The organism is Larkinella sp. (assembly GCF_965227735.1).
Lineage (GTDB): Bacteria > Bacteroidota > Bacteroidia > Cytophagales > Spirosomataceae > Larkinella.
In genome coordinates, this window is record NZ_OZ245776.1 from 5,815,830 (window position 1) to 5,873,500 (window position 57,671).

Here is a 57,671-nt window from a genome sequence, read left to right on the forward strand (position 1 = left end):
GCTGGTGGAAGAAATCAACGAACTGTTGAAAAATACGGTCAGCAACTACATCCGCGACAATAAATTGCAGGTGGTTGGCGATCCGCTGCCCGACCGCGAGCAGGCCGATGCCATCGACTGGGATAGTCAGAATGAGTTTGAATTCAATTATAACCTGGGTCTGGCTTCGGACTTTGAAGTCGATTTCGACGCCTTACCACCGGTACCGTCTTACGAAATTCAAGCGGGTGAAACCGAATTGAATTCCACCATCGAAGAACTGAAAACCCGGTTTAGCGGTCAGGCTCATGTTGATGAGTCGGCCGAGGGCGACATGATTTATGGTGAACTGAAGCAACAGGCGAAAGAAGACGGCGAACCGTTTGCCACCAAAACCGCTTTCCCAACCAAGCAAATCGCGGCCGAAGAACTGCCGAAATTTGTCGGTCTGAAAAAAGGCGACACGGTTACCTTTGATATTCAGAAAACATTTGTTGACGAAAAAGCCCGCGGGCTGGCGACTGGCCTGAAAGGCGAAGAAGCCGCCAATCTGGAAGGTGAATTTACCTTTACCGTCGATGACATTACCCGCAGCGAACCGGCGGAAATCGGCCAGGAGTTTTTCGACAAAGTGTTGGGGAAAGATGCCGTTGAAACGGAAGAGCAGTTCCGTGACAAAGTGCTGGAAGTGATCAAAGGCAACTACGGACGGGAGTCGGCGACGCTGGAACGACTTGATATTGAGCAGGCTTTGCTGGATAATATTACCATCGAACTGCCGGACGCTTTCCTGAAGCAGTGGCTGCTGACTACCAACGAAGGCAGTGTGACGGAAACCGAAGTGGAAGAGCAATACGATGCCTTCGCCCGTTCGGTGAAGTTGCAACTGATCAAAAATAAAATTGCCAGCCAGAACGAGATCAACGTGACCTACGAAGACGTGATGAACGTGACGCGGGGCATGGTGCGCGAGCAGTTTGGCTTCTACGGCGATGATGAGTCGATGAGCCAGAGCATCGACAAGATTGCCCAGCAGTATTTGATGGATGAAAAAGGCGAAAATTACATGAAAATGTACAACCGCCTGTCCGACGATAAAGTGATCGAGTTGATCAAAAGCAAGTTGACGCTGGAGCCGCGGACGGTTTCTGTGGATGAGTTTAAGGAATTGGTGAGTACGCGTCAGCCGGTGTAATATTCACCCTGTCAGCGCCGGGCCGACGTTTCGGTCGCAGACCCTGACAGCGGTGGAATTGTCCAAAGAATCGGGTTTTAATGCCCACCGCTGTCAGGGTCTGCGACCGCTGACGGGGTGGGCATTAAAACCCGATTCGGTTTCGGTCGGTGGGTGGAACAAAATGGCGGACGACTTCGACCAGAGCCATGTCTTCGGCTTTCCGTTTCCAGTAGGCCACTTCCATCCGCAGCTTTTCGATTTCCAGGTCTTTTCGCTCCTGCGCGGTCTTCAGGGTTTCGACCTGGTGAACCACTTCGGCCGGATACAATTCCTGATGAGGGGGAATTTCGCCCGACAGCAATTGGGCCGCCGTGGTGCCGAGTGCCGTCGCAATTTGCTGCAAGCGCGAGATCGTTACATCCGTTTTTCCCCGCTCAATGTCCCCGTAAGCGGTGGTGGAGAGGCCCAGCATGTCGGCCATATTTTCCTGCGAATACCCCTTCTGTTGGCGCAGTAAACGGATTTGGGAACTTATAGTCATGGCGTCTCAAGAAATTCTGATAATATAATAAGTCAAACCGACTATCAAAACCGGGTTTGATTGCCCATTTTTGTATCGTAACACGGACGAAGGGGAAGTTGGTTTCAAAACCGGTTTTCAGTCTTTAACCTGCCTTTGTTCCGGAAAAAAAAACGAAGGCTGACAACCGGATACCAGAGAGTGCGTTAAGTTTGTATTTTCGTTGCGCTAAACAGAAGAATAATCAGTATGAATCAAGGAAATGAATTCCGCAAATTTGCCGTTCACCACATGGGTCTGAACGGGTTGACGGTGGATGGCTACGTGAACCATACCGTTGAAAATATGACCCGCTCCGTGATTGAAGAACGTCCGATGAACTTCCGCGAAGTCGACGTTTTCTCCCGGCTGATGGCCGACCGGATCATCTTTATGGGGATGGGCGTGGATGATAACATCGCCAACATCATTGTGGCCCAGTTGCTTTTCCTGGAATCTGCCGACCCAAAAAAGGACATCCTGATGTACATCAACAGCCCCGGTGGCTCGGTGTATGCCGGTTTGGGAATTTATGACACCATGCAGTATGTCCGGCCCGACGTTGCCACGGTTTGTACGAGCCTGGCCGCTTCGATGGGTGCGGTCTTGCTTTGTGGAGGAGCCGCCGGCAAACGCTCGGCACTGCCCCACGCCCGGGTGATGATTCACCAGCCGTCGGGGGGCGCCCAGGGCCAGTCGGTCGATATCGAAATCACCGCCCGGGAAATTGTGAAACTGCGGGATGAACTCTATGAAATCATCGCGGATCACTCCGGAAAAACGAAGGAGCAAATCGAAAAAGATTCCGACCGCGACAAGTGGTTCCGGGCCGAAGAAGCCAAGGAATACGGCCTGATCGATGAGGTATTGCGTCGGGAAAAATAAGATTCGGAAAATCGAATACCCAAAACGGAAACTGTCTGCGACGGTTTCCGTTTTTTTTATCGGGAAAGTCACTACATTTAGCTTCTTCCTCTAAACTACTGCTATGAAAAAGAATATCCTGATCGGACTTGTCGTGTTATTCGTTGGTATTCAATTCATTCGGCCCGAAAAAAATGAAGGGCCCGCTGATACACCCCAGGACGTTACGCATTTTGTGACGGTACCGGATGCGGTGATGACCACCCTGAAACGGGCGTGCTACGATTGCCATTCCAACCACACGACTTACCCCTGGTATGCGAACGTCAGTCCGGTGAGCCTGTGGCTGGCCAATCACGTCGATGAGGGAAAGAGCGAATTGAATTTCTCCAATTTTGCCCAGTACGACAAAAAGCGCATGGATCACAAGCTGGAAGAAATGGCGGAAGAAGTGGAGGAAGGGCACATGCCTTTGCCGGCCTATACGCTGATTCATCAGGATGCCAAATTGAGCGAAGCCCAGCAGCAACTGCTTGTCGAATGGGTCAAAACGGAGCGGGCGCGGCTGGGGGTCATTCCCGAAAAATAAAAAGCCGCTACGAAAGTGGCCGGATTGTGGCGCAAAAGCCGGGTTTGGTTTGGTTTCCAATCCCGTATCGTTTTCTGAATGCACCCTCATCAATTACCCAACCGAATTTTCTAGTATATTTGTTTTGGCACGGCCTGGTTCCCCAATGGGTCCTGCTTTTTTATCAGTTGAGCCGGAACCCGGTGGCTGAGACCCAACGTTAAGCGAAAACGCGATCTAAATCGTTTAGAAAAATTTTTATGCCACAAGTGAGCTGTTCGTTCTGCGGACGACGGAAAAACGAGGTGTCCCTCCTGCTGTCGGGCATCGATGCCCATATTTGTAACTTCTGCATCGAGCAGGGCCATCAGGTGGTGCTGGAAGAAACCAAACCCAAACGGTCGAATCCGGAAGACCGCCCCAACTTCAATCTCGTCAAACCGATGGAGATGAAGAGTTACCTGGATCAATACATTATTGGGCAGGACGAGGCCAAAAAAGTGATGACCGTTGCCGTTTACAACCACTACAAACGGTTGATGCAGCCGCCAACGGATGACGAAATTCAGATTGAGAAATCGAATATAGTGATGGTCGGGGATACGGGAACCGGTAAAACCTATCTGGCGCGGACCATCGCCAAAATTTTGCAGGTACCTTTCTGTATTGCCGACGCCACGGTCATTACCGAAGCCGGGTATGTGGGCGAAGATGTAGAAACCATTCTGACGCGTTTGTTGCAAGCCGCCGACTACAATGTCGAGAACGCCGAGCGCGGCATCGTTTACATCGACGAAATCGATAAAATTGCCCGGAAATCGGACAATCCGTCCATCACCCGCGACGTAAGCGGGGAAGGCGTACAACAGGCGATGTTGAAGCTGCTCGAAGGGTCCATCGTCAATGTGCCGCCCCAGGGCGGGCGCAAACACCCCGACCAGCGCATGATTGCGCTCAACACGGAAAACATCCTGTTCATCTGCGGAGGAGCTTTTGACGGCATCGACCGGCACATTGGCAAACGCGTCAATGCCCGGCCCATCGGTTTTTCGGGTGGCCGCCGGTTGAACCAATCGCTGGAGCGCGCGCACCTGATGCGGCACGTATCGGCGCAGGATTTGAAATCGTTCGGTCTGATTCCGGAATTAATCGGCCGTTTGCCCGTTCTGACCTACCTGGAACCCCTCAGTCCGGAAGCCCTGCGCCGGATTCTGACAGAACCCAAAAACGCCATTACGAAGCAGTATGCCAAGCTGTTCCAGATGGAAGATATTCAATTATACTGGGACGATCTGGCCCTCGATTACGTAGTCGATCAGGCGATGGTTTATAATCTGGGAGCCAGAGGGTTACGCTCGATCTGCGAGTCGATCATTACGGATGCCATGTATGAGCTTCCCTCAACGAAGGAAGTGAAGGAATTGACCATTACGGTCGACTACGCCCGGGAGAAATTCGGGAAGTCGTCACTGCACGTTCTGCGGTCGGCCGCCTAGCCCGACGGACTGGAACCGGAATAGGCCCGGTTCCAGTCCGTCAGATTTTTTTTGGGAAACAGAACAAATACGGTTTTGGGAAGTTTTGGATACGAAGCAACCATCATGCTTCATTAAAACCTCAATTATACCCGTATGAAAACTTCTTCCCGAAACGTGATTTACGCGTTGATCGCCACGGTTTTATTCAGCGCCTGCAGCCGTCCCTATGCCACCTACCAGAAAATGCCCGTCGAGCATTATGGCAGCCGGAAAACCCAAACCCCGGTAGCGGTGCCCACTGAAACGGTTCTGGCGACAACCCCTCCGGAGGCAGTAAGTTCTCCTTCGCTTTCTCAACCCATTGCTGTCAGTCCACAGATAGCTGTCGTCAACAACCCGTCAGCGGAAATGGCAAAAGCCAAAGCGGCAGTTGACCAGGTCGTAGCCAGCAGTGCCAACAAAGTAACGGGCAATAAGCTACAGAAAAGCATGGCCCGCATCCAGAAGATGCTGGGAGCAGAAACCACGCAAACGGCTATGGAGGCCCGCAAAGCCGGTGTGGCCAAAAAGCCCAATCTGGCTGAACGGCTGATGTTGAAAAACGTCGATAAAAAAATCAGGAAAACGCTTGCTCCCCACAACCCCAACGCACCCAAAGCCGTCAACGTCATCGTGACCGTGGGTGCCATTGTGGCTCTGGTCGGTTTGATTTTATACTTAGCCACGACTTCCAACGCCATTGGGATTACGCTGCTCATTGTTGGGCTTGTCCTGCTGCTGGTCGGTTTGATCGTCTGACGGAACGTATAAACGCGCCCGGTTTCAAGAACCGGGCGCGTTGACTTTCCGCCATTCTGGCGTGAAATGACCGTTTTTAGGTGCGGTAAATAAAATTATCCGTTTGCCTATCGACTTTTTTGTAAAAAGTAGAGTCAAGTTTTGCAGGGATGCTAATGATTCTGCTTTTTTGCCCCTAGTTACAACGAATACACATTACTCATCTAATCTCCATTTTACATTTCATGAGAACATTTTCCAAACTGGCAGTGTATGCACTGCTTTCTTCAGCTTTGTTGAGTGCCTGTAGCCGTCCCTATGCTACCTATCAGAAAATGCCGGTCGAACGCTTTGGCAGCCGTCAGGAAGTGCCTGCGGTTCAGGCCGCACCAACTCCGGCGGAAGACGTAGCGGTAGCAGCGGTAGAAACCCCGGCCCTGACGCCCGCTGAGCAGGCAACGCCCCTGACTACGGCGGCAGCGCTGAAAAACGTTGAGCAGAAACTCCAGGAAACCGTTGCTCGCAATGATAATAAACTGGCCGGTAACAAAAAGCTGGAGAAGCGGATGGCCCGCGTTCAAACCATGCTGGCAGAAGCAAGTGCCAAAGCCGCTACCACCACCACGAAGGCATCGGCTTCAGCATTGACCTCGACGCACAAAATGAATCTGGCGGAGCGGATGATGATGAAGAAAATCGACAAGAAGATCAAAAATTCGCTGGCACCGGACGACACAAAAGCCATGAGCCGGACGCTCCGGGCGGGTGTTATTCTCGGTGTGGTCGGTTTGATTTTAGTCATTCTGGGCATTCCGGTCTTGTCGTTGATTGGTCTTTTGGCACTGATTGCCGGTCTGGTGCTGATTCTGGTGGACGTGCTCGCGCAGTCGTAGCAAATCGCAACCGCTTCGGTCATAAAGACAAATTAGTTTGGCGTAGTAATCGACTTCCGGGTTGGCTACTGCGCCAAACTGTTTTCAGACTTCCCGGTTATAACCTGTACACACCTTAAAAGCAATGGAATGATGAGTGAGAAACCGGTTATTGTGTTGATTCACGGCCACGGCGTCGATGCGGCCATCTGGAACGCAGTGTATGACGGGCTGAATACCCACTACCGCATTATAAAACCCGATTTTTCGGAACAAACCCGGCACGAATCGATGGCTGCCTACGCCGAGGACCTGTTCAGTCTTCTGCAATCGTCGGAAATCGAATCGTGCGTATTGGTGGGCCATTCGATGGGGGGCTACATTGCGTTGGCTTTTGCCGAACAGCATCCCGGGCTGGTCAGCGGTCTGGTGTTACTCAATTCAACGGCTTTTGCCGACGATGAAGCCAAAAAAGAGGCCCGGCAGAAGGCCGTTGAAACCATGCAGGCTAACGGTTCAGCACCTTTTATCGCACAAACCGTTCCTAAGATGTTCGGGGAAACCTTCCGTAAAAACCATACGGATGTGGTGCAGCAGTCCGTCCAACAGTATTCGGTCCTTCCCGCTGATGCCCTCATTGCGGGCGTCAGGGCCATGGCTTCGCGCCCCGACCGGACGGCGGTTTTGAAAGCGGCCGCTTTCCCGGTATTGATCATGGCGGGGCAGCAGGATCAGATCGTACCGATTGAAAAAAGCCGGGAATTGTTCACCGCGATTCCCAACGCGAAAACCGTAGTCCTGGAAAATGCGGGCCATCTGGGCATGGTCGAAAGCCCGGACGACGTCATAGCGGCCATCCGTGATTTTATGGCTGGTTTATAGCAACACGATTGTACGAAGCTCCTTTTCGCCCGGCCGGGTGGCGGTTTTGGCGACGGGAAAAATTCCCACCGGCCGACTTTGAACCTCTGTCGGCCATTGATGGTTATCAAAAGCAGGCAGTCAGGCCTGCTTTTTACATTTTTAGCAACGATTTATCGTCAGAATGCGTAAAATTGCAGGCTGAAAATCAAGTACCTGAAATTAGTAATTCGCTTAATCCAGTTTCAAAATGCTTTTCAACGTCTATCCGCTCTACGACATCGAACCCATTCGGGCGCAGGGCAGCTATTTATGGGACACCAAGGGGGATCGTTATCTCGACTTATACGGTGGTCACGCGGTTATTTCAGTCGGACATACCCATCCCAAATACGTCAGGGCGTTGACGGAGCAGTTGAACCGGATTTCATTCTATTCCAATTCGGTACGGATTCGGCAGCAGGAAGAGTTGTCGGAAAAATTGGGCACCCTGTCGGGCTACCCGGATTACGCGCTGTTTCTGTGCAATTCCGGGGCCGAAGCCAACGAAAACGCCCTGAAACTCGCGTCGTTCCATACGGGTCGTAAAAACGTGGTGGCTTTCAAAAAGTCGTTCCACGGCCGAACCGCCGGAGCCGTAGCCGCTACGGACAATCCGTCCATCGTAGCCCCCATTAACTACAACGAACACGTTACGTTCCTGCCGTTTAACGACATCGAAGCCGCTCAGACCGGTATTACCGACGAAACCTGTGCGGTCATCATCGAAGGCATTCAGGGCGTTGGCGGGATTCAGGTCGCTTCCGATGCGTTTCTGCAAGCCCTGCGTCAGAAGTGTGACGAAACCGGCACGGTTTTGATTCTGGACGCGGTGCAGTGTGGCTACGGTCGTTCGGGTAAGTTTTTCTCCCACCAGTTCAGCGGCATTACGCCGGATCTGATCACGATGGCGAAAGGTATGGGTAACGGTTTTCCGATTGGCGGGGTGCTGATTTCGCCAAAATTCCATGCGACTTACGGTTTGCTCGGCACCACCTTCGGCGGCAACCACTTGGCTTGTACGGCCGGTATTGCGGTCTTGGACATCATGCAGGAAGAGAATTTGATCGAAAATGCCGCCCAAATCGGCGAATACATCATGGATGGCGTTCGGCAGATTGGCGGTTACAAAGACCTGCGGGGCCGGGGTTTGATGATCGGGATCGAATATGATTTTCCGGTCGAATCCCTTCGAAATTCGTTGCTGTTCGAACACCGCATCTTTACGGGCGTTGCGGGAAAAAACACCATTCGCCTGCTGCCTTCGCTGGCGCTGGGCCGTGAAGAAGTCGATGTATTTCTGGAAGCATTGAGCAAAGAAGTGCGCGTAGTTTCTTAACCGCTTAAACCTGACTCTGCTACTAGAAATGACCAATTTTTTAGCGTACGACGACGTAACCGATTTGAATGCCCTTATTCAGGAGGGATTGAATGCCAAACAGAATCCTTTTGCCGATCAGTCGCTGGGCCGCAACAAAACGATTGGCCTGATCTTCTTCAATTCCAGTCTGCGGACCCGCATGAGCACCCAAAAAGCTGCTCAGAACCTCGGCATGAACGTCATCATGATGAACGTGGGGCAGGATAGCTGGGGACTGGAGATGGAAGAAGGAACCGTCATGAACGGCGACAAGGCCGAACACGTGAAGGAAGCGGCCGCCGTGGTCGGGAAATATTGCGACATCGTAGCCGTTCGGGCCTTTGCCGGCCTGAAAGACCGCGAGCAGGATTACCGGGAAGTGGTGATGAACCAGTTCAAAAAATACGCCGGAGTTCCGATTGTCAATCTCGAATCGGCCACGCGACATCCGCTGCAATCGCTGGCCGACTGCATCACCATCGAAGAGTTCAAAGTCCGGAAACGTCCTAAAATCGTGCTGACGTGGCTCCCGCATTTCAAACCGCTTCCGCAGGCCGTGGCCAACTCATTTTGCGAGTGGATCAACCACATGGACGCCGAGTTTGTGGTGACGCACCCCGAAGGCTACGACCTGGCACCGGAGTTTGTCGGCAATGCCCGCGTATCCTACAACCAGGATGAAGCCTTTGAGGGGGCCGATTTTATCTACGGCAAAAACTGGTCGTCCTACCAGCAATATGGGCAGGTGTTGACCCAGGATGCGTCGTGGATGGTGACGATGGATAAAATGAAACTGACCGACAACGGCAAATTCATGCACTGCCTGCCGGTTCGGCGCAACATGAAAGTAACGGATGAGGTGCTGGACAGTCCGCAGTCGCTCGTGATCGAACAGGCCGCCAACCGGGAATGGTCGGCGCAGGCGGTATTGAAAGGTGTCTTGCAAGGATTATGAACAGTCTGACAATCATTAAAATAGGCGGAAACGTCATCGACAATCCCGACGCACTGACCCAGTTTCTGGCTTCGTTTCGCGGAATTCACGGGCATAAAATTCTCATTCACGGGGGCGGTAAAATTGCTACGCAGGTTGCCGAGAAGCTGGGTATTTCGACCACGATGGTCGAAGGCCGACGGATTACGGACCAGCCGATGCTCGATGTGGTAACGATGGTGTATGGCGGGCTGGTTAACAAGCAGATTGTGGCGAAGCTACAGTCCCTTGGCATCGATGCCATCGGGTTGACCGGCGCGGATGCCAATACCGTCCTTTCGAAAAAACGGGCGGTGGGCGCGATCGACTACGGTTTTGTCGGCGATATTGAAGAGGTCAATTCCGGCCAGATTCAGTATTTTGTCCGGCAGAATCTAACCCCGGTTTTTGCACCCCTGACCTACGACCGCACCGGAAGTTTGCTGAATACCAATGCCGACACCATGGCATCGGCGATTGCCGTCGACATGGCGATTCGCAACGAGGTGACGCTCGTCTACTGTTTCGAGAAAAAGGGGGTTTTATCCGATCCGGACAACGACGACAGCGTAATTGCCGAACTGACGCCCGAAAGTTACGCCGATTACAAAAGCCAGGGAGTCATCAACAAAGGCATGATTCCCAAACTGGACAACGCCTTCAAAGCGGTGGAAAAGGGCGTCAAACGCGTCATTATCTGCCACGCCAACCAGGTGGCCGAAGCCGTGAGCGGGAGTGGTGTCGGCACGGTTTTGCGCTCGGGCGTTCCCGCCTAGCCAACCACCCGCCGGATGCCGACGTACCGTTGCTGGTAGTAACTGGCGTGGAGCCAGTCGTAACGCACCCCACCATTCCAGGCCGAATGGATGAACTTGATGCGGTCACCCACAATCTCGACAATCATGCCGACATGTCCGATATGACGGTCGCGTGAACTGTGGCCTTTGAAGAAAATAAGGTCGCCGGGGCGGGCTACTTCCTGATCGATTTTGACACCGACGTTGCCCTGAGCGGCACTGGAATGCGGTAAGGTAATCCCGAATTTACTGAAACAAAACCGGGTGAAGCCGGAACAATCGAAGCCGCGGGGGGAAGAACCGCCGGAGCGATACCGCGATGAAATGTATTTTTTGGCGTAACCAAGAATGTCGTGAACCAGAGGAATTCGCTCGTAAAAAGAGGTTGAGTCTGCGACGACTGGTGATTTTGTCGAATGCTTTTTAACGATTCGTTTTAGCGGGCTATGGGCTTGAGCAATGCCAAACGAGACAACGCAAAGCGCCGTCAGGAGCACTTTTCTAATCATAAATTAGTAGGTCAAGTCAAGTTTCGATCTCTAAAAATAGAACCGTTTGCTAAAAAGTCCAAACAATTTACTGCTTTTTCCACAGTGGTAACAAATAAATAATGGTGGGCTTTCTGGCTCTAATAGACGTAGGCATACGGCTAAACCACTGAGGGTAAGCGGGTTTTAGGGCCCGTTAGGGTGGCGGAAATGGAGGAGAACTTGATGCCGCTTACTAAAAAGTCAGTTGGGCTGCATTTCGAGCAAAACAACCTGGGTCCACTGGTTTTTGCCGGTATTGTCGTCGGACATCAACACCAGAATTTTTCGGCCATCGACGTCCTCGCCCCAGGCCATGCTCTCCAGGTTGTCGGGTCGAAAACCGTTCCGCCCGTTGAAATCGAAAGCCGGTTTTTCTTTCCGCTTGACGAGTTGCCGATGCGTTTCGTCCACCTGCGCTTCATAGAGTTTCACCGTGACAGCCTTCGTAGTTTTTTCGTAACAGCGTTCCAGCACCAGTAGCCGGGTTTCGTCACCCGGAACGGAAATAATTTCCGACACCCCGCCGAGGGCTTCGTTGGAGTCGCTCGGGCAGACATTCCGGTCGATCTCGTAACTGAACTCGGCGTCGAAGACCACTGAGCCGTTGCTTTTTTTATACCGGTAAAAATGAATCAGCGGATTATCAGTCCGGGCTTCTTCCCGCGAACCGGCTTCGGGCGCAACCCACAGATACTGAGGAGTTACGGCCAATCCCTCGATGCCTTTGTTTTTTTTGGGAATGGGCATGGCGTGGGGCAAGGCCAGTCGCTGGAGGGAATCGCCCGGCTGTGGAAGCGAATGCCGTTTAAAACCGACGTAGGATTCCCGGTCATTTTCGACGGCAAAAAAATAGGTATCCAGGGCCGGATCATACCGCACGGCTTCGAGGAAAAGACCCGTTTGAAAGCTCGAATCAGGCTCGCAAACCCAGTCGGAAAGCTGATGAATGGTTTTGAAAAGGTGATAGGCTCCCCGGTCTTCGGCCAACTGCCATTCCTGTCGCCCCGAAATGTATTCTATTCCGGAAATATTGTGGAGGTTGCGACTGCGGGGCAGTGTCAGGTAGTCTTTAAAAGCAAAAGTTAGCGTTTGGCTTTGGGCCGAAAGCGTGCAGACAAGACCGAAGACAATGCCCAGGAGGTTTTTCATAAAGCAAAGTACGGTGCGCGGTGTCAAAAGACAAAATACAAAAACCGCCCGTCCTCACATGATTATGGGAGGGCGGGGTGCGACGACTTCGGCCTGGGACGTCGGAACCGGGCAACGAACGGTGATTGTTGTGCCTTCACCGGGCTGCGAGCGGATATCGATTTCGCCACCCAGTCGGGCCATGCGCTGGTGCATGTTGGTCAAACCGCTGCCGGTGCGTAGCGAGGCCGGGTTAAAACCCACGCCATTGTCGCGGATCACCAGCCCGAGGGTTTCCTGGGCCACCGTCAGATTGATCGTAACCGTGTGGGCGTGGGCGTGCCGGACGATGTTGTGCAGAATTTCCTTGTAGATCAGGAAAAAATCGCGCCGGTGCTGGGTGGCGAGCAAACCCGCCGGGAGGTTCTTCTGAAACGTTATTTCCAGGTCTACGGGCGTATGTTCAAACAGATTGTAGGCGGTTTCTTTCAGACGCAGGCTCAACTGCTCCATCGAATCCTGGGCAGAGTTCAGGCTCCAGATGATTTCCCGCATGGCCGACATGACGTTCTGAGCGGTCTCGCCAATGATGGTCAGGGCCGTCCGTACTTTTTCGGGCTGGTGGTCGAGTTGTCGGATGGCCACGCCACTCAGGATGCTGATGCCGCTGAGGTCGGAGCCAATTTCGTCGTGCAGGTCGCGGGCGATGTCGTCGCGAATCCGTTGAAGTTGCTGCTGTTTGCGTTCATTTTCCTGCAATTGTTCAATAAGTTGAGCCTGGAATTGAATTTTTTCCCGCTCGGTTTGCCGGTTTAGCAATGAAATGCCAACGGTAATGCAAATGGTTTCCAGCACAACGCCAATCTCCATCGGAATCATCGGAAAAGTAAACGGCGCATCGGGCTGGCGGCTGTCCCAGCCAAACTGGTGCATGACCAGGCCCAGGAGCGCCCCCGAAACGTAGAACAGGGTGCCGGTAATGAAAAATGATACCACCTGATTTCGCAACCGGAGAATGCGGGGAACGGTCGCCAGGGCACAAAAACAGACAAAATACCGGCTTGCGATATAGAATGCCCGCTGGAATGGGCCATCCGTTGTACCCGTCAGAAATTTGATGGAATCGAAGACAATCAGCAACAGGGCCAGGGCGGCAATTGCGTTGATCAGCCGAACGCTCACCCGATCGTTTGTCCGCAGATCCATTAGTGCAATGGCAAAACGGCCATAAATGATGAAAGAAAAGCATTGAACGACGCTTTCGGCCAGCAATGCCCGGTTGGTCAGGTCATCCGGGGCATGGGTGTCGATGTAAAAATGACATAAGTCGTTGAGATGGAAGTAGCTCAACAGGCTGATGATGTAGGCACTATAGAGAAAATGAAGCCGCTTCCGGTGCCAGACATACGAAATCAGGGTGTAGACCAGCATCATGCACAACATGCCATCCAGAAAAATACGCAGGGTTGGGTAGTCGGGGGAACGGTTCATGCGGGGTAGGGTCAGTCGATTCTACAAACTACACAGGACAGGGTATTATTTTGCTACCGTTTACAAAAATGCGTATTTCTACGTAATCACCAGGGGTTTGTCCCGTCACATGATCATGGGATTGACGGGCGTTTCGGGTGAGCCTACCTTTGGGCTGGTTCTAACAAACGACGGCTTCCGCCTGTATCCCGGCCATGAAACAAGTTCTTTACCTCACACTTTTTGTCGTAGTCATTTTTACTCTGTTTCAGTGTAAGAAAAGCACCGACCCCGTCACCCCCGGCAGCACCACGCCCCCCGTCAGCGGGACATCGGTGACGGGCACCAGCACCGCGCCCCTGGTCAACACGGCCACCGCACCCACCACGTCTGCTGTGGCATCGACCTCAGCCACGGCATCGGGGGTGATCAGTGGCAACGGCGGGTCGGCCATTAGCCAGCACGGTTTTGTCTACAGCAAAACCAGCCAGACGCCCACCACCGCCGACAGCAAAACCGAACTGGGAGCCACCAGCGGGCCGTTTCCGCTGACGATCACCGGCAAGCTAACCGGCCTGGAAGCCAACACGACCTACTACCTGCGTGCCTATGCCACCAACGACAAAGGAACCGGTTACGGAACCGTGGCCCAGGTGAAGACGGCGGCTGCTACCACATCCGTGCCCGGAGAACTGAGCGGGACCTGGGTTGAACGGGCCAAATTTCCCGCCGATCCGCGCAATGATTTCTGGTTGGTAGCCGTGAACGACAAGGTTTACCTGTTAGGGGGCTACAGTGCTACACAACGGTTTTACGACGCCTGGGAATACGATCCGGCGGGCAACCGCTGGACCGAAAAAGCCAAAACCGCTTTTACGCAATCGGCCATTTTCTTCCCGCCCATTCGACCGCTGGTTGCTAACGGAAAGATCTTTTTCCCGGCTGGGGTTGGCCCAACGCCGTATGATGTGAAAGCCAACGTCCATGAGTTTGACCCGGCAGCGAACAAATGGTCGGTCAAAGGGGCTTTGCCAGCGGGTTTCGACCCCGGTGGAACGGCGGCTTTTGTGATTGGCGACAAGGCGTATTTTGCCGGACACAGCAGTTCGACCGGTTTTGTCAAGAAGGTGTGGGAATACACGATTTCGTCCGACAAGTGGTCGCAGAAAGCCGATCTGACTGGTCCTTTATCGGGCGGTTCGATTGGTGCCAGTATAAATGGTAAAGGGCTGGTCATTGGGGCTTCTGAAACCGGTCAGCCGATTTCGACGCTCTCGTATGATCCGGCGACGGACAAATGGACAACCGCATCTACCCGGGATTACCTCGGTGCGGGTGGCAGTTCAAAGTCGCTCGGATTCAGTAGCGATCGAATCGTGGAGTACAACACCTGGACGGGACAGCAATACCGGGATGGCGTGATGCCCATTGTCCTCACGCTGGACCCCCTGAAGGTGACGCCCCAGCTTACCAATCTGTTGCCATACCCTAAAGCCTGCGATGCTTATCCGAGAAGCAGTCTGAATATCGTGCACGTTGGTGAACGGATTTTTGCGGTGATTAGCAACACCAAAGACGTATCCAATCTAACGGCCTGCGATAAGGAGGAAATGGGGAAACTCTATGAGTTTGTGAAAAAATAAGCGACTGATTCTGACCATTCCATCTAACTGATTCCTCCATGAGAACGCGTCTTTTTTCGCTTGTGATTTTCACAAGCCTGGCGATAGCCTTGCTCCATTGCAAAAAATCGGAACCCGATCCAGCTACGCCCGGCGGCACCACCCCCCCCGGCAGCAACACCTCGGTGACGGGGGCGGCCACCATCCCGGTTGTCAAAACCGCCCCGACCATCACCGGCATTGCCAGTACCTCGGCGCAGGTGTCGGCGGTTCTGGGGAGTAACGGCGGGGAAGCCATCACGCAGCACGGTTATACCTATGCCGAAACCGGAAAGGAATCCAAACAAGTGAGCCTGGGGGCTACGAGCGGCCCGTTTCCGCTCACGGTTACTGCCAAACTGACCAACCTGCTGCCCAATACGGCGTATACGGTTTACTTTTTTGCAGTGAACAAAGTCGGGCAGATCAGTATGAAGGTGGAATTCAAAACGGAAGCCGTTCAGGCATCTGCCGCTAAAACGGTGTTTACGCCATTGGGTGAGCTACCGTTTACCAGCACCTTTGCCATCAAATTTCTTACAGTTGGAAATCGCCTGTTTGCCGCCGATAATGCCATTGGAAATGGCTATAAAGTATATGAATATGAGTTGACGGCAAATCGATGGGTTGAAAGGGCTGCCTTTCCGTTTATCGAGGGAAGTTCATACCTGCCTTACAGCCGAATTGGTGTCATTGATGGCAAAATTTATACGGTTACCGAGCTTACCTCTACCGGGGGATTTGGACAATACATCTGTGTTTATGACCCGGCCACCAATGTTTGGACAAAGACCTTCAGTTCACGCATTCAGCCCTTGGGAACCGTATCGACGTTGGCTGGGCCCGGAACATTTGCTGTCGACGGAAAACTATACACATTTGGGGGAGATCAGGTGAATGCCATCACGGAGCTGGATGTTAAACTGAATAAGATAACCAGGCAAGTTGAATTCCCGCTGAAGAATGTGTCGGGCGATTTCAAATACTACACAAAGGGCGGGTTTGTTGCCAATGACAAAATCTACGTTGCGGTTGGACTGGTTGCATCAACCAGTACGTATGGTTTGTATGAATTCGACCCGAAAACGGCCAAATGGACCGAAAAAGCGAAGAATCAAGGCACCCTAAGTGACTATGAGCAGTTTGCCGTCCTGAATAACAAAGCCTATGCGCTGCTTACACCACACCGGACGTCCACCAACCGATCCGATGGGCAAATGCCGGTTTATGATCTTGACCGAAACGAATGGTCGACGACGCCTATCAAGCTTTTTATCAGTGACATTGGTGGCGACAATCTGAGCACCTATTCCGACATCAATGTGGGCGTTGCTGGTGGGCGCGCCTTTGTGGGGGGCGGTAAGTTAAGCCGGAATGGTACCAGTACCGCCGTTAAAAAGTTTTTCGAATTCAAACCTTAAGTGGGCACCAGGCTGGCGTAAGATGTTACGGATTTTACGCCAGCCTGGTGCACATTTTTAAACCAATAAAAACATGAAAATTTGTTTGCATTTTCTACACATCGCTCTGTTGATCAGTCTGGTTGTCGGCTGCAAAAAAGACAATGAACCCACCAGCGGTCTTTCGGCCAAGATTCAAAACATCGTTCCACAGGCAACACTGGACGATTTAAAAACCAAGGGGTTGGTTATCAACCAGGGGTCACAGCCGCCCAACATTGAGGGTGTTTTTGAAGTAAGTCCGTACCGATTGTTGAGTCAGTATAGTGACAAGGATAATTTCCAAAAGGGGCGGGTGATCGGCAATTACAAATACCGGTTTTATCAGCAGCAGGGCGATGTGGTTCAGGTCGATTACAAAAACGCTTCAGGATCGGAAACGGGTACGGGCAAAGGGGCTTTGCTAGCCGGATCGGGTAATAAGTTCACGCTTTTTCTGGAGACAGCGGGTACGGATTCCGGTATTTCGTTCAAGGCACTGGACGTGGTATCGGGCGAAATCGGTCCGGACGGTATTCTGAATTTTCAAATCGGCTTAACGATGACCCAGAAAACCGGCGACGACAAGAACACCAGGCTGATTCCGATCAATCAGGCGCGCATCTGGGAAGACGGCGACCAACTGGCGAAGAAGGTGACGACGTATTGAGCGGTTGGCCGCCAGGCTCGAATTGAAAAACGATACTCATTTTTAATCCGCCATACCATGCCACAAACTATTCCTCCCCTGCTGGAAGAACTGCTAAAAAAGCACCAGCCACGGGTCATTATCAAATTCGATGCGAGCGTTAAATTGCCGTATCAAGACGGTGCCGAGAAAGCATTACTGTCACAAAAAATAGGCCACTGGGATGTTCTTCAGAAAAAGATCCCCGGCGTTAGCCTCAAAAAGATTTTTGATCCCGAAACCGAAAAGTGCTACCGTGATCTGATTGACGTGGCTCGGATTCAAAAACCGTCGGAGCCGGTTCCAGGCTTTTTTAACTACTTCTATGTTGATGTACCTCATGAATCCGATTTAGAAGAGTTGATCAAAACCCTCTTAACCTGGGAAATCGTTGAAACAGCCTACCGGGAAGGAATCTGGGTTCCGGCTGACCCGAACCCGTTTGACCGAAACCCTTCTTCCGGGCAGCAGGAGTACCTTGATGCGGCACCAAAGGGCATTGACGCCCGGTTTGCGCAACGATTGTTGCAGGGCGACGGAACGGGAATCAGGGTCGCGCATATTGACACCGGCTGGTTGTTAACTCATCAGGATCTATACCGAACAACAAACGGAATTACCCAGATACCGTCAGTGGGCGCTCCTGCTGTTTATCAGGCTTTGGCTCATGGGACAGGTGCATTGGGAATTATGGCAGCTACTGATAATGAGGTTGGTGGAGTTGGTATTTCGCCCAATGCACTGTATGGAGTAGCGGGAACAGAAACTTCGTATGGTTCTATGTATTACGGAGCACTAGCCGCTGCTAGTAATTGGTGTATGAACAGGCCAGGGAGTATCATAGTGATTACAAAAGCTTTGTTCAGGTATTCGGACTGGGGTCGGTATCACCACTATGTTCCTGTCGAATCGGAACCTATGGTTTTTGAAACTATTAGTCATTTAATAAGCCGGAATATCTGTGTAATCTCTGCGGCTGGTCAATATGCTGACTATGGTATTGATGAGGTATCTGGTGCAGGCTTAAACCTTGACATTTATGAAGACGAACGAGGTAATCGAATCTACAATCGAAGCATCCGCGACTCTGGAGCAATCTTAGTAGCCGCTTCTACTTCTGGAGACTCGCACCGTCGATTAGCGCGATCGAACTACGGGAATCGAATTGATTGCTACGCCTGGGGGGAAAAGATTTACACACCGGGCGATCCAATAAATCAATCGAATCCAGGAGGATACAACACCAGTTTTGGGGGAACGTCCGGTGCTACGGCTATTGTCGCGGGTGCTGCGGCTGTTGTTCAGGGTTTGGCGAAAGCCTTTCGTCCGGAAGGGGTGTTCACACCGGCAGAACTGCGGGGGATCTTGTCAAATCCCAGCCTCAACACACGTTCTGTGGACCCGCCGGTCGACCGGATCGGGGTCATGCCGGATCTTAAAAAGATTGCTGAAACCTATCATCTGGTCAACTTTCCAGTTGAATACAGTCCAAGCTTCAGAGAAGCATTGGCTGACATGGAACGGATGAAGCGTATGCTCGCATTTGCCTGGCAAATTATTGGTCAGATCGGTTTCGATGGCCCGGGCTGGTTGATTCCGGGTAGATTTCCGGGCGGTTTGCCAATCAAGGTTGATCCCTGGGTAGGGCCATTTACCGAGATTCAGAAAGGAATGTCACTGATTCAACTGGCCGAAACATTTACCGGCGATGAGGCAAGTTCTCTGCGGGCGATTGGGGTTGAAACCATTCGGAAAGCTGCGCAAGTGATCGAAAAGGGTTAAACGGTCTACGAGCGCCCCGAAACGTTCGGGGCGCTCAACTTCCCTTCCCGGTTTTTGCTTCCCGCTCCAGCCGTTGGTAGACCGTCTCAAAATCGTTGCCGGCTTTAAGCTGGTCGACCAGTTTCGTCAATCCATTGCGGCCCACCACCGCCAGCCAGCGTGACACTTCCCGACCGGCGGTCATATACGCCAGCATGACCCGGTTGGAATTTCCCGAAAAAAAATCGGTCAGCGATTCAAGTTCGGTCAGCTTCAAAACCACCTGCTGCCCGTGCGATTGCTCCTCCCAGTGATCCTCGAATTCGTCGTGGCGACGCAGGCTGTCGGTGGCCGTCGTAAACCGCTGATCGATCAACAGCGCCAGCCCCTCGTTGAACCACTGCGGAATCTGGCGTTGGGTTTTTAGCCAGCCTAAGCGAGTAAACAACTCGTCGTGGCACATCTCGTGGGCCAGCACATCGGGGTTGCGGCCATACGGATTGATGATGATCCACGATTCGCCCCAGGGCGTTCCGAGGCTGCAACCCGCGCCTTCGCCATCGTGGCAATACTGCTGGTATTGCTCGGGCGATTGGCAGAAAATAACCGTGGCCCGGCCTTTCGCCGGACTGTTCCACAACTGTTCCAGCCGCTTCTTCGCTTCATTGATTTCAAAAAGTAGATAAATCCGCTGGCGTTCCGGGGTGCTGGCGTCGATCCATACTGTGGTAGTAAGCTTCTGAAAGTCAGAACTATATTCCAGAAGTTGACAGCGGAAAATCTGCGGAAAGGTTGCGAAATAAGCCAGTGGCAAAATCAGCAGAAACACCAGGAAGCGGACAAACCAACGCATTAAAATCTGTTTTAGGGTATACCGTAAACCGGTGCCTATTCAACGGTTTCATGGGCCATGATCAGCTCGGCTACTTTCCGCCCGGTTTGCATCGCGGCATTGAGCGAGGGGTAGGCGGTTTGATCCCCGCACTGGTACAAATTTTCCGCGCGTTTCAGCGGAACGTGCTGCGTTCCCGGATAATAGGTTGGGAGGGCTTCCGGAAGATGGTAGGTTTTCAGCCACCGCCATTGGTCGACCTCCTGACCAAACCAGCCGACCAACTCTTTCTGAATCCGTTCGGCCAGGGCTTTTTCGTTCACCACGTCCAGTCCGTGCGTACTGACTGAAATCAACGCCTGGCCGTCGGGGGCGTAGGCGGGAGCCACGTCGTTCAGAATGGCGATGTTATGAATGGCCGACTGGCGGTTTTCATTCAATAACAGCAGTTTTTCAGCACCGGACAGTTTTGCTTTGGGCGACTGCGGGGCCGTAAAATAGGTATTGGTGGTGGCGTTAAATAGGCGCACCGGGTTTTCAAGGCCCAGCAGGCGGTTGGCGGCTGATGCATCGACGGCCAACACAATGGTGTCAGCCTGAAGGCTTTCACCGGTTTCCAGCGTGAGCGTAGAATCCCGGATTTGCCGCACCGGCGCATTCAGCCGGATCTGAGCCGGATTTAATCGCCCGGCCAGTTGCTGCGGAATGGCTTCCATGCCGGCGGCTGGCAGGGCCGCATCACCCGAATAAAAATTTTTGAAACAGAACTGGAAGAAATTGCTCGACGTGGCCAGCGCATCTTCCAGAAAAATACCACCGAAAAAGGGCCGGAAAAACCGGTTGATGATCTGTTCCGAAAATCCGAAATCCTCCAGAAACGTTTCGGTGTCGGTGGCTTCCTGCTGAAAAAAAGCCCCGGTCGAGATCCCCGATACGTACCGCATCAGTTCGACAATCCGCAGTTTATCACTGAAGGTTCCTGCATCGGAAGCCAGCGTCTGGAACAGACCCGACGGTTCGCGCAGTGGATTGATGAACGGAATCCAGCCGCCCGCGGGCCGATGAATCAGCGCACCGGAACGAAACGTCTGTAGCTTCAGCGCACCGTAATCCAGCAGGCGTTGCGCTTCGGGATAGGCGGTCAGCAGGATTTGAAAACCCCGGTCGAGCCGAAAACCGTCGACAACATCCGTCCGGATGCGGCCACCGACGCCGTCGGAGGCTTCCAGTACGGTGGCCTCGATACCGGCCCGGCGGAGGTAAACGGCGCAGGTCAGGCCGGCCATGCCTGCACCCACAATGACTACGGAGGATTTGGACTGCATCAGAATTCAGTTCGTTTTTTTACAAAAATACAGCTTACCGGATAGGATGATTACTTTTGTACTGTTAGTTTCTCATCTCCATGCATTTACTCGTACTGGACAACATCGACTCTTTCACCTACATGCTCGTCGACTACCTGAAACAGGCGGGGGCGACGTGTCGGGTGGTGCGCAATACGGCGTCGCTGGACGAAATCACGGCGGAACCGTACGACGGCGTGGTGTTGTCGCCCGGCCCCGGAACACCCCGGCAGGCGGGTTGTCTGTTAAACGTGATCGAACACTACCACGAGCAACTCCCGATGCTGGGGGTTTGTTTAGGTCATCAGGCACTGGGCGACTATTATGGCGCCCGGCTGGTCAGGGCGGCCAAACCGATGCACGGAAAACTGTCGGTGATCCGGAAATCGTCCGGGGATGCTTTGCTAGCTAATTTGCCGGACGAGTTCAGGGTAACCCGGTATCATTCGCTGGTGCTGGTGGATCTGCCCGCCGAACTGACCGAACTGGCGGCTACGATTGAAGGCGAAAACATGGCATTTCGGCACCATAATCTGCCCCTTTGGGGCATTCAGTTTCATCCCGAAGCGGCATTGACGCAGTACGGATTAGCAATTTTAAAAAATTGGATTACCTTTGTGAAAACAACTAAATAGTGACCTTTTCGTTGTATTTTTCCAATTTTTCTACGACAAAACCAAGACCGCTATGAACTATCGTGTTCGGAAAGAAGGTAACTTCCGTTACATTGATGAAGGACAAGGCGACGTATTGCTTTTACTTCATGGATTATTCGGCGCTTTAAGCAACTGGGACGGTGTAATCAACACCTTCGCTGACCGGTATCGGGTGGTAATTCCGGTGATGCCCATTTATGAAATGCCCATCCGGGAAGCCGGACTGGAAGGACTTGTGAAGTTCATTGAAGACTTTCTGGCCTTTAAAGATTTGGACAATCTGACGTTGCTGGGCAACTCCCTGGGCGGTCACGTCGGGCTGTTGTACACGCTGAAACACCCGGAAATGGTGAAACGGCTCGTGTTGACGGGCAGCTCCGGGTTGTTCGAAAACTCGATGGGCGGTTCTTACCCGAAACGGGGCAGCTACGATTACATCGCCGAACGGGTTGCTTACACGTTCTACGACCCGAAAGTGGCCACGAAGGAGCTGATCGACGAAGTCTTCGAAATTACCAACAGCATTCCGAAATGCCTGCGGATTGTGGCCATTGCCAAGTCGGCCCAACGCAACAATGTGGCGAAGGAAATCCAGCATATTACCATTCCCACGCTGTTGATCTGGGGGCTGAACGACACCATCACCCCACCGGAAGTGGCCCACGAATTCAATCGCCTGATTCCCAACTCAGAATTGCACTTTGTTGATAAATGTTGTCATGCGCCCATGATGGAACATCCGGATCGTTTCAATACGCTGCTGACCGATTGGCTCATCCGACAACCCCTGAATGCCACCAGCCGGCAGAGCGATCTCACCATTGCCTGATGGAATTAAGAAATTTCCGAAAAGATTTTGAAACTCTAACGGAAATTTCTTAGTTTTCAACTATACTGTTCCAGTTACACGATACCGGAAATATCTTCCAGGAATTTTCCGGATGTTTTTGGACAATAAACAGGTACAGAGTAGTAAACAACCGACACCGATGCTGGCCTCCGAACTGATAGACCCGATGATACCGGCCCTGAAGCCGACGGATACCGTTGGGCAGGCCCTCGACTGGATGCAGGAACACCGTGTTGGTCAGTTAGCCATTGTCGATCAGGGCCAGTATAAGGGCCTCGTCAATGAAGACCTGCTGATGGATGTGCCGGATGATACCCACCAGTTGAGTGAGGTCATGCGGCTTTTCGAACACCTGTCGGTCCATGAATCCCAGCACCTCTACGAACTCCTGAGTTTAATTACCGAACACCGGCTGCAGGTGATTGCGGTGGTGAACGACGAACAGGAGTTTGTCGGTACGGTTTCGGCTATTGAACTCCTCAAACAGTTTGCGCAATTGCTGGGCGTTCAGGAAGCAGGAGCCATTCTGATTCTCTCCATCAACGAACGCGATTATTCGATGGCCGAAATCAGTCGGCTGGTCGAGTCGAACAACGTCCGGATCATCAGCAGCTATTTTGCAGGGGCAGCTTACGGGATGCCCGATAAATCGCGGCTCACACTCAAACTCAATCGCAAAGACATTACGCCGGTTGTAGCCACACTCGAACGCTTTGGCTATTCCATCGAAGCGGCTTTTGCCAATACTCCCATTGAATCCATCGATCAGGGACGACTCGATCTGTTGCTCCGGTACCTGGATTCGTAATTCATCCGGCAATCCGTCGGCAGTCGATAGCAGATTCTTGGACTTTTCTCTCATCTTTGCAAATCTGACTGACGAACTGACTGACGATTTTTATGAAAATTGCTATTCACGGACGCAATTTTGTCGACCTGGCGACTCCGTTCATCCAATCCATGTTCGATGAGCTGGCCCGGCGGCAAATAGAAGTGCAACTCTCTGAAATCTACCGTTCGTTCCTGGATTCTGCCGGTATCGCTCACCATTCTACTTTAACGTATACGTCGTACCTCAACATTTTCGACGCCGATTTTGCGTTTAGCCTCGGCGGTGACGGAACGTTGCTCGAAGTGCTCACCCATGCCGGGCCGCGCGGTATTCCGATTGTGGGCATCAACATTGGCCGACTTGGTTTTCTGACCACCATTTCGCCCGAAAATCCGGAATCGTTGCCAAGACTGCTGCAGGCCCTGTCGATCGGCGACTACCGGCTCGATGAACGGACGCTGGTGAATCTCCAGTCGGACGAAGACCTCTTCGACGGGGTTCCGTTCGGTCTCAATGACGTGACCATTACCAAAACCGAAACGTCATCGATGATCACCGTTCACACCTACCTCAACGGTGAGTTCCTGAATTCCTACTGGGCCGATGGCCTGATCATTTCAACGGCCACGGGCTCGACCGGGTATTCGCTGAGTTGCGGAGGGCCGCTGCTGCTGCCACACAACAGCAACTTCATCGTGACGCCCATCAGCCCGCACAACCTGAACGTCCGGCCGATGGTGGTGCCGGATTCAGCGCAATTGTCATTTGAAGTGGAAAGCCGCAGCAACACGTTTCTGGTTTCAGTAGACTCCCGGTTTCGTACCATCAACACCGGTACCCGTTTGAGCGTCCGGAAAGAAAAGTTTGCGGCCAAACTGGTCAAGATGAGCGACGACAGTTTTCTGAATACCCTGCGGAACAAGCTGAGCTGGGGCTGGGATATTCGAAATTAGACCATTAAAAATACCTTTACCGTGCGCTGGAGCCTTCTTTCGCTCAGAATGCGCAACAGTTTTACCGAGCGACCCAATAAAATACCAAAAACGGGCGTTTCAGAGGAGGAGATTGGCCAAACCGGTCAAAAATCCAATCGATGAATCAGAGGCTCCGGGTTTCCGGTGCGGTAGTAAGCAAAGAAACATGAAGAATAACCTACTGATTACCAGTTTGATTGCCGCCACCTGTCTGGCGTTGCAACCGGTCGATGCACAGGCGCAAAATGGCAGAAATCCCTTTGTGCCCTATTCGGAAGTGGGTCTGGGACTGGGAACCGCCAGCTATTACGGCGAGATTGCCGGGTACCGCAAACCCCTTAAATCCACATTTTTGATGATGCGCTGGAGTGCCGGAGCCATGTATACCCGACACTTTACACCCCGACTGGCCGCGCGGGCGTCGTTTACCTGGGCGCGAATCGCGGGCGACGATTATACGTACAACCGCAAAGACCTCAATTCCGGGATTGTTCAGTATGCCCGGAACCTGCATTTTCGCAATGATCTGAAAGAATTTGCCCTATCCGGGATTTACCAGTTTGTGCCGGATGGACGCAATCCGAATTACCGCGCAAAACTGACACCGTATGTATTTCTGGGGATTGCGGCCGTTGCCCACAGCCCGGAAGCCCGAACTCCGGTTGGTTTCGGCACCACGCCCGACGATACGGAACAGCGCTGGGTAAAACTGCAACCGTTGGGAACGGAAGGGCAGGGGCAAAACGGCGTAAAACCGTATTCACTCGTAACCCTGGCGATTCCGGTGGGCTTCGGGGTGAAATACCGGCTGAACGACCGGTTTGGTCTGGCTGGTGAAATTGGATTCCGGTATACGACCAGCGATTACCTGGACGATGCCGGTGGAGCCTACCCCGATCCGACCATTCTGAAAGACGACCTGGCGCGGGTGATGTCCGACCGCCGTCTGGAGCCGACCGCTGCCCGGAAAGGGGGTGACCGCGTTGCTGAATTGCAAAATTACCTGAACACGAACGACCCTATGGGCGTGCTGGCGGCTGATCCCGCTTATGCGACGCGGGGGGCTGACGGGGTTTTCAACGATGGTTACATGACGGTTAGCTTTCAGGTCCATTACGTTCTGACGCCACGAATTAAATGCCCACCAATCAAATAAAGTACGCCTTGTCTGTCTGTCTGCACCGGGTTCATTTTACGTTTAGACGCAAACCGACAAGCCGTCTTCCGGCGGTTTTCTGGTTTCTGTCGGTTTTAAGCGCAGTGACACATTTCAGCGCCTGGGCGCAATCGACTCCGACCTGGGAAGTGGGAGCGGGCCTGGGCGGGATGATTTACAAGGGCGATCTGGCCCCCAGCCTGATTCCGGGAAACATCCGTCCCGCCGGTAATTTGCTGGTTCGCTACAACGTCAGCCAGCCCTTCACCGTGCGGATCAACGCCGGTTTAGGTCAGATTGCCGGGAAAGACAGCCGGTTCAACGATCCGTTTCAACAGGCGCGTGATCTGTCGTTCAAGACCTCGATCCGGGAACTGAACGTGTTGATGGAATACAACTTCCTGAATTATGCCAGCCAGCGGAAAGTGAAAAACTGGACGCCCTACGTATTTGGCGGACTGGGTTTATTTACCTTTAAGCCCAATCCCCAAAGTCCGGGCTATCAGCGGAAATCGCTCTTCAATTTCCCGCTGGGCGTGGGCGTGAAGTATGAATTTAAACGACCCTGGAGTCTGGGGCTGGAATATGGAACCCGGTTTTCCGGCTCCGATTATCTGGACAATTTCGGAGCAAATACCTTTAGTGATACGGATAAATTACGAAACGGCGACCCCGGTTCCAAAGATACATACACCTACCTCGGCGTCACGTTGACCTACCGTTTCTACCGGATTACGTGCCCTGAATAACCATATTCGGGACTTTTTGCGTATTTTCGGCCTTCATACGGATCGAATACAACTCGTTATTGTGAAATCAGGATTTTGGGAAACTATGCGGTGGATCGGCGTCCTAAGCGCTTTGTGGATTGGTTTATCAAATTCAGCTTCGTCGCAAACCGTGGCCTGGGCCGGGTCCGACATTCCGCCGGTCGATTCGATGTGTTATCAGTTTCAGCGGCTCTACACCCAGATTCGGGAAGAAAGTGTGCTGCCGGATTCGGCCCGTAAATTCTTTAGTGACATCATGTTTGGCCTGCGCGGCAAATTTCGCACCGCCGAACCTTTCCGGCTCGACAGCGCCCGGCGCGACAGCATTCTCCAAACCGCCTATTTTTCGTTCCCGCTCCGCAACTACTCTCCCGACGCCATTGGCGGTTCACGTGGGGAAGGCTACCGGGCCAGGGGTTTCGATCTGTTCGATTACAACGTCCGCGGCAGCCACCCCGCCCAGGACATTTTTATCTCCGACCGCAACCAGGACTGCATCGACGACAACACTGACCGTCCGGCCGATGTGCTGGCCATGACCAGCGGGGTGGTGCTGGCCATTGAAACCGCCTGGACGCCGGGGCAGGAATACCGGGGGGGCAACTGGATCTGGATCTACGACCCCATTCTCGACGGCTTGTGGTATTACGCCCACAACAACGCCATTGTGGTTCGCCCGGGCGACTGGGTACAATCGGGGCAAAAGATTAGCGAAGTGGGTCGCACGGGCTTCAACGCCTACGCAACGCGTTCGCCAACGCACCTGCACATCATGTACCTGCAACTCCAGGCCGACGGACTCCCGCAACCCCAAAACCCCTACGCGTGGCTGTTAACCGCCAGGAATTTTAATTAGTGAAGAGTTAAGAGTAAGCTGACGCATTCAACTCGTCAATCTTAACTCATCACTCTTCATACCAGCCGTCGGGATCCTTTCAGCGACTTATTGCAAACCGTCGACCAACCGGTCGTTTCCGGCTGGTTGGGACGCAGGAAGGCGGTTTTACGGACGTTTCCGGCCGGTTCGGGTGTGGCGTAGCGCCGGTTGCGGGAGATGGGTAGAATGTAGAGGAAAGCAATTCTCATAAGTAACGAATATCGAACACTGAATATTGAGTAATGAATATCGAAGTACGGTGCAGGTCTGATTTCGATATTCGCTATTCAATATTCAGTGTTCGATATTGGTAGCGTTATTGCCCCAAAAGAATCTTATTCGTCATTTCTTTATCGATCGTGATATAACCGGGGTAGTTGACTTTCTTATTCCCCAGCGCGAGGGTTGGCTTGATTTTGATCGTCAGCATCGATGGTTTGGCGCTGTTCGAACCGCTCATGTTCCGCACCAGGTCCGTGAAGGCATCGCGGGTTTTTTCGTCGGTCATCAGTTTGTAGGCATTGGCGTTCAGCTTGATCGGAACGCGCGTTGAGCCGCCACCGGGAGCCACTTCGATGCGCTGGTTGACAAACCCGTTGAAAAGCTCCTGTTCCGCGAGCATAATCTTGTATTCCAACTGGTCGATAGCCGCCGTTTTGTTGGTCGGATTGGTGATGTCGATGTTGATCCGGGCGCTCAGCGGAATGCTTTTGGTCATAAATCCCGTGGCCAGTTGCGGATACTTCATGGGATTCAGATCTTCCAGATTTTTCAGTTTCCGGACGTCGATGCCCGACAGGTAAACGCTGTCGGCCGACGTGATATTGAATTTGCAATCGCCCAGGGCTTTGGCCTGCGTGATCTGGCGGTTAACGCTGCATTGGCTGAAAGTTAGTGCGAAGGCAGAAATGGCTACGAAAAACAACAATTTTCTCATGTACTTGCTAGGCTTAATGAATGTTCCCTTTAGATAGACGAAAAAGGGATTGGTTTAGTTTTAAAAATGCCAATTCCCGCTCATTTTTCCCGCTATTCGTAAACACAAAATTTTGCTGTCCATTGTTTTGTAGGTATATTTATACGTTAAGCCGAACGGGGTTAGGAAATGACCCGGAAAATTTGTATTTTTACTATCCGAAATCGTCCTTTTAACCGCATTTCTTATAACAATTCCGTAAAACGGAGCTATACTGATTGCATTCTATGACAAACGAATTAATTGAAGCCGACATCACACCCGAAGAACGTTCCAGAGGTAATTACGATGCAGACAATATCCAGGTCCTGGAAGGTCTTGAAGCCGTTCGGAAAAGACCGGCCATGTACATCGGCGATGTTGGTATCAAAGGGTTACACCACCTGATCTGGGAAGTAGTCGATAACTCCATCGACGAAGCTTTAGCTGGCTATTGTGATACCATTCAGGTTACGATTAACGAAGATAATTCGATTACGGTGAAAGATAACGGTCGGGGTATTCCGACCGGAATGCAGACTAAATTAGGCAAATCAGCCCTTGAAGTGGTGATGACCGTGCTTCACGCCGGGGGGAAATTCGATAAGGATACCTACAAAGTGTCGGGCGGTTTACACGGTGTGGGGGTTTCCTGCGTGAATGCACTATCGACGTTTCTGCACGTCGAAGTACACCGCGAAGGCAAAGTATTCGAGCAGGAATACCACATTGGACAGCCGGTTTATCCCGTTCGGGAGATCGGTACGGCGACGGATACCGGAACAACGGTGCGCTTCAAGCCCGACGATTCGATTTTTACCGAAAGCGTTTACAAATACGATACCGTAGCCGGTCGTTTGCGCGAGCTGGCCTTCCTCAACAAACGCATTCGCATTACTCTGACCGATTTGCGTGATATGAACGAACAGGGCGAACCGCTGCACACGGAGTTCTATTCGGAAGGGGGGCTGATCGAGTTTGTGAAGTATGTGGACGAAAGCCGGCCTTCGCTGGAAGGCATGTCGCCCATTTACATGGAGCGCGAGACCGGTACAACACCCGTTCAGGTGGCGATGGTCTATAACATGGAAGCGGGCGAAAACATCTCTTCCTACGTTAACAACATCAATACGATCGAAGGCGGCACGCACGTGCAGGGGTTCCGCACGGCCCTGACCCGAATTCTGAAAGGATATGCCGAACGCAATGCGCATTTGCTGGGGAAAAATTCCGGCAAAGTTACCTTCGACGGTAGTGACTTCCGCAAGGGGCTAACCGCCGTTATTTCGGTGAAAGTAGCTGAACCGCAGTTTGAAGGCCAAACCAAGACCAAGCTGGGGAACAGCGATGTCGTTGGCGCCGTTAGCTCGACGGTCGCTGAAATGCTCGAAATGTGGCTGGAGGAACACCCGAAAGAAGCTTCTTCGATCGTTCGGAAGGTGTTGATTTCAGCACAGGCCCGGATTGCCGCCGATCTGGCTTATAAACGCATCATGACCGACCGCAAGGACTTCATGAGCGGTATGGGCCTGCCGGGTAAACTGGCCGACTGTTCGGACACCAATCCGGAGAATTGCGAAATCTATCTGGTGGAAGGGGATTCGGCCGGCGGTTCTGCCAAACAGGGCCGTAACCGGGCGTTTCAGGCGATTCTGCCGTTGCGGGGGAAAATCCTGAACGTGGAGAAAGCCCTGGAACACAAGATTTACGAAAACGAAGAAATCAAGAACATCATTACGGCGCTCGGGATTCGCTACGAACGTGTCAACGGCGAAACCGTGATGAATCTGGAGAAACTGCGGTATCATAAGGTAATCATCATGACCGATGCCGACGTCGATGGCAGCCACATCCGGACGCTGATTCTGACCCTGTTTTTCCGCCACATGCGCTCGCTGATCGATAACGCTTTTCTGTATATCGCCCAGCCGCCGTTTTACCTGGTCAAAAAAGGCAAGGAAGAGCGGTATTGCTGGACCGAGCAGCAACGCGAAACCGCTATCCGGGAACTGGCCGGATCGGGTCGTGAGGAGAACGTGAACGTACAGCGGTACAAAGGTCTGGGAGAAATGAATCCGGAGCAGTTGTGGAGCACGACGATGGACCCCGAGAAACGCAGTCTCAAACAGGTGACCATCGAGTCGGCTGCCGAAGCCGACCACGTCTTTTCGACCCTGATGGGCGATGAGGTGGCCCCCCGCCGGGAGTTCATTGAGCGAAACGCCAAATATGCAAAAGTAGACGTGTAAGACAGAGCGGGCGAACAGCCCGCTTTTTTTTGTTAATTCAGGAACGGTTATCCGGAATGATCCGGTAGAAACCGTAATCCGGAGGAACGTCAGGATCTTCTGTTTTTAGGGGCGGTTAGAAAAATAACGGATCAAATCAGGCAGGCTTTCAATAAACCAGTGAATCGTAAAATAAACCAGAATGACCGAAAAAAAACGCCAGGGTATTCTCGATTTTAGCCACATAGTACGGAGGGGGTTAATTTGATCTTATTTTTAGAGTAACGGCAATTTGAATCAACGGATTGATACCACCGGGAATTTTTAGTTACTATCCAAAAGGCTCAATAAATGGCACCTATTAAAAAACGACAGAATAGAGTAGAATTGATGGTATACTGCTGAATTTGAGCAGATAAAGCGGCTGAACAACTCATGGCTGCTTAGAATAAAAGGCTGTGAAAGGACTATTTTTAGAATAACTCACCGTGGAAAAAGGATATCCGGCGCCAAAATAGTTTTTGAAGCGGCCCTGGATCATCATAATTGGTTTAATAATCTGCCAATTCGAGCAGGAACTATGATTGGTATTGCCAATGAAACGATTTGTTTGTTTTTTTATTGTTGCGCTGATCTGCCGCATAAAAGATGAATAAATGGTGCTAACTGATAGGCTCCATTGCCCGGATCATGCTTCAGTGGGACAGCATGTACGAGTCATCATAAGTCAGTGTGTTTTTTAGATCAGTCGTTATAAAAATCGATATATTGATCCTGCTATTAGATTGATAATGCGCAATTCTCGTACCAAAATTTTTAAAATATGAACGGATATTTCAATTATAAATAAATTATTTTTGCATATGCAATAATTGAAAAGCTGTAATATTGCAAGAATTAGTGCGAAGAATGCTTCGGTGTTTTTTTACCGTTTTTTTGAGTGGACGCCCCTTCTGGTACAAAATCTGTTTGTATGAAGTGACACGTAGGTGCCGTAAACTAAAAAGTAGCGTACGAAGTTGTTATACTGTGCGTTACTTGAATACAATAAAGTTCATCCCTACCTATGACCGGCAAAAGTCCTTCACAAAAAGATAATATGGAAAGGAAGGGTTCTTTCGGGAATCTTTTCTCGTTTTTCTCAGGGCGTAAAGTAACTTTACCATCCGATTCGGAAGATGGTAAGGCTATGAAAATAAATGAAAAACTGGCGAATGTCATCGACCAGAGCAACTACATCAGCCGTGACCTGAGCTGGCTGAAATTCAACGACCGGGTATTGGATCAGGCCCGAACGCCGGAACGCCATTTGCTCGACCGGCTCAAGTTCCTCGCCATTACGGCATCGAACCTGGACGAGTTTTTTACCATTCGCATCGGGAGCCTCTACAATTACCTCGACTACGGAAAAGAGCGCGTCGACTACTCCGGTTTGCGGGAAATTCCTTTCCGAAAAGCCCTGATGACGGCGGCACAGCAATTCAGCCGGGACCAGCGTGCGGTTTTTGATGAATTGAAAGCGTCGTTCAAGGACATTGACTTTCGATTTGTCGGACTGGATGACCTTACCGACGACGAGCGGGTGAAGGCGGTCGATTATTTCGACCGGACCATTTATCCCATGCTGACGCCGATGGTCTACGACTATACACACACCTTTCCGATGTTGCTGGCAAAGGTGCTGATTTTCAGCGTCGTGACCCAGGACCCCAGCCGCCCGGTGAAAGCCGGAGACGATGACGAGAACCAGCGGTTATCGTTCGTTCAGATTCCGGCCAATTTGCCCCGTTTCATGCCGTTTGAACGCAAAGATGAAACCTGTTTTCTGCCGATTGAAGAGATTATTCGTCAGGAAATCAAGAAGCTATACCGAAATGTAGAAATCGACTCGGTAAATCTGATGCGGATAACGCGAAACGGTGATTTTACCCTGGAAGAAAGCGACGACATCGAAAACGATTTTATCGACGAGATCAAGCAGAAAATCAAGAACCGTCGGCTGGGTCGCGTGGTTCGTGTCGAAATCGAACCCAATGCGTCGGAATGGATGGTAAATCTGTTGAAAAAGCGCTGGGAAATCGATGACTACAATTTGTTTGAAAATGCGCAACTGATTGATTATACGAGTCTTTGGCAGGTCGTTCGGCACCCGGAATTTCGCGATGAACTGCCCACGCCCCCGGCTCCCGTACCGGCTCTGGGAATGCGCCGGGAGAAAAATGCGGACATCTTCGAGTTGATGAAAGAGCGGGATATTCTGCTCCATCATCCCTACAACAACTTCGAGCCGGTGATGTCGCTGCTGGAACAGGCCGCCGAGGACCCGAATGTACTGGCTATCAAGCTCACGATTTATCGTCTGGCCAAACGGTCGCGCATCACGGAGGCTTTGCTGAAAGCCGCCGAAAACGGCAAACACGTTTCGGTTTTGTTTGAAGTAAAAGCCCGTTTCGACGAAGAAAACAACATTCGGGAAGCCCAGCGGCTGCAAAAAGCCGGGTGCTTTGTGATTTACGGAATCAGCAGTTACAAAACGCACACGAAACTGCTGCTCGTGGTGCGGAGCGAAGGCTCGCGCGTGGTGCGGTATGCCCACCTGTCGAGTGGAAACTATAATGAGGAGACTTCCAAACTCTACACCGACATTGGCCTATTGACCACCGACGAGGTGTATACGCACGATATTTCCGAATTTTTCAATGTCATTACCGGACACTCACTCCCCAACGATTACCAGTATTTGATTACCGCCCCGCGCGACATGCGGAAGCAACTGGTCAAGCTCATCCGGGCCGAATCCGAAAACGCCAGAGCGGGGTTGCCGAGCGGTATTTGCATCAAAATCAACTCCCTGGAAGATCAGGAAGTGATCGATGAACTCTATAAAGCGTCTCAGTCGGGGGTGCCTATCCGGCTGATCGTACGCGGTATTTGCTGCCTGCGGCCCCATCGGCAGGGGTTGAGTGAGAACATCACCGTCCGGTCCATTGTCGGTGATTTTCTGGAACACACGCGTCTGTTTTATTTCCATAACAACGACGATCCGAAGATTTACGGCGGCAGTGCCGACGTGATGGTGCGCAGTTTCGACCGGCGCATCGAGTCGTTGTTCTTGCTGGTGGACAAACGGGTGAAACAGCAGGCCATTCATCTGCTGGACTACAATCTGCGTGACAATGTTAACGCTTATGAACTTCACGAAGACGGTGTTTATGTCAAATGCTGTGCGAATGAAGAAACGGATCCGCCGTTTAACATTCAGAAGAAGTTTTTTGAGGTGACGCAGAAGGAAGTCATGCAGGCCAAACTATTCGTGAACGAAAAACCGATCGAGCCTGAGCCACCCCAACCGGAAACACAGCCGGAAGCAGCAGTTCAGGCGAGTTGATGCGGTTTACGGTATTCGGTATTCAGTTTACGGTTTACGGTGGCTGACGCGTATGAAGTGTGCGTCAGCCACCGTAAACCGTGAACTGAATACCGAATACCGTAAACTAATACTTACAAAACTCCGGTGAGGCAATCTCGAACGCCAGCGTGTTGTGGTCGGGCACAAAACGGTTTTTCTCCAGCGGCCAGCTTGCTCCGCCATCGGTGCTAACCCGAATATCATACGGTTTTTGGACCTGCAGCTTATAGGAAATGGTGTTGGTAGTTTTCCGATCCAGGGTAACCAGATCACGCCAGTTCCGTTTCCCAGCCTCACTGTATTGCAAACGAATCCGGGCGGGCAACCTGGACTCGTCCAGTTTTGTGGGGGGCGGGCATGCAAAATTAAAACTCACGGTGATGGCAGGTGGAACCGCTACTTTTTGCAAATCCAGTACCTGCGGAGTTTGGTTACAAGTTTGCTGGGGTGCGGTTTCAAGCACCGGCTGGCCGGGATTTCCGCTGCTGTAGGCATCATTGTAGGCAAAGATCTGCAACCGGACTTTTCGGTTCTGCAAAAGATTCGTTAGAACGATGCGGCTGCCGTTGTTCAAGGGCGTGTAGAACGAGTTCAGTTCCTGCCGCGTGTCGGCATCCACGACTTTGCAGAGATACTGGATGTCAACCTGATTCAGTTTACTGCTTACCGTAAAAACAGGCCCCTCGTCGCAAACCGCCTGGGTCCAGCCTGCCACCCACAAGGCCGGATGCACGATCGAAAGGGTACATTCCGGTTGTCCGGTGGAGGCATTGCGGGTAACCAGCCCCGGTTTTTCCTGCTGCCAGTGGTTGCTAACCCGGTCATAGCGGTACAATGGAATTTCGTCGCCCGGCTGAAGCGGACGGCCCAGGGCGGGGTTGATGGTAGCCGGGTTGAGCGTCATGACGCAGGAAACGGGTTTCGAAACCTGTTGAACCAGCCGGAATTGATCATCGTGGAATTCCAGCGAAAATGCCCCTGCAATCTGATTGAGTTGCAATGATCCCAACCTTTCTCCGTCAGAAGTGGTAACCGATGACATAATGGTACCGTTCGGCAGAAAATCGGCGGGGTTGTTACCCCGGTTTTCGATGTGGAGTAGAGCCGCTGTCATCGGGCCGCTCAATACGGTTCCATCGGCTTCCCTAAAATCAGTACCGGGTTCGATTCGAGCGGTTACATTGTCTTTTTTCTGATTGACAACGGGCGTCTTGATGGCCAAGCCAGCGACAAGTGGTAGTTCGATCGCATCTACCTGCGTCGCCGACAGGTGGGTGGGCGGATCACTCAGTTTCAGCCATTGTGGTGACAGGCTGTAGCGGCCCGTATCAGCCAGTTTAACCGGCTGAATAATGTCTAAATAGCCCGCCGATTGGGCGGCCACAACAAAATTGAGCGGATCGTTTTTCGAATAAATGGCCTCGGGGGAAGCCGCCAGAATCAAAACGCCATCCGCATTTACTTTGTAGTTTGTCGTATTGAGGGTCGTCACAATTTGGTTGGCATCGGCCCCGGCCAACGCAAGTTCAATCTCTTTTGGCATCGGTCCTTTCAGGCTCCGGAACCGGAGTTCAACAATTCCGTTTTCAATGGGGTCCTTAAATCCAATTCCCACATTATCCAGCGGATTCTGGCAGGCATTGCTGAGAACCAGCAACGTTGTCAGAAAAACAGGAAATACTATCTTTCTCATATATCTAATTAATATTGAAATAATTCAATTTAATTCGTTGATAATCAGAGTTAATGAGATAACTAATTTTATTCGGTTTTGTCTGATAATTGGCAGAAAAAGAGAAGAGAAGCGGAAAAAAAGGCGCTGGACATGGGAGATCCCACGACATGCGCGAGCAGGAAATAAACCGTTGCCCGATGAGAAAACCGGCTAATTCGCATTCGGGACCGATCAATCCTTCTTATCTTCACAAGTTTTTTGTAAACTACCGTACACTTCAACTAACCAGCGTATTGAATGAGCCGTTTTACCGGACTGATCGGCATCGTATTGATTCTGGGCATCGCCTATGCCATGTCAAACAACCGCAAAGCAATTAAGTATCGAACTGTGGGAGTCGGGTTGTTACTCCAGTTTGGATTGGCGGTTTTTATTCTGAAAACGGACATAGGACAACAGATTTTCCAGACACTGGGGCAGTTTGTCGACCGGCTTTTACAGAAATCAGTCAAGGGCGCTGAATTTGTTTTTTCTCCGTTGGTCAACCGTGAGCTGCTCAGCAAAGCGTTCGGTCCCGAAAACGGCTTCATTTTCTTCTTTCAGGTCATTCCAACCATCATTTTCGTAGCGGTTCTGGTCAATATTTTCTATCACCTGGGCATCATGCAGCGGGTTGTGGCGGTGCTGGCGCGGTTCATGAAATGGTTGATGGGCGTCAGTGGTGCCGAGGCACTGTCGAACGTGTCGAGTACGTTTGTCGGACAAGTCGAAGCACAGATCATGATCAAACCGTATCTGAAAACCATGACGCAATCGGAATTGCTGGCGTCGATGACGGGCAGTTTTGCCTGCATTGCCGGGGGCGTTCTGGCGGTGTATATTTCACTGGGCGTTCCGGCACCGTATCTGCTGGCGGCCAGTTTGATGGCTGCACCGGGTGCGTTGGTGATCAGCAAAATCGTTTTTCCCGAAACCGAAGTCTCAGAAACGGAAGGCATCGTGAAGCTGGAAATCAAAAAAAGCCACGCCAACCTGCTCGATGCCATTGCTTCCGGTGCGGCTGAAGGGCTGAAAGTGGGTTTCAACGTGATTGCCATGCTGATCGGTTTCATCGCCCTGATGGCTTTGCTCGACAGCATACTGTTCCGGATCGGCTACTACATTTTCGGGTTTCCGAATCTGAGTCTCAATTTTTTGCTGGGCCATGTCTTTTCCATCTTCGCCTGGGCCATGGGCGTTCCGTCGAAGGATATTCAGGCTGCTGGCTCGTTGATGGGCACCAAAATGGTGGTGAACGAGTTTGTGGCGTATCTCGATCTGGTGAAAATCAAAAACACACTCGACCCCAAAACCATCGCCATTACCAGCTTTGCGCTCTGCGGATTTGCCAATTTTTCGTCGATTGCCATTCAGGTAGGCGGTATTGGCGAACTGGCCCCTTCGCGCCGGAGCGATCTGGCCAAGCTGGGTTTCAAAGCCCTGATTTGCGGAACGCTGGCGTCGTATATGTCGGCAACGCTTGCCGGTTTGCTGCTGTAAAATAAAACCGTTACAGGATGGCAGGGTTTGACTGAAATTCTATAATTTCAGCAGGATTTTCTTGTCTTATTATTAGCCTTCCTATCCTTCTTGTAATGATCGCGACGAAACTGATTCCCCGCACGGCTTCGGCTCAGGAGCAACCGCTTCTGGTAAAAACCATATTGGCACAGTCGCTCAAATATGAACCGCAGCGGGAAATTGTTTACCGCGACCTTTTTCGCATCAATTACGTGGAATTCAACCGGCGAGTTCGTCGCCTGGCCAATTTGCTGACTTCCAGCGGGGTAAAGCCGGGCGATACGGTAGCGGTTTTCGATTGGGACAGCCACCGGTATCTGGAGTGTTTTTTTGCCATTCCGTGCCTGGGTGCCATTCTGCACACGATCAACGTGCGGTTGTCGCCCGCGCAGATTCTGTATTGCATGAACCACGCGGAAGACAAGGTGGTGGTAATTCACGAAGACTTCCTGCCGCTGCTCGATGCGATCAAAAGCCAGCTCACGACGGTCGAAACGTTCATTCTGGTGAGCGACAAAATGTATCAAAATCAGGAGGTTGTGATTCCGGACGGTTTTGTCGGCGAATACGAAAGTCTGCTGAAAACCGCTTCGGATCAGTATGATTTCCCGGATTTTGACGAAAACACCTGGGCTACGACCTTCTATACCACCGGCACCACGGGCAATCCCAAAGGGGTCTATTTTTCGCACCGGCAGTTGTTTATGCACACGATGGGGCTGGTGACCTACATCTGTGGCTATGAAGCCGTCGCGTTTCATTCAACCCATGATGTATACATGCCCATCACGCCCCTGTTCCACGTCCATGCCTGGGGTTTTCCGCTTCTGGCAACGATGCTGTCGGCGCGGCAGGTATATCCGGGGCGGTATGAACCCGAAATGCTTCTGAAATTACTCCTGAAAGAAAAAGTAACCCTCTCGCATTGCGTCCCGACGATTCTGACGATGCTGGTGAATAGCCCGGTTGCCAGACAGGTGGATTTGAGTCGCTGGAAGGTCATCATCGGCGGCTCGGCGCTGACGAAAGGGCTGGCAAAAGCCGCCCTGGAACTGGGCATTCAAATTTATGCGGGTTATGGACTGTCCGAAACCGCTCCGATTCTGTCGCTCACCTACCTGAATGATACCGAACGTGCGTTGCCCATCGACGAGCAGGTGGAGTTTCGGACGCGGGCCGGTCGCATTGCGCCCTTTATCGACATTCAGTTGCAGGACGATGAGGGACAGTCGGTTCCGCACGACGGCCATTCGCTGGGCGAACTAACGGCGCGGGGCTCCTGGCTTACGCAGGGCTATTATAAGGAAACCGAGCGGGGCGAAGAACTCTGGCGTGCTGGCTGGCTCCATACGGGCGATGTGGCCGCCATTACGCCCGACAACTGGGTGATCATTGCCGACCGTACCAAGGACGTCATCAAGTCCGGTGGTGAGTGGGTTTCGTCGCTGGCGATCGAAAACTGCCTGTCTCAAATCGAGGGCGTGGCGGAGTCGGCGGTGGTCGGTTTTCCGGACGAAAAATGGGGAGAACGCCCGCACGCGCTGGTGGTGTTGAAACCGGAGTATGTAGGCAAAGTGACGGCTGAAACGATCAAAACCGCCTTGCAGGGTCAGATTGCGAGCGGAGACATCAACAAATGGTATGTGCCGGATCGCATTGTGCTGGTCAGTGAAATTCCGAAAACCAGCGTTGGTAAATTAGATAAAAAGAAGATTCGGGCCGAGATGAAAGCGCTGATTTTCTCCTGAAAGCGCCCCCTTCCGGCTCTATAAAGTCTTTGTCGCTATTGGTCTGGATTCAACGATTGCATCATTTTTAAAAGCTCCCTGACGGTTTTCCAGTTGCGGGTCGTGGCAGTCACCCTGAGCTTGTTTTCAAAAAAGGTATTGCTCAGTTTGGTGTTGCCATAGCCGCCCGGGCAATAGACGTACAGTTCTTTTCCGGAGAGGACAAACCGGTCGGTGCCCAATGACAAATCTTTTATTTTGTCGAGATTCAGGGTGTCGGGGGCATTCGACAGAAACGTGACATGAAGTTTGTCGACCTCAGTGTGTTCTTCCTCTAGAAAAGGATTTTGGGCAACGATGTCGGCCAGTTCGCCCAGGGAGCGCGTCAAAACCGGCACCTGAAAACCGAATGTTTCCTCAATTTTCTGCTCAATCTGCCTCGCCAGTTGCTCCTCGTCGGCAGCAGAATGGGTGAAGACAACGTTGCCGCTTTGGATATACGTTTTGACCTGTCGGCAATTCAGTTCCTCAAACAAGTGCTTCAACTCGTTCATCTGGACTTTTTTTTGACCACTGACATTGATGCCACGGAGGATTGCAAGGGCGGTTTTCAGCATGGTAAGCGCACGAAACAATGGGTAAAAATACTTGTCTGGGTTTATAAACTAGTCTGTCATTCAGAGTGAAATGCCTATCCTTCGAACTCTTTTCCGACTTCTGCGTTTCTTTTTATAGAGAATATCAACAAACGCCGTATACGCCAACGTAAAACGGGAAAGTTGGTGTTATTAAATTGTAATGATCGGAGAAAAAGCAGTAACTATTTGCAAATTTGGCCGATTTTACGAATTTTATTTGTATATTTCCCATATATGTACTTAATTTTGTAACGATTAAGGATTCAACACTCAAATGAGTAAACGGAGAAAAAACTTCTTTCTGCACCGGTTATTCTGCTGGCTAATGGCGCTGCACATCATCAACATTAGTGTCGATGTGCCCGAACATTTTTCGCCGAGAATGATTCATGGTGCCCAAAAAGAAGATTTATCCGTTAACCGGATTGAAAGCATCGGTGAGTTAATTCTTGAAAACTGGCTGGGCATTATCGACGCCCTCCCGGAACAGGACGATGCCAAAGAAGAGTCCGACGTTGCCAATATTGAACACGATTATTTCTCTGCTCCACTTTTTTCTTTTTCCTTAAAGCCCGTTTACTGGCGCCTGGAAGCCCGACCCGTTGGATTAACATCCATTCGAGTGTTTTCGCATGTTCAGGAGATCAATTCCCCTCCCCCTCAAGCCTAAGGGGTCTTTGCGCTCAGGCGGAGCACTTTTCAATCCAGTACGACAACACCCTGATTACCTTTTTTACTAGAAATTCAGGTCGGACTTTGTTCAGGGATGAACATGTCCTGACTTCCCTATACGCTTAAACGCTTAACGAGAAATCATATCACAACCATGAAAGGATACGTCATTGCCATTGCGCTATCAATCAGTGCTTTTATCACGGGTTGTAGCAGCCAGGCCGAGGAGAAAACCGAGGTTGAAAAACCGGCACTCCCCATTTTTGAAATTACAAGACAGTCGACCACCCTGCAGCGTGAATACGCCGGCAATGTGGAGGCCGTTCGGAACGTGGAAATTCGTGCCCGCGTTGGCGGGTTTCTAGATAAAATACATGTCGACGAAGGGCGGCAGGTGAAAAAAGGCCAGTTGCTGTTCCAGATCAACCAGGCTGAGTATCAGTCCGAACTGGCCAAAGCAAAAGCCAATCTGAAGAGTGCGATGGCCGAAGCCAAAACCGCCGAGGTAGAGTTGGGTCGTGTTAAGTTGCTGGTCGACAAGAAAGTAATTTCAGCTTCCGAACTGGAACTGTCGAAGTCGAAACTCGATGCGGCCAAAGCCGCCATTGAAGAGGCACAGTCGGCACAGGAGAATGCTTCGCTGCGCCTGGCTCACGCCAGCATCCGCGCCCCATTCGATGGCGTCATCAACCGGATTCCGTCCAAAATGGGGAGCTTGATCGAAGAAGGAGCCCTGCTGACTACGGTTTCGGACATTCGTGAAGTCTACGCCTATTTTCACGTATCGGAAAAAGAATACCTGGAATACATCAAAAAAGGGCAACACAGCAGCAGCGGGCAGGAAGTGACACTGCTTCTGGCCGACGATACCCCTTACAAGCAGGCGGGAAAAATCGAAACGATGGAAAGCGTATTCGACGATGGTTCCGGCACGATTGCTTTCCGGGCCCGTTTCCCAAATCCGGATAAAATGCTCAAACACGGGGCTACGGGCAAAATTCGCCTGAAAAATGAGGTGGACAATGCCGTTCTGGTTCCTCAAAAGGCGGTATTTGAAATTCAGGATAAAAACTACGTTTATGTGGTCGATGCGTCCAACAAAGTCAAAATGCGGAGCTTCGTTCCCCAGAGCCGTCTCGCTCAGTTTTACCTCGTGAAATCGGGGCTGGAGCCCGGCGAAAAGATCGTCTACGAAGGCATTCAGAACATTCGTGATGGGATGCAAATTGTTCCGCAGGCCCTGTCGCCCGAGAGTTTGCTGACCTTGAACCCCGCAAAGTCCGAGACAGAAGTCGTTGCCAACTAACCGGCTAAACCTTCGATCATCACACCCCACTCTTCGGTACAGAGCAACCTTTGGTCGCATCCGCGATCGGAGGAATGCCTGTACCTTAGATTTATCAGCACGAAACCATGTTTGATACCTTCATAAAACGGCCTTTGCTCTCCGCTGTAATCTCGGTTTTGATTACGTTGCTGGGCGTACTGTCGCTGATGAATTTACCGGTTACCCAGTTCCCCGACATTGTTCCGCCGTCGGTTGTCGTAACGGCCAGTTATACGGGTGCCAATGCCGAAGTGAGCACCAAAGCCGTGGCCATGCCGCTGGAACGGGCCATCAACGGCGTACCGAATATGACCTACATGACCGCCATTTCGGGGAATGACGGCTCAACCTTGATTCAGGTTTTCTTCAAGGTCGGCACGGACCCGGATCTGGCGGCTGTCAACGTTCAAAACCGGGTGACGACGGTTCTGGATGAACTTCCCGAGGAAGTGATCAAGGCCGGTGTAACGACGGAGAAAGAGGTCAATAGTATGTTGTTGTATTTGAACCTCATCAGTACGGATTCGACGGCGGATGAGAAATTCATCTATAACTTTGCCGACATCAATATTTTAGCGGAACTCAAACGCATTGACGGTGTCGGTTTTGTCGATATTCTGGGTGCCAGAGAGTATTCCATGCGGGTCTGGCTCAAGCCCGACCGCATGACAGTTTACAACGTTTCTGCCGATGAAGTCATTGCGGCCATTCGGGAACAAAACGTGGAAGCGGCTCCCGGAAAAGCCGGTGAAAGTGCCGACCGCGATGCCCAGGTTCTGCAGTACGTGCTGCGCTATACAGGGAAATTTATCGAACCCGGTCAGTACGAAAGCATCGCGATCCGTACCCTGGAAGATGGCTCGATTCTCCGGTTGAAAGATGTGGCCGAGGTTGAATTCGGATCGCTGACTACGGTATTTTGTCCAAAAACGACGGTCGTCCCTCGGCGGCTATCATGTTGAAACAGCGGCCGGGGTCCAACGCGCAGGAAGTGATTACCAATGTCAAAAAACGCCTGGCCGAATTGAAAGAAACGACTTTCCCGCCAGGCATGACCTACAACTTTGCCTACGACGTGTCGCGCTTCCTGGATGCCTCGATTCATGAGGTCGTTCGCACCCTGTTCGAAGCCTTTATTCTGGTGTTTATCGTTGTTTTCCTGTTCCTCCAGGACTGGCGTTCGACGCTGATCTGCGCCCTGGCGGTTCCGGTAGCACTGGTCGGTACGTTTGCGTTCATGGATGTAATCGGTTTTTCGGTGAACCTGCTTACGCTCTTCGCACTGGTATTGGCGATTGGGATTGTGGTCGATAATGCCATTGTGGTGGTGGAGGCCGTTCACGCCAAAATGACCGAGGAGCACCTGTCTCCCCGGGCGGCTACTTTTGCGGCCATGAAAGAAATCAGCGGGGCCATCGTTGCCATCACGCTGGTGATGTCGGCGGTATTTATTCCGGTCGCTTTCCTGTCGGGGCCGGTCGGTATTTTCTACCGGCAGTTTTCGCTGACGCTGGCGATTTCGATTGTGATTTCGGGGATCAATGCCGTGACCCTGACACCGGCTTTGTGTGCCCTCTTGCTGCGACCCGTCCACGGGGAGCAAAAGGGATTTCTGGGCCGGTTTTTTGCTAAATTTAACCGGGGATATGATGCCGTTGCCGGAAAATACCGGCAAGGGTTGCGCCCGTTCGTGAACCGGAGCGTCGTGACCTGGGGCGTTCTGCTGCTTTTTGTGGCGGCAACCTGGGGGATCAACACCATCTTGCCCGCCGGTTTTATTCCGACCGAGGATCAGGGCATGATTTACGTGAACGTGACCACGCCCGTTGGGGCCACCGTGGAGCGGACGGAGGAGGTCATGGATCTGGTGCAGCAGGCGGCTTCCAAACTCGAATCGGTCGAGAACGTATCGACGCTGGCGGGTTTGAGTCTGATGACCGACGGTGCCGGAGCGTCGTATGGGATGGGCATGATTAACCTCAAAAGCTGGGACCAACGCAAGGAGTCGGTCGATGATGTAATCGCCCTGCTGGCCGAGAAGACCAGGAATATTAACGATGCCAGCATCCAGTTCTTTTCGCCACCGACGGTACCCGGTTTCGGGAATTCGAGCGGTTTTGAGATCCGTTTGCAGGACCGAACCCGGAGTGACGATCTGCAAAAGACCAAAAAAGTAACGGATGAGTTTATCGCCGAGCTGGAAAAGCGACCGGAAATCAGCCGGGTGTTCACCAGTTTCGACCCCAGTTTCCCGCAGTACGTATTGCACGTCGATCAGGACAAAGCTGCTCAGAAAGGCGTTTCCATCGACAACGCGATGAGTACACTCCAGACGCTGATGGGGAGTTTTTATGCTTCCAATTTCATCCGCTTCAATCAGATGTACAAGGTGATGGTTCAGGCCGCACCCAAATACCGGGCCAAGCCGGAGGACGTGCTGAACCTGCGGGTGAAGAACAAGCAGGGCGAGATGGTGCCGTATTCCAATTTTATCACGATGGAACGCGTCTACGGGCCGGAGCAGTTGACCCGCTACAACATGTTTACCTCGGCCATGATCAACGGCGAGTCGGCACCCGGTTACAGCAGCGGGGATGCCATCAAGGCGATTCAGGAAGTGGCCAAAGAAAAACTGCCGCGCGGCTTTACGTTCGACTGGTCGGGGATGACGCGCGAAGAAGTGTTGTCGGGCGACCAGGCCATCTGGATTTTTGTGATCTGTCTGGTCTTCGTGTACCTGTTGCTGGTGGCGCAGTACGAAAGTCTGTTTCTGCCGCTGGCGGTTTTGCTGTCGCTGCCCGCCGGTATTTTCGGGTCGCTTCTCTGTCTGCAACTGGCTGGTTTGCAAAACAACATCTACGCGCAGGTTTCGCTGGTCATGCTCATCGGTTTGCTGGGTAAAAACGCCATTCTGATCGTAGAATTTGCCAACCAGAAACAGCAGGAGGGAATGTCGATACTGAAAGCCGCGATGGAAGGAGCCATGTCGCGTCTGCGACCGATTCTGATGACCTCCTTCGCGTTTATTGCCGGACTGATTCCGCTTTGTATTGCTTCCGGTGCCGGTGCGCTGGGCAACCGTTCCATCGGGACGGCGGCTGCGGGCGGTATGCTCATCGGAACGCTGTTCGGACTCTTTCTGATTCCGGGGCTGTACGTCGCGTTTGCCAAACTCGCCCAACTGCTAAAAGCCAAACCGCCTAAAGACGACGACGAGTTGGATCAGATTCCGGTATTAACACAAACTCACGAAAATGGAACGACCGTTCATTCATAAATTTTCAATTTTTGCCCCTAAATCCCCTGAAGGGGACTTGGACGTAGCAATAGCTGGATGCTTAAAGTCCCCTTCAGGGGATTTAGGGGCAAAAATCTCCCGATCCACTATTTATAAATTATTCTTCTATTGTATTCCGCTTTTTCTTTTGAGTAGCTGCCGGGTTTCTGAACCTCTGCAATTGCCGAAAGCCCGGACACTGCCCACGTCGTTTACGGGAAATACGGACTCGACATCGGTTGGTAACCTGAATTGGAAAGCATTCTTTTCGGATCCGGATCTGGAAAATCTGATCGATACGGCTTTGGCCCGAAACCCGGATTTGCAGATTGCTTCGCAGCGCATCGAAGTCGCCCGCGCCAATTTCGAGTATACACGGGGAGCTTTAGTGCCCTCGGTTAGTGCCGTGGCTGCCGCCGGAGTCGATCGGTTTGGTCGTTATACCCTGAACGGTGTGGGAAATTTTGACACCAATCTGTCGCCCAACATCGATGGGAAACAGCGCATTCCTGACGCAACGCCGGATTACTTTCTCGGTTTTCGGAGCAACTGGGAGATTGACCTGTGGGGGAAACTGCGAAACCGCAAACGAGCGGCTTACGTGCGCTTTCTGGCCTCCGAAAAAGGGCGTCATCTGATCGTTACTTCACTCATTGCCGAGGTTGCCCGCCTGTATTACGGGCTCCTGGCGTTGGACAGCGAACTGGAGATTCTTCGCGAAAACCAGGCGTTGCAACAACGGGCGTCTGAACTGGTGGTGGTTCAGAAAGCCGCCGGACGCGTCACCGAACTCGCCGTTCAGCAATTCAACGCACAACTACTCAACACCCGGAGTCTCGAAGCCCAGGTGCAGCAGCAGATTGTGGAGACTGAAAACCAGTTGAATCAGTTGCTGGGGCGGTTTCCGCAACCCATAGCCCGGAATAAAACCATCAGCAACCAGGAATTGCCAGCCCGGATTTCGGCGGGGATTCCGAGCCAGATGCTGCGTCGCCGACCGGATATCCAACAGGCCGAACTGGCTATGGAAGCTGCGAACGTTGACGTGGAGGTGGCCCGGGCGGAATTCTTGCCGTCCTTAACGCTGACGCCCTACGTAGGACTGAATGCGTTCCGGGCGTCGGTTTTGCTCGACCCGGCTTCGCTGGCCATCGGCGTGCTGGGCGGGTTGGCGGCTCCGGTATTCAATCGTCGATACCTGAAATCGAACTATTCGTTGTCGGTTGCCCAAAGCCGGGAAGCGTTTTACGGATACCAGAAAACCATACTGACCGGTTTCAGCGAAGTGACTACCAGTTTGCGGGGCATTGAAAATTATCGCAAAGTGGCCGAATTACAATCGCAGGAAGTGGCGGTATTGGGCCAGGCAGCTACGATTTCCGACGAACTATTTGCAACGGGCTATGCTTCGTACCTGGAAGTAATTACGGCGCAACGCAGTGTGCTGGCGGCTGAACTCTCACTGATTAACACCAAACGGGCGCAGTTCTTATCCCTCATCGACCTGTATCGGGCGCTGGGGGGCGGCTGGCAGTAGCGTCAAAGTAGTTACGCAGAGTTTATCAGAGGGAATCAGAGGTTATCAGGGCGTCTCTGATTAACTTTGATTTTCTCTGATAAATTCTGTGTAACAACCTTGACTCGCATTGGCCTGCTTTCCGACACCCACGGTTTTTTAGATCCGCAGATCTTCACCCATTTCGCGGAATGCGATGAAATCTGGCATGCCGGTGACATCGGTTCGGTGAAAATCATTGACGATTTGCGGGCTTTCAAACCGTTCCGGGGCGTTTTCGGCAACATCGACGACCGGGATGTGACCCACGAATGTCCCGAACACCAGCGGTTCGAACTGGAAGGGCTTTCCATCTGGATGACGCACATCGGTGGCACACCGCCCCGGTATAATCCTATTGTCCGGCCCGGTTTGATTCAAGATTCGCCGGATCTGTTTGTGTGTGGTCATTCCCATATTTTGAAGGTTACCCGCGATTCTAAAATCAATAACCTGCTGTTTATCAACCCCGGAGCTGCCGGGAAACACGGTTTTCATCCGGTTCGGACGGTGCTGCGGTTTACGCTTGACGCGGGTCGGGTTCGGGATATGGAAGCGATAGAATTGGGTAAGCGGTAAAAAAGTTGCCGAAAATATATACTATATTGGCAACTGATTTACCTGAATGAGTGGTAGTTGATGAAAATTGCAGTTTGGCATAATCTGCGGAGCGGGGGCGGAAGCCGGGCTTTGCACCAGCATATTAAAGGGCTTGCCCAGCGTGGTCATTCCATTGAAGTGTGGACGTCGTCGGTCGCCGACACGAAGTTTCTGGATGTGGATCAATATGTGGACAAGACGCACATCCTGCCGTTGTCGATGGACATCCGCATCCGGGACGAATACCGGGATAAGCTCTGGGCGTTGAAATTCGAGCCGGAAACCCGCATCCGGCGGATGCTTGACTTTTGCAGCCGCTGCGCCGATCAAATCAACGCGGGCGGTTTTGACGTACTTTTTGCCAACTCCTGCATCAACTTTTCGATGCCCTACATCGGCCGGTTCGTCAATATTCCGAAAGCCCTGTATTTGGGCGAACCCAACCGCACGCTTTTTGAATCGTCTCCGGAACTGATCTGGGAAGGGCTTCCACCGGCCAACGGTAACTGGAGAAATTCTGACTACCGCAGCCAGTACTGGGAGGATATGTTCAAGATTCGTCAGGCACGCGTGCGGGTGCGGGAAGAAATTCAGAATTACCGCAGTTACAACAAGGTATTGGTCAACTCCTATTTCAGCAACGAAAACGTGCTTCGGGCCTATGGTGGCGCGGGGGAAGTCTGTTATCTGGGCATCGACTCCAGCCTGTTTCCCTATCAAAATTTACCCCGCGAGCCGTTTGTTATGGGATTAGGGGCGTTTTTTCAGCACAAACGTCCCGATATGGCCATCGAGTCGCTGGCCCTGATTCCCGAAGCCATCCGCCCGAAACTGATCTGGGTGGGAGACATGGGCGACACGGCGTATGTCGACAAGCTGAAAGAACTGAGCCAGTCGTTGCAGGTGAATTTTGAACCGCGGGAGAAAATACCGCATCAGGAACTGGTGCAGTTGCTCAACACGGCCTCCTGTCTGCTGTATACGTCGACCCTGGAACCCTTTGGCCTGGCTCCGCTGGAGGCCAATGCCTGCGGTTTGCCGGTGGTAGCCGTCGCCGAAGGAGGGGTTCGGGAAACCGTCATTGGGAATTACAACGGCTTGTTGGTCAACCGGAAACCGGAAGAGATGGCGCGGGCGGTGGAGCGGGTGCTGACGGATAGCGGCCTGGCGGATCGACTTTCACGCAATGCCCGGCGGATTGTTCAGGAGCAGTGGACGTTTGAAAAAGCCATCGACCGGATCGAAGATGCGCTGTTCAACACGATCGGGAAAGAAAAGGATGTGATTGTAAAGTAGTTATATTGAATTTGCTAACTTCTTTTCGGCGGGTTGAAACTCACCATAACAACGTACATCATCTCTACGGGATTTGTGGTTTTGTCAGTCCCGTAGGGATGATGTATGTTGTAGCCCCCGGTTGAAACCGGGGGGGGAATTACCAAAATAGATCCAATGTGGAGAACCGTTTTAACGGTTTAAGAGTCTCAAACCGTTAAAACGGTTTCAATCATTCAATTTATTTCTCCTCCGAACCCACAGTTGAAACTGTGGGCTATGTAGCTGCTTGATTCACAATTCGAAAAAATACGGCAAGTCGATTAATCGACTTGCCGCAGAGAGAACGTTTATAGAAACTTGCTTACAACGGAATCTGCTCAAAAACGACCGCTGGTTTTTCCGCATCCTTAAACGCCTTGCGCGGGCGGATGTTGAGCGTCTGGAACAATTGCCGATCCTGATCTTCTTCCGGATTCGGCGTGGTCAGCAGTTTGTCGCCGGCAAAAATGGAGTTGGCACCGGCCAGAAAACACAGGGCCTGCTCTTCGGTGTTCATTCGAACCCGGCCCGCCGATAGCCGTACCATCGCCCTGGGCATAATGATCCGGGCGGTGGCAATCATCCGAAGCATTTCCCAAACCGACACGCGGGGCTGGTCTTCCAGGGGAGTTCCTTCGACGGGAACCAGCGCATTGACCGGTACGGATTCGGGGTGTTCGGGCAAATTAGCCAGGGTGAGCAGCATGCCGATGCGGTCCTGGTGGCTTTCGCCCATGCCGATGATACCGCCGGAACAAACCGAAATACCAGCCTGCCGAACATTGCCGAGCGTATCCAGCCGGTCGTCGTAGGTGCGGGTCGAAATGATGTCGCCGTAGTATTCTTCGCTGGTGTCGAGGTTGTGGTTGTAAGCATATAAACCGGCGGTTTTCAGTTTTTCCGCCTGCGTTTCCGTCAGCATCCCGAGCGTACAGCACACTTCCATGCCCATCCGGTTGACGCCCTGCACCATTTCCAGCACCTTGTCAAAATCCCGGTTGTCGCGGACTTCGCGCCAGGCGGCTCCCATGCAGAAGCGCGTGCTGCCTGATTCCTTCGCCCGGTGTGCGGCTGTCAGCACTTCGTCCACTTCCATGAGTTTGTGAACCTTCACGCTGGTGTGATAGCGCGCGGCCTGGGGGCAGTAGGCACAGTCTTCCGGGCAACCCCCGGTTTTGACCGACAGGAGTGTACAGACCTGCACTTCCTGCGGGTCGTGGTGCTGGCGGTGAACCGTGGCGGCCCGGTAGATCAGATCAAGAACAGGGGAGTTATAAATATCGGCGATTTCGTCGCGGGTCCAGTCAGTACGAACGTCAGTCATAACAACAATCTAGAGCGTGTCAGGTAATAATGTCAAATATAGGAAGCGGAGGAGTTTGGCGCAAACGCAAAGCCACTTCAATCCGAAGATGTCGGCGGGTTTCTGAAACTTAAATCCGGCCTGGTTCGGGGTTTAGGGGCGGATTGGGAGCCAGTTGCGGGGTCATTTTGAGTAGTTTTTGCGCGTTAACCACCAGATAAAGCAGGTAACCGACGATGAACAACTCGATGCTGTATTCCAGGATATACACCGGTTTGCTGAAAATTTCGCTCACCGTTTGGTAATAAGGCTGCCCGATTCGCCACCACAGCGAAGGGTGGACGGCGGCTGCGATGTTGAATACCAGCAGAAAAATCACCGAAGTACGGTTGCGGAAGTCGACCATCTGAAACACCAGGGGCAACATAAACAGGTAGGTATAGTTGGCGACAGCATTTTTCTGAACCACCGTCATCAGGCTGAAGATGGCGATGTAGAACAGCGGAAAATACGTTCGGTAGTCGTGATTTCCTCGTAACCGAAGCACCTGAATCCCTACCAACAGGCAAATGACCAGCCCGGCGTAGTTCCAGACCGACAGTTCGGCATTGATGAAACCGGAGGTAAAAGGATGCAGCAGGGAAGCCCAGTTGGGTGCTTTCAGGTATTTCCCTTCTTCCAGCGGTTGTTCGATGAACAGTGAACCGGTTTTAATGTACAGGAAAATCAGAACCGGCAGGCCCAGCGTGGCCAGGCCCGCCATCAACGCAATCAGTCGGCGGCTGAGGAGAAAAAAGGGCAGGATGATGAGGATGAAAACCGCTTTGGTCGACAGAATGCCCAGAGCCAGCAGCAAACCGCAGAGGTAGTCGTTTCCGTCGCGCTTGAGGGCGACAATGGCCAGCAGCGCAAAAATCCAGAGTGCCACGTCTTCCTGCCCGCTCAGAATGGACATCACGAAAGGAACGGGAAGCATCAGGTAAAACAATACCCGAAAAAGCCGTTCCGCGCGGGGCATTACGTCTTCATAGGTCCGGTACGTCAGCCACACTGCCACCAGTTCGATCAGGGTTAGGAACAGCACCAGCGAGCGGGTATTGTCCCAGAAAATCAGCGGAATTTCCATCCAGAAACCGTAAAAAGGCGAATACGGGTTCAGCACATCCCGGTACGGTATTTCCCGCAGTTTGGCGGAGATGCCAATGGGATAATAGTAATTGGCAACATCCGACTGGGGTGAAAAATCGAGGAAAACATAAATGACCACAAACGGGAGCAGCCGCAACAGCACCCAGAAAATCAACAGCCAGGGCACCTTCTTTTCATCCAGAAACGATTCAAGAACCGGGCGTTTGAACCACGCAACCAGCAGGATGGCACTCAGGAGGAAGGCGGTTACGGCCTTCGCGTAAACAATAAACATAGTTGCAGCTCAATGAAAAGAAAACCCGCTTTACGAACCCGACGAACGACCCGTCGGCCAGGATTGAGACGGAAAGGAGGGACTTGTGGCCCGGTCCAGTGATTGAAGGTGGTTAAACGTGCGCCAGACCAGAGAAATCAAGAGTCCCACCTCGATGATCTGAATCAGGTAATCGACGGTATTCACCGGGGAGGCAAAAACGGTTTGCCAGTCGTCATAATTCAGCATCCCGACATAGATGACCCAGATAATGGGTTGAATGACAATCAGGAAGTTGAGCAGGATGAGCTGAAAATTGAACGATCTGTCTTCGATTCTGACAAATTCAAACAGCACCACGATCATGTACATGAACAGGTAAAAACCGGGGGCACTGGGTTGGGCCAGCATGAAGATGCCGAATGTCAGAATGTAGAGCGAAGGGAAAATCTGCTGATAACCCAAATGCCGGTACCGGATGGCCACCCACGACGACAATCCCATGGTGATGAAAAGGCTGATCGTATTGAGCCGCGTCAGGCTCATCTGGTTATAGAGGCCGCTCAGAAACGGGCGGGTGATGCTGACGATGTTGGGCGTCATGTGGTAGCCGGAATGTTGCAACGGCATCAGGAAGGCGTCGCCCATCAGGAGGTACAGAATAACGATGGACGGAACACCGACGAGCGCCAGCCCCAGCACGTATTTGAATTTGTTGTCGACCAGAAAGAACACCGGCACCAGCAGCACGATGATCATGCTTTTAATGACAATCATCGACAGCCCCCAGATGATGCCAATCCACAGGCTGCTCTGCCTGCGATGGGTGTAGAGCAGGGTGAGCAGCCCGACGCCCCAGAACCAGACGTCTTCTTCGCTGCTCAGGATCATGGCCACAAAGGGCATGGGCAACAAAAAATACAAAACCGCCATCAGGAGGGAATCCGGTCGACTGGCCTGGTAATAGCGCCAGGTAGCCCAAACAATGGCAAACTCGATGAGGGCCATGAAAGGAATCAGAATTTTGGCATTGTACCAGAGGTAGAGCGGCAGACTGATGAGGTAGCCAAACAGCGGACCGTGGTAGGAGAGAAAATCCCGGTATACCATTTTGCCCGCAAAAGCCGCAATGGCTTTCTTGTAGAAGAATTCCGTGTCGCTGCGGGGGGCAAAGTCCAGAATCAGATACACAATAATGAACGGAACAACCCGGAAAACGATGAAAGAAACCCAGAGCGTTAAAGCGGGCCGTGGGTTCAGGTGGTGGCGGAAAGGGGCGGGAAATCGAATCAGCAGCCAACTGGCCAGGGCGAGAAGTAATGAAACGACGACTTTTACGACTGAAACCGTATCCTCAAAAAATAGCATGTAACGAATGGGTGGTTTTAATTTGGGGGTAAAGTTCGGTATTGTCGCTGTGGCTGCCAAATAAAAAAAATCATACTCGGCCAGTCATAAAAATTGTTGGCTAAATTGTCAGATTTGGCGACCTTTGCAGTAGAACTACGATCTTGACTTGTGAACACCGCCCAACAGGCTATCCAACCGATACGATAAAACCAAAACCAGCGTCAAGGCGGTTACCGGTTTTTTGGCGAATGTTTCGTTCACTAATCTACTGATTACTAGCTGATCTTTTCTTTTGAACCGCAGCGTGATGGAGTCTGCCTAAGTGATCTTTTTGTTCACTACAGGCTTTTTGCGATTCAGATTTTCGGTTTTTTGAGAGAGGTTGAGGTGCTTCATATGGATTGAAAGGAAAGTGCAATCGTTTTTTGATTTAAACGAAAATACAAATTTACATAGTATCAAAACCTAATAGTATGTTTTATCTTGCTCGTTTAACGAATAATAATAGGGGCTATAAAGAACCATCCGGCCCTAATTATAAGTCTGATAATGCCACCTCAAGCCGGACGGCTTTTGAAGCGACCTACGGCTTTGGCATTGAAGAATGGTTCCGCAACGAACGGCATTCGTACGAAGGGTATCAATATGCCTACATTGAAGGGTTGGGGCCGGAGCAGAATCTGGAAATTCCCATTCTGTTGTATACCCTCCGTTTTGCCGAAAATGGAAAAGGGTCGGCCAAAAAATTAGTGGTGGGTGTGCTAAGAGAATGGCAGCACATTTCGCAGTGGGAAGCTGAATTGCCGGCCGAAGTGGTGGCCGAATGGTATGAGCAAATGAAGAGCGAACTCGGTGATTTGCTGGAGTCGGTAGCACCCGACAAACGCCCGCTCGCGATGAAGCAACTGCTCTACCACAGCCAGTATCCCAACAAACCAAAACCGTTGTTTAACGTCCGGTTCAAGCCCGAACAACTGGATTACCGGGTTTCCAAAATCATTGATGCGAGTTCGTTTGGCAAAAACAACTCCTTTGCCATCGAATTGAAAACCGTGGAGAGTTATGACGCCAAAACGCAGAAAATCCTGACCGATTTGGGGCTGGAATAATCTACCGGCATTCTGTCTTCAGTAACGTATACCTAAAACCGCCTTCCGGTTTTTTCAACACCCACCTTCCTTCTGTTTCCACACGCTCGCCTTCGTGCCACGTAATGGCATCGCCGGTGAGCGTGAAGGTGATTTCGTGCGGTTGCGTAACGCCTTCACCCGAGCGCTGCCAGTCGGCCCGGATCTGATTCTTCGTTAACGTTCCCTGCAACGGGCCCCGCGCCCGGTCTTTCTCATCCGGCAAAATGGCCAGCTCGCCCGTTACGTCGGCGCCCTGAATGACCAGCCGGAGCAGCGTGGTATCGCGCCCCACCACCTGCCGGTAGCAAACGGTATCGATAGACGTAACCGTCGAATCAGCCCGGTTTTCCGTCGTTTCCGACCGGCGGGAACGGTCACCGCAGCTACTGAGAATCAAAATCAGGAGTCCTGAAGGCAGGAGATATTGCATTGAATTTAAATGAAGAGAATGAAAAATGTAAAATGACGAATGCTAAATGTAAAAGTAGTCGGCTGGCTCTCTCTTTTCCATTTGGCGTTCGACATTTTACATTTTTCGTTCCTTTTTGTACAACCTCCAAAACCCAACAATGGTTGGCTGTACCCGGTTTTTCTGATGGGTGGTTCAGGAAGCCGGTTTGTTTTTTCCGCCGGATTGGCGTTAGTTTGTGCCGTTGTTCTTTGTTTTCCGTCAAATACGCTAATGGTTTCCCCGGGAGATTCGGGGAATGAAAAAGGAATCGTGTGAAAATCACGAGCAGACGTTGCTACTGTCAGTGACCATAGAAAAGGGTTTGCCCTCGATGTCCATTGTTCTGCCCAGGGCGGGATGAGAAGGACGGCAAATACCGTCACAAGCCAGGAGACTTGCCTTAGCCATATTGATTCAGCCTACACGCTTCTGGGCTTCCATCAAATCTTGACTTTCTCTTATCTTCCTGTCTTTCAAGGGCTGGGTGGGGTGTGTCATTGTGTTGGGTGTTCCGCAGCGTGCGGGTGTAGGGAGTTCGGCAAAGAATTCTGTACCATTATTAAACAACCCACAAAATGGTCGCACACAACCTCGGCTATCCACGAATCGGTAGCCACCGCGAACTCAAAAAGGCCAGTGAACAGTACTGGGCCGGAAAAATTACGCATGACCAACTGGTCGAAGCCGGGCAACACATCCGGCGCGACAACTGGCTCACCCAGCAACAGGCCGGCATCTCGCTCATTCCGTGCAACGATTTCTCGTTTTACGATCAGATCCTGGATTGGTCGCTGACCATCGACGCCATTCCGGAACGGTTTCGGCCGCTCGCCGAAAAACCGGGGGGGCGCGAACTGGATCTGTATTTTGCGATGGCCCGCGGCTATCAGCAGGATGGTCTGGATCTCATTGCTCTGGAAATGACAAAGTGGTTCGACACCAATTACCATTATCTGGTTCCCGAATTCAGCAAAGCGCAGTCGTTTTCGCTGCGTTCCGGGAAAGTTTTCACGGATTTTGAGGAAGCCAAAACCGTATTGGGCCGTATTCCAAAACCGGTTTTGCCGGGGCCGGTAACGTATCTGTTGCTGGGAAAAGAAAAAGAGGACGGTTTTCACCGGCTGGATTTGCTCGAACGACTGCTGCCGGTGTATGAACAGATTCTGAGCCGTTTGGAAGCACAGGGTGCCGAATGGATTCAGTTTGACGAACCGGGTCTGGTGCTGGATGCGGACGAGCAACAACAGATAGCTTACGCTACGGCCTACCGGTTTTTGCGCGAACGGTTTCCAAACCTGAAATTTCTGGTCGCTTCCTATTTTGAATGTTTCGGCGAAAATCTGACGCTGGCGACGCAATTGCCCGTCGATGCGCTGCACATCGATCTGGTTCGCTGCCCCAATCAACTGGATGATCTGTTAAACACGGATTTTGTCGATCGGAAAACCATCCTATCGCTGGGCGTGGTGGATGGCCGGAACATCTGGATCAATGACCTGACCCGTTCACTCAGCCTGATTCGGAAAGCCACTGACGCCCTGGGCCAAAACCGTGTGTGGATAGCACCTTCGTGTTCTCTACTGCACACACCCTGCGATCTGGATGCGGAAACGGAAACCAGCGGTTTAACGCCCGAAATCAAACAATGGCTGGCTTTTGCCAAACAGAAACTGGGCGAAGTGGTTAAACTGGCAACGATTGCGGCTCAACCCGACCGCGAACAGGCGAGGAGCTGGCTGGTTGAAAATGAGACGGTTCTGGTCGCGCGCCACCAATCCACGCTGATCAACCGACCGGACGTTCAGCAACGGGTGAGTCAATTGACCGACAACGATACGCACCGGCAGTCGCCGTTCTGCCAGCGTCAGTTCCTGCAACATCAGCGATTAAACCTGCCACTTTTCCCAACCACCACCATTGGCTCTTTCCCGCAAACCGACGACGTACGCATCAACCGTTCGAAGTTCAAAAAAGGGGAGAAGACAGGGGAACAGTATGAAGACTTTATTCGGATCGAAACCGAAAAAGCCATCCGCTGGCAGGAAGAAATCGGTCTGGATGTGCTGGTTCACGGCGAATTTGAGCGCAACGACATGGTCGAATACTTCGGCGAGTTGCTCGATGGGTTTGCCTTTAGTCAGAACGGCTGGGTGCAGAGTTACGGCTCGCGCTGCGTCAAACCGCCGATCATTTACGGCGACGTTTACCGCCCCCAAGCCATGACCGTTCGCTGGGCCGAATACGCGCAATCGCTGACCAAAAAACCGGTCAAAGGGATGCTGACCGGCCCGGTGACGATTCTGCAATGGTCGTTTGTTCGGGATGACCAGCCGCGCCGGGATACGTGTATGCAGATCGCTTTCGCCATCCGGGATGAAGTGGTCGATCTGGAACGGGCTGGTATTCAGATTATTCAGATTGACGAGCCGGCCATTCGGGAAGGCTTGCCGCTGCGTCGCGAAAACTGGGAAACCTACCTGGACTGGGCCGTGAAGGCGTTCCGGGTGTCGGCATCGGGTGTGCGCAACGAAACCCAGATTCACACGCACATGTGTTATTCGGAATTCAATGACATCATTCAGCCCATTGCCGATCTGGATGCCGACGTGATTACGATCGAAACCTCGCGGTCGCAGATGGAATTGCTGGATGCTTTTGTTCAATTCAATTATCCGAACGAAATTGGCCCCGGTGTCTACGACATTCATAGCCCGCGCGTGCCAACCACGGAAGAAATCACCGCCTTGCTTCAGAAAGCCGCCGGCGTGTTGCCGGTTCGGAACCTGTGGGTCAATCCGGATTGTGGACTGAAAACCCGTCGCTGGCCAGAAACGGAACAGGCACTCAAAAACATGGTGCAAGCTGCCCAAACGGCGCGGAATCTGGTGATTGAGAAGGGGTGAAAAGAAATGGTAAATGTAAAATGATGAATATCGAATGTAAAAGTATTCTGAAATTCGGGAGTGCTAACTTCTACATTTAGCGTTCATCATTCTACATTTATCATTGAAAACAACGCATGGAAACACAAACGAAAAAGCACGAAACCGTCGGTTGTCCGCGTTGCGGAGCGGCTTTTGAATGCAAGGTGGGGAGCATTACCCTCTGCCAGTGCATGGCGGTTCAGTTAAGCGAAGACCAGCGGGATCACGTTCGTTCCCAGTTTTCTACGTGTTTGTGTGCCAGGTGTTTGCAGGAAGTTCGAACGGAATACAACCAACAAAAGCACCAGGAAGGACTGATCAGGGAGAAATAAAATGAGCCGAAGCGTTTTATCGCAGAGCTAAGCGGAGTAAAAAGGAGTTACGCGGAGAAAACTCTGATAAACTCTTTTTTTACTCCGCTTAGCTCTGCGATAAAAGGTCGAAGTGGGGTCCGCGTTGTCGTCGGGAATTTCCACGAAAGCACAAAAAAACAGAACACCCGGCCATTCCGAGCGATTCGGAAGGACCGGGCGTGTTCAGTCAGAACCTCATGACGCGAGCCGGTAACATCAGCGGTTCCCCTGGCGCTTCGTTATCATAGGTAGGTCGAGCCAAAGGCTTCTGTGCCGGATATACGAGTCAGGGTCGAAAATGGTTGCGTTGAAGTGAAAAAAAGTTTGGGGCTGAATAATCAGGCTATCTTCTGTCGTTCTTCTTCAATAATTTTGGACAATTCATCCTCGGTCGGCAAATTGATAAGGTATTTGCTAACAAAGACCTGCTGAGACAAACCTGCCGTAGCATATCTGACCAGATTATCGTTTTTGCCTGCGCACAGGATAATGCCGATGGGCGGGTTGTCTCCGTCAGAAACCTCGTTTTCGCGGTAGTAATTGA

48 protein-coding genes, 1 pseudogene and 1 riboswitch (2 of these 50 cut by a window edge) are annotated in these 57,671 nt (G+C 51.9%); of the genes and pseudogenes, 34 read left to right on the top strand and 15 right to left on the bottom strand.

Going from position 1 to position 57,671, the window contains the following annotated elements:
- Positions 1–1,174, top strand: the 3' portion of a protein-coding gene (tig, locus tag ACO064_RS22740; protein WP_421829511.1) for a trigger factor. It extends 185 nt beyond the left edge of the window; the window shows 1,174 of its 1,359 coding nt (coding positions 186–1,359); the start codon falls outside the window, past its left edge; its stop codon occupies positions 1,172–1,174.
- A gap of 124 nt (positions 1,175–1,298) precedes the next feature.
- Here the strand turns inward: tig and ACO064_RS22745 are convergent, their stop codons facing one another.
- Positions 1,299–1,697 (bottom strand): helix-turn-helix domain-containing protein, encoded by a 399-nt coding sequence (locus ACO064_RS22745; RefSeq protein ID WP_421829512.1) that lies wholly within the window; start codon positions 1,695–1,697, stop codon positions 1,299–1,301.
- A 228-nt stretch (positions 1,698–1,925) separates the two neighbouring features.
- On the opposite strand from ACO064_RS22745, the gene ACO064_RS22750 reads away from it, so the two are divergent.
- From ACO064_RS22750 to argB, 9 genes are all read left to right on the top strand, one after another.
- Entirely contained in the window at positions 1,926–2,600 is a 675-nt protein-coding gene (locus tag ACO064_RS22750) for a ClpP family protease (RefSeq protein ID WP_114409442.1), read from the top strand.
- Between the two features lie 103 nt (positions 2,601–2,703).
- Positions 2,704–3,168, top strand: a complete 465-nt coding sequence (locus ACO064_RS22755) for a heme-binding domain-containing protein (protein WP_421829513.1) — start codon at positions 2,704–2,706, stop codon at positions 3,166–3,168.
- Between the two features lie 239 nt (positions 3,169–3,407).
- Entirely contained in the window at positions 3,408–4,643 is a 1,236-nt protein-coding gene (gene clpX / locus ACO064_RS22760; protein ID WP_421829514.1) for an ATP-dependent Clp protease ATP-binding subunit ClpX, read from the top strand.
- 135 nt (positions 4,644–4,778) lie between these two features.
- Complete coding sequence (locus tag ACO064_RS22765; protein ID WP_421829515.1) at positions 4,779–5,423, top strand: hypothetical protein; 645 nt, start codon at positions 4,779–4,781, stop codon at positions 5,421–5,423.
- Between the two features lie 224 nt (positions 5,424–5,647).
- Positions 5,648–6,295, top strand: coding sequence for a hypothetical protein (locus tag ACO064_RS22770; RefSeq protein ID WP_421829516.1), 648 nt, complete (start codon positions 5,648–5,650; stop codon positions 6,293–6,295).
- A gap of 129 nt (positions 6,296–6,424) precedes the next feature.
- Positions 6,425–7,156 (top strand): alpha/beta fold hydrolase, encoded by a 732-nt coding sequence (locus tag ACO064_RS22775; RefSeq protein ID WP_421829517.1) that lies wholly within the window; start codon positions 6,425–6,427, stop codon positions 7,154–7,156.
- Positions 7,157–7,385: 229 nt separating this feature from the next.
- On the top strand, positions 7,386–8,513 hold the full coding sequence (locus tag ACO064_RS22780; RefSeq protein WP_421829518.1) for an aspartate aminotransferase family protein: 1,128 nt from the start codon (positions 7,386–7,388) through the stop codon (positions 8,511–8,513).
- A 28-nt stretch (positions 8,514–8,541) separates the two neighbouring features.
- Positions 8,542–9,489, top strand: a complete 948-nt coding sequence (locus ACO064_RS22785) for an N-acetylornithine carbamoyltransferase (RefSeq protein WP_138989550.1) — start codon at positions 8,542–8,544, stop codon at positions 9,487–9,489.
- Positions 9,486–10,283 (top strand): acetylglutamate kinase, encoded by a 798-nt coding sequence (gene argB / locus ACO064_RS22790; protein WP_421829519.1) that lies wholly within the window; start codon positions 9,486–9,488, stop codon positions 10,281–10,283. Before ACO064_RS22785 ends, argB begins: the two co-directional genes overlap by 4 nt.
- Here the strand turns inward: argB and ACO064_RS22795 are convergent.
- The 3 genes from ACO064_RS22795 to ACO064_RS22805 form a co-directional block, all read right to left on the bottom strand.
- The gene (locus tag ACO064_RS22795; protein ID WP_421831054.1) at positions 10,280–10,810 is read right to left on the bottom strand and encodes a C40 family peptidase; all 531 of its coding nucleotides are present in this window, start codon (positions 10,808–10,810) and stop codon (positions 10,280–10,282) included. The genes argB and ACO064_RS22795 overlap by 4 nt on opposite strands.
- 225 nt (positions 10,811–11,035) lie before the next feature.
- Positions 11,036–11,983 (bottom strand): esterase-like activity of phytase family protein, encoded by a 948-nt coding sequence (locus ACO064_RS22800; RefSeq protein WP_421829520.1) that lies wholly within the window; start codon positions 11,981–11,983, stop codon positions 11,036–11,038.
- 54 nt (positions 11,984–12,037) lie between these two features.
- The gene (locus ACO064_RS22805; protein ID WP_421829521.1) at positions 12,038–13,453 is read right to left on the bottom strand and encodes a histidine kinase; all 1,416 of its coding nucleotides are present in this window, start codon (positions 13,451–13,453) and stop codon (positions 12,038–12,040) included.
- 194 nt (positions 13,454–13,647) lie between these two features.
- Here ACO064_RS22805 and ACO064_RS22810 point away from each other — a divergent pair, with 194 nt between their 5' ends.
- The 4 genes from ACO064_RS22810 (at position 13,648) to ACO064_RS22825 (ending at position 19,002) form a co-directional block, all read left to right on the top strand.
- Positions 13,648–15,075 carry a kelch repeat-containing protein gene (locus ACO064_RS22810; protein ID WP_421829522.1) on the top strand — a complete coding sequence of 476 codons (1,428 nt, stop codon included), beginning with the start codon at positions 13,648–13,650 and terminating at the stop codon, positions 15,073–15,075.
- A 38-nt stretch (positions 15,076–15,113) separates the two neighbouring features.
- On the top strand, positions 15,114–16,514 hold the full coding sequence (locus ACO064_RS22815; protein WP_421829523.1) for a hypothetical protein: 1,401 nt from the start codon (positions 15,114–15,116) through the stop codon (positions 16,512–16,514).
- 73 nt (positions 16,515–16,587) lie between these two features.
- Positions 16,588–17,202, top strand: a complete 615-nt coding sequence (locus ACO064_RS22820; RefSeq protein ID WP_421829524.1) for a hypothetical protein — start codon at positions 16,588–16,590, stop codon at positions 17,200–17,202.
- 57 nt (positions 17,203–17,259) lie between these two features.
- A complete protein-coding gene (locus ACO064_RS22825; RefSeq protein ID WP_421829525.1) occupies positions 17,260–19,002 on the top strand; it encodes a S8 family serine peptidase in 1,743 nt (580 codons plus the stop codon).
- 34 nt (positions 19,003–19,036) lie between these two features.
- Here ACO064_RS22825 and ACO064_RS22830 read toward each other — a convergent pair whose 3' ends face one another.
- A complete protein-coding gene (locus tag ACO064_RS22830; protein ID WP_421829526.1) occupies positions 19,037–19,834 on the bottom strand; it encodes a hypothetical protein in 798 nt (265 codons plus the stop codon).
- Between the two features lie 35 nt (positions 19,835–19,869).
- Positions 19,870–21,138 (bottom strand): NAD(P)/FAD-dependent oxidoreductase, encoded by a 1,269-nt coding sequence (locus tag ACO064_RS22835; RefSeq protein ID WP_421829527.1) that lies wholly within the window; start codon positions 21,136–21,138, stop codon positions 19,870–19,872.
- A gap of 80 nt (positions 21,139–21,218) precedes the next feature.
- Here ACO064_RS22835 and ACO064_RS22840 point away from each other — a divergent pair, with 80 nt between their 5' ends.
- The 7 genes from ACO064_RS22840 to ACO064_RS22870 all read left to right on the top strand — a co-directional run bounded on the left by ACO064_RS22840 (position 21,219) and on the right by ACO064_RS22870 (position 27,253).
- Positions 21,219–21,794 (top strand): anthranilate synthase component II, encoded by a 576-nt coding sequence (locus ACO064_RS22840; RefSeq protein WP_421829528.1) that lies wholly within the window; start codon positions 21,219–21,221, stop codon positions 21,792–21,794.
- Between the two features lie 52 nt (positions 21,795–21,846).
- Positions 21,847–22,644: an alpha/beta fold hydrolase gene (locus ACO064_RS22845; RefSeq protein WP_421829529.1), complete on the top strand. Its 798-nt coding sequence runs from the start codon at positions 21,847–21,849 to the stop codon at positions 22,642–22,644.
- A 160-nt stretch (positions 22,645–22,804) separates the two neighbouring features.
- Positions 22,805–23,473, top strand: a complete 669-nt coding sequence (locus ACO064_RS22850) for a CBS domain-containing protein (RefSeq protein ID WP_114409423.1) — start codon at positions 22,805–22,807, stop codon at positions 23,471–23,473.
- A 92-nt stretch (positions 23,474–23,565) separates the two neighbouring features.
- Positions 23,566–24,450 carry an NAD kinase gene (locus tag ACO064_RS22855; RefSeq protein ID WP_421829530.1) on the top strand — a complete coding sequence of 295 codons (885 nt, stop codon included), beginning with the start codon at positions 23,566–23,568 and terminating at the stop codon, positions 24,448–24,450.
- 187 nt (positions 24,451–24,637) lie between these two features.
- A complete protein-coding gene (locus ACO064_RS22860) occupies positions 24,638–25,627 on the top strand; it encodes a DUF6089 family protein (RefSeq protein WP_421829531.1) in 990 nt (329 codons plus the stop codon).
- Positions 25,609–26,376, top strand: a complete 768-nt coding sequence (locus tag ACO064_RS22865; protein WP_421829532.1) for a DUF6089 family protein — start codon at positions 25,609–25,611, stop codon at positions 26,374–26,376. Before ACO064_RS22860 ends, ACO064_RS22865 begins: the two co-directional genes overlap by 19 nt.
- Positions 26,377–26,461: 85 nt before the next feature.
- Positions 26,462–27,253 (top strand): M23 family metallopeptidase, encoded by a 792-nt coding sequence (locus tag ACO064_RS22870; RefSeq protein ID WP_421829533.1) that lies wholly within the window; start codon positions 26,462–26,464, stop codon positions 27,251–27,253.
- A gap of 56 nt (positions 27,254–27,309) precedes the next feature.
- On the opposite strand, the gene ACO064_RS22875 is transcribed toward ACO064_RS22870, so the two are convergent.
- Complete coding sequence (locus ACO064_RS22875) at positions 27,310–27,483, bottom strand: hypothetical protein (RefSeq protein WP_421829534.1); 174 nt, start codon at positions 27,481–27,483, stop codon at positions 27,310–27,312.
- A gap of 107 nt (positions 27,484–27,590) precedes the next feature.
- The gene (locus tag ACO064_RS22880; protein WP_138989536.1) at positions 27,591–28,211 is read right to left on the bottom strand and encodes a hypothetical protein; all 621 of its coding nucleotides are present in this window, start codon (positions 28,209–28,211) and stop codon (positions 27,591–27,593) included.
- Positions 28,212–28,477: 266 nt separating this feature from the next.
- Between ACO064_RS22880 and gyrB the strand changes: the two genes are divergently transcribed.
- Positions 28,478–30,478 (top strand): DNA topoisomerase (ATP-hydrolyzing) subunit B, encoded by a 2,001-nt coding sequence (gyrB, locus tag ACO064_RS22885; protein ID WP_421829535.1) that lies wholly within the window; start codon positions 28,478–28,480, stop codon positions 30,476–30,478.
- Positions 30,479–31,523: 1,045 nt separating this feature from the next.
- The gene (ppk1, locus tag ACO064_RS22890; RefSeq protein ID WP_421829536.1) at positions 31,524–33,845 is read left to right on the top strand and encodes a polyphosphate kinase 1; all 2,322 of its coding nucleotides are present in this window, start codon (positions 31,524–31,526) and stop codon (positions 33,843–33,845) included.
- Positions 33,846–33,951: 106 nt separating this feature from the next.
- Here ppk1 and ACO064_RS22895 read toward each other — a convergent pair whose 3' ends face one another.
- A complete protein-coding gene (locus ACO064_RS22895; protein WP_421829537.1) occupies positions 33,952–35,559 on the bottom strand; it encodes a hypothetical protein in 1,608 nt (535 codons plus the stop codon).
- A 279-nt stretch (positions 35,560–35,838) separates the two neighbouring features.
- Here ACO064_RS22895 and ACO064_RS22900 point away from each other — a divergent pair, with 279 nt between their 5' ends.
- Together ACO064_RS22900 and ACO064_RS22905 are read left to right on the top strand one after the other, a co-directional pair.
- Positions 35,839–37,080 carry a NupC/NupG family nucleoside CNT transporter gene (locus ACO064_RS22900; protein ID WP_421829538.1) on the top strand — a complete coding sequence of 414 codons (1,242 nt, stop codon included), beginning with the start codon at positions 35,839–35,841 and terminating at the stop codon, positions 37,078–37,080.
- 95 nt (positions 37,081–37,175) lie between these two features.
- Complete coding sequence (locus tag ACO064_RS22905; RefSeq protein ID WP_421829539.1) at positions 37,176–38,849, top strand: fatty acid--CoA ligase; 1,674 nt, start codon at positions 37,176–37,178, stop codon at positions 38,847–38,849.
- A 35-nt stretch (positions 38,850–38,884) separates the two neighbouring features.
- Here the strand turns inward: ACO064_RS22905 and ACO064_RS22910 are convergent, their stop codons facing one another.
- On the bottom strand, positions 38,885–39,445 hold the full coding sequence (locus tag ACO064_RS22910; protein ID WP_421829540.1) for a DUF1697 domain-containing protein: 561 nt from the start codon (positions 39,443–39,445) through the stop codon (positions 38,885–38,887).
- A gap of 346 nt (positions 39,446–39,791) precedes the next feature.
- On the opposite strand from ACO064_RS22910, the gene ACO064_RS22915 reads away from it, so the two are divergent.
- From ACO064_RS22915 to ACO064_RS22940, 6 genes and pseudogenes are all read left to right on the top strand, one after another.
- Positions 39,792–40,136 (top strand): hypothetical protein, encoded by a 345-nt coding sequence (locus ACO064_RS22915; RefSeq protein ID WP_421829541.1) that lies wholly within the window; start codon positions 39,792–39,794, stop codon positions 40,134–40,136.
- A gap of 156 nt (positions 40,137–40,292) precedes the next feature.
- A complete protein-coding gene (locus ACO064_RS22920) occupies positions 40,293–41,444 on the top strand; it encodes an efflux RND transporter periplasmic adaptor subunit (protein ID WP_421829542.1) in 1,152 nt (383 codons plus the stop codon).
- A 107-nt stretch (positions 41,445–41,551) separates the two neighbouring features.
- A pseudogene (locus ACO064_RS22925) lies at positions 41,552–44,742 on the top strand (efflux RND transporter permease subunit).
- Positions 44,743–44,836: 94 nt separating this feature from the next.
- Positions 44,837–46,279, top strand: a complete 1,443-nt coding sequence (locus tag ACO064_RS22930; RefSeq protein WP_421831055.1) for a TolC family protein — start codon at positions 44,837–44,839, stop codon at positions 46,277–46,279.
- 99 nt (positions 46,280–46,378) lie between these two features.
- On the top strand, positions 46,379–46,876 hold the full coding sequence (locus tag ACO064_RS22935) for a metallophosphoesterase family protein (protein ID WP_421829543.1): 498 nt from the start codon (positions 46,379–46,381) through the stop codon (positions 46,874–46,876).
- 60 nt (positions 46,877–46,936) lie between these two features.
- The gene (locus ACO064_RS22940; RefSeq protein ID WP_421829544.1) at positions 46,937–48,193 is read left to right on the top strand and encodes a glycosyltransferase family 4 protein; all 1,257 of its coding nucleotides are present in this window, start codon (positions 46,937–46,939) and stop codon (positions 48,191–48,193) included.
- A 343-nt stretch (positions 48,194–48,536) separates the two neighbouring features.
- Here the strand turns inward: ACO064_RS22940 and bioB are convergent, their stop codons facing one another.
- The 3 genes from bioB to ACO064_RS22955 all read right to left on the bottom strand — a co-directional run bounded on the left by bioB (position 48,537) and on the right by ACO064_RS22955 (position 52,287).
- Complete coding sequence (bioB, locus tag ACO064_RS22945; RefSeq protein ID WP_114409402.1) at positions 48,537–49,538, bottom strand: biotin synthase BioB; 1,002 nt, start codon at positions 49,536–49,538, stop codon at positions 48,537–48,539.
- Between the two features lie 109 nt (positions 49,539–49,647).
- Entirely contained in the window at positions 49,648–50,940 is a 1,293-nt protein-coding gene (locus tag ACO064_RS22950) for a hypothetical protein (protein ID WP_421829545.1), read from the bottom strand.
- A gap of 30 nt (positions 50,941–50,970) precedes the next feature.
- Complete coding sequence (locus ACO064_RS22955) at positions 50,971–52,287, bottom strand: hypothetical protein (RefSeq protein WP_421829546.1); 1,317 nt, start codon at positions 52,285–52,287, stop codon at positions 50,971–50,973.
- Positions 52,288–52,742: 455 nt separating this feature from the next.
- Between ACO064_RS22955 and ACO064_RS22960 the strand changes: the two genes are divergently transcribed.
- Positions 52,743–53,378 carry a hypothetical protein gene (locus tag ACO064_RS22960; RefSeq protein WP_421829547.1) on the top strand — a complete coding sequence of 212 codons (636 nt, stop codon included), beginning with the start codon at positions 52,743–52,745 and terminating at the stop codon, positions 53,376–53,378.
- Position 53,379: 1 nt separating this feature from the next.
- Here the strand turns inward: ACO064_RS22960 and ACO064_RS22965 are convergent, their stop codons facing one another.
- A complete protein-coding gene (locus tag ACO064_RS22965) occupies positions 53,380–53,829 on the bottom strand; it encodes a hypothetical protein (protein ID WP_421829548.1) in 450 nt (149 codons plus the stop codon).
- Between the two features lie 236 nt (positions 53,830–54,065).
- Positions 54,066–54,267: riboswitch (cobalamin riboswitch) on the top strand.
- A 158-nt stretch (positions 54,268–54,425) separates the two neighbouring features.
- Here ACO064_RS22965 and metE point away from each other — a divergent pair.
- Positions 54,426–56,753, top strand: a complete 2,328-nt coding sequence (gene metE, locus ACO064_RS22970; protein WP_421829549.1) for a 5-methyltetrahydropteroyltriglutamate--homocysteine S-methyltransferase — start codon at positions 54,426–54,428, stop codon at positions 56,751–56,753.
- A 116-nt stretch (positions 56,754–56,869) separates the two neighbouring features.
- Positions 56,870–57,106, top strand: coding sequence for a cysteine-rich CWC family protein (locus ACO064_RS22975; RefSeq protein WP_421829550.1), 237 nt, complete (start codon positions 56,870–56,872; stop codon positions 57,104–57,106).
- A 359-nt stretch (positions 57,107–57,465) separates the two neighbouring features.
- On the opposite strand, the gene ACO064_RS22980 is transcribed toward ACO064_RS22975, so the two are convergent.
- Positions 57,466–57,671, bottom strand: partial view of a PDDEXK nuclease domain-containing protein gene (locus tag ACO064_RS22980; RefSeq protein ID WP_421829551.1) — the end only. Its footprint extends 943 nt past the window's final position; only the last 206 of its 1,149 coding nucleotides appear in the window; its start codon lies off the right edge, out of view — the gene reads right to left on this strand; the stop codon is at positions 57,466–57,468.

Coding starts and splice junctions, on each gene's coding strand:
- ACO064_RS22745 (WP_421829512.1), bottom strand. CDS start 1,697: ATGACTATAAGTTCCCAAATCCGTTTACTGCGCCAACAGAAGGGGTAT.
- ACO064_RS22750 (WP_114409442.1), top strand. CDS start 1,926: ATGAATCAAGGAAATGAATTCCGCAAATTTGCCGTTCACCACATGGGT.
- ACO064_RS22755 (WP_421829513.1), top strand. CDS start 2,704: ATGAAAAAGAATATCCTGATCGGACTTGTCGTGTTATTCGTTGGTATT.
- clpX (WP_421829514.1), top strand. CDS start 3,408: ATGCCACAAGTGAGCTGTTCGTTCTGCGGACGACGGAAAAACGAGGTG.
- ACO064_RS22765 (WP_421829515.1), top strand. CDS start 4,779: ATGAAAACTTCTTCCCGAAACGTGATTTACGCGTTGATCGCCACGGTT.
- ACO064_RS22770 (WP_421829516.1), top strand. CDS start 5,648: ATGAGAACATTTTCCAAACTGGCAGTGTATGCACTGCTTTCTTCAGCT.
- ACO064_RS22775 (WP_421829517.1), top strand. CDS start 6,425: ATGATGAGTGAGAAACCGGTTATTGTGTTGATTCACGGCCACGGCGTC.
- ACO064_RS22780 (WP_421829518.1), top strand. CDS start 7,386: ATGCTTTTCAACGTCTATCCGCTCTACGACATCGAACCCATTCGGGCG.
- ACO064_RS22785 (WP_138989550.1), top strand. CDS start 8,542: ATGACCAATTTTTTAGCGTACGACGACGTAACCGATTTGAATGCCCTT.
- argB (WP_421829519.1), top strand. CDS start 9,486: ATGAACAGTCTGACAATCATTAAAATAGGCGGAAACGTCATCGACAAT.
- ACO064_RS22800 (WP_421829520.1), bottom strand. CDS start 11,983: ATGAAAAACCTCCTGGGCATTGTCTTCGGTCTTGTCTGCACGCTTTCG.
- ACO064_RS22805 (WP_421829521.1), bottom strand. CDS start 13,453: ATGAACCGTTCCCCCGACTACCCAACCCTGCGTATTTTTCTGGATGGC.
- ACO064_RS22810 (WP_421829522.1), top strand. CDS start 13,648: ATGAAACAAGTTCTTTACCTCACACTTTTTGTCGTAGTCATTTTTACT.
- ACO064_RS22815 (WP_421829523.1), top strand. CDS start 15,114: ATGAGAACGCGTCTTTTTTCGCTTGTGATTTTCACAAGCCTGGCGATA.
- ACO064_RS22820 (WP_421829524.1), top strand. CDS start 16,588: ATGAAAATTTGTTTGCATTTTCTACACATCGCTCTGTTGATCAGTCTG.
- ACO064_RS22825 (WP_421829525.1), top strand. CDS start 17,260: ATGCCACAAACTATTCCTCCCCTGCTGGAAGAACTGCTAAAAAAGCAC.
- ACO064_RS22830 (WP_421829526.1), bottom strand. CDS start 19,834: ATGCGTTGGTTTGTCCGCTTCCTGGTGTTTCTGCTGATTTTGCCACTG.
- ACO064_RS22835 (WP_421829527.1), bottom strand. CDS start 21,138: ATGCAGTCCAAATCCTCCGTAGTCATTGTGGGTGCAGGCATGGCCGGC.
- ACO064_RS22840 (WP_421829528.1), top strand. CDS start 21,219: ATGCATTTACTCGTACTGGACAACATCGACTCTTTCACCTACATGCTC.
- ACO064_RS22845 (WP_421829529.1), top strand. CDS start 21,847: ATGAACTATCGTGTTCGGAAAGAAGGTAACTTCCGTTACATTGATGAA.
- ACO064_RS22850 (WP_114409423.1), top strand. CDS start 22,805: ATGCTGGCCTCCGAACTGATAGACCCGATGATACCGGCCCTGAAGCCG.
- ACO064_RS22855 (WP_421829530.1), top strand. CDS start 23,566: ATGAAAATTGCTATTCACGGACGCAATTTTGTCGACCTGGCGACTCCG.
- ACO064_RS22860 (WP_421829531.1), top strand. CDS start 24,638: ATGAAGAATAACCTACTGATTACCAGTTTGATTGCCGCCACCTGTCTG.
- ACO064_RS22865 (WP_421829532.1), top strand. CDS start 25,609: ATGCCCACCAATCAAATAAAGTACGCCTTGTCTGTCTGTCTGCACCGG.
- ACO064_RS22870 (WP_421829533.1), top strand. CDS start 26,462: ATGCGGTGGATCGGCGTCCTAAGCGCTTTGTGGATTGGTTTATCAAAT.
- ACO064_RS22875 (WP_421829534.1), bottom strand. CDS start 27,483: ATGAGAATTGCTTTCCTCTACATTCTACCCATCTCCCGCAACCGGCGC.
- ACO064_RS22880 (WP_138989536.1), bottom strand. CDS start 28,211: ATGAGAAAATTGTTGTTTTTCGTAGCCATTTCTGCCTTCGCACTAACT.
- gyrB (WP_421829535.1), top strand. CDS start 28,478: ATGACAAACGAATTAATTGAAGCCGACATCACACCCGAAGAACGTTCC.
- ppk1 (WP_421829536.1), top strand. CDS start 31,524: ATGACCGGCAAAAGTCCTTCACAAAAAGATAATATGGAAAGGAAGGGT.
- ACO064_RS22895 (WP_421829537.1), bottom strand. CDS start 35,559: ATGAGAAAGATAGTATTTCCTGTTTTTCTGACAACGTTGCTGGTTCTC.
- ACO064_RS22900 (WP_421829538.1), top strand. CDS start 35,839: ATGAGCCGTTTTACCGGACTGATCGGCATCGTATTGATTCTGGGCATC.
- ACO064_RS22905 (WP_421829539.1), top strand. CDS start 37,176: ATGATCGCGACGAAACTGATTCCCCGCACGGCTTCGGCTCAGGAGCAA.
- ACO064_RS22910 (WP_421829540.1), bottom strand. CDS start 39,445: ATGCTGAAAACCGCCCTTGCAATCCTCCGTGGCATCAATGTCAGTGGT.
- ACO064_RS22915 (WP_421829541.1), top strand. CDS start 39,792: ATGGCGCTGCACATCATCAACATTAGTGTCGATGTGCCCGAACATTTT.
- ACO064_RS22920 (WP_421829542.1), top strand. CDS start 40,293: ATGAAAGGATACGTCATTGCCATTGCGCTATCAATCAGTGCTTTTATC.
- ACO064_RS22940 (WP_421829544.1), top strand. CDS start 46,937: ATGAAAATTGCAGTTTGGCATAATCTGCGGAGCGGGGGCGGAAGCCGG.
- bioB (WP_114409402.1), bottom strand. CDS start 49,538: ATGACTGACGTTCGTACTGACTGGACCCGCGACGAAATCGCCGATATT.
- ACO064_RS22950 (WP_421829545.1), bottom strand. CDS start 50,940: ATGTTTATTGTTTACGCGAAGGCCGTAACCGCCTTCCTCCTGAGTGCC.
- ACO064_RS22955 (WP_421829546.1), bottom strand. CDS start 52,287: ATGCTATTTTTTGAGGATACGGTTTCAGTCGTAAAAGTCGTCGTTTCA.
- ACO064_RS22960 (WP_421829547.1), top strand. CDS start 52,743: ATGTTTTATCTTGCTCGTTTAACGAATAATAATAGGGGCTATAAAGAA.
- ACO064_RS22965 (WP_421829548.1), bottom strand. CDS start 53,829: ATGCAATATCTCCTGCCTTCAGGACTCCTGATTTTGATTCTCAGTAGC.
- metE (WP_421829549.1), top strand. CDS start 54,426: ATGGTCGCACACAACCTCGGCTATCCACGAATCGGTAGCCACCGCGAA.
- ACO064_RS22975 (WP_421829550.1), top strand. CDS start 56,870: ATGGAAACACAAACGAAAAAGCACGAAACCGTCGGTTGTCCGCGTTGC.